Annotated in this window: 53 protein-coding genes, 2 tRNA genes and 1 pseudogene; 27 read left to right on the top strand and 29 right to left on the bottom strand. The window is 60.2% G+C overall.

What is annotated here, in order from left to right:
• Positions 1-86: 86 nt before the first annotated feature.
• The 3 genes from K9857_RS09545 to K9857_RS09535 are packed head-to-tail and all read left to right on the top strand — an operon-like array spanning position 87 to position 3,652.
• Complete coding sequence (locus K9857_RS09545) at positions 87-746, top strand: paraquat-inducible protein A (protein WP_224535194.1); 660 nt, start codon at positions 87-89, stop codon at positions 744-746.
• On the top strand, positions 733-1,356 hold the full coding sequence (locus K9857_RS09540; protein ID WP_224535192.1) for a paraquat-inducible protein A: 624 nt from the start codon (positions 733-735) through the stop codon (positions 1,354-1,356). Before K9857_RS09545 ends, K9857_RS09540 begins: the two co-directional genes overlap by 14 nt.
• Positions 1,349-3,652: a PqiB family protein gene (locus K9857_RS09535; RefSeq protein ID WP_224535190.1), complete on the top strand. Its 2,304-nt coding sequence runs from the start codon at positions 1,349-1,351 to the stop codon at positions 3,650-3,652. The genes K9857_RS09540 and K9857_RS09535 overlap by 8 nt, the downstream gene beginning before the upstream one ends.
• 132 nt (positions 3,653-3,784) lie before the next feature.
• Here the strand turns inward: K9857_RS09535 and mksF are convergent, their stop codons facing one another.
• Genes mksF through mksB form a run of 3 tightly spaced genes read right to left on the bottom strand, consistent with a single transcriptional unit; the run spans position 3,785 to position 8,611 of the window.
• Positions 3,785-6,625, bottom strand: coding sequence for an Mks condensin complex protein MksF (gene mksF, locus K9857_RS09530; RefSeq protein ID WP_224535188.1), 2,841 nt, complete (start codon positions 6,623-6,625; stop codon positions 3,785-3,787).
• Positions 6,622-7,326: an Mks condensin complex protein MksE gene (mksE, locus tag K9857_RS09525; RefSeq protein WP_224535186.1), complete on the bottom strand. Its 705-nt coding sequence runs from the start codon at positions 7,324-7,326 to the stop codon at positions 6,622-6,624. Before mksE ends, mksF begins: the two co-directional genes overlap by 4 nt.
• Positions 7,316-8,611 (bottom strand): Mks condensin complex protein MksB, encoded by a 1,296-nt coding sequence (gene mksB, locus K9857_RS09520; RefSeq protein WP_224535184.1) that lies wholly within the window; start codon positions 8,609-8,611, stop codon positions 7,316-7,318. Before mksB ends, mksE begins: the two co-directional genes overlap by 11 nt.
• A gap of 219 nt (positions 8,612-8,830) precedes the next feature.
• Here mksB and K9857_RS09515 point away from each other — a divergent pair, with 219 nt between their 5' ends.
• A complete protein-coding gene (locus tag K9857_RS09515; protein WP_224535198.1) occupies positions 8,831-9,574 on the top strand; it encodes an energy transducer TonB in 744 nt (247 codons plus the stop codon).
• The gene (gene rimI, locus K9857_RS09510) at positions 9,567-10,019 is read left to right on the top strand and encodes a ribosomal protein S18-alanine N-acetyltransferase (RefSeq protein WP_224535182.1); all 453 of its coding nucleotides are present in this window, start codon (positions 9,567-9,569) and stop codon (positions 10,017-10,019) included. Before K9857_RS09515 ends, rimI begins: the two co-directional genes overlap by 8 nt.
• An 86-nt stretch (positions 10,020-10,105) precedes the next feature.
• Here the strand turns inward: rimI and K9857_RS09505 are convergent, their stop codons facing one another.
• Complete coding sequence (locus K9857_RS09505) at positions 10,106-10,510, bottom strand: serine kinase/phosphatase (RefSeq protein WP_224535180.1); 405 nt, start codon at positions 10,508-10,510, stop codon at positions 10,106-10,108.
• A gap of 141 nt (positions 10,511-10,651) precedes the next feature.
• Between K9857_RS09505 and can the strand changes: the two genes are divergently transcribed.
• Positions 10,652-11,296: a carbonate dehydratase gene (gene can, locus K9857_RS09500; protein WP_224535178.1), complete on the top strand. Its 645-nt coding sequence runs from the start codon at positions 10,652-10,654 to the stop codon at positions 11,294-11,296.
• A 6-nt stretch (positions 11,297-11,302) separates the two neighbouring features.
• Here can and K9857_RS09495 read toward each other — a convergent pair whose 3' ends face one another.
• Entirely contained in the window at positions 11,303-11,827 is a 525-nt protein-coding gene (locus K9857_RS09495) for an SET domain-containing protein (RefSeq protein WP_224535177.1), read from the bottom strand.
• A 146-nt stretch (positions 11,828-11,973) separates the two neighbouring features.
• Positions 11,974-13,146, bottom strand: coding sequence for a hypothetical protein (locus K9857_RS09490; RefSeq protein ID WP_224535175.1), 1,173 nt, complete (start codon positions 13,144-13,146; stop codon positions 11,974-11,976).
• Positions 13,147-13,283: 137 nt separating this feature from the next.
• On the opposite strand from K9857_RS09490, the gene K9857_RS09485 reads away from it, so the two are divergent.
• Positions 13,284-13,574, top strand: coding sequence for a nucleotidyltransferase family protein (locus tag K9857_RS09485; protein ID WP_224535173.1), 291 nt, complete (start codon positions 13,284-13,286; stop codon positions 13,572-13,574).
• Positions 13,571-13,912, top strand: coding sequence for a DUF86 domain-containing protein (locus K9857_RS09480; RefSeq protein ID WP_224535172.1), 342 nt, complete (start codon positions 13,571-13,573; stop codon positions 13,910-13,912). Before K9857_RS09485 ends, K9857_RS09480 begins: the two co-directional genes overlap by 4 nt.
• A 37-nt stretch (positions 13,913-13,949) precedes the next feature.
• On the opposite strand, the gene K9857_RS09475 is transcribed toward K9857_RS09480, so the two are convergent.
• Positions 13,950-15,368, bottom strand: a complete 1,419-nt coding sequence (locus tag K9857_RS09475) for a short-chain fatty acid transporter (protein WP_224535170.1) — start codon at positions 15,366-15,368, stop codon at positions 13,950-13,952.
• A gap of 200 nt (positions 15,369-15,568) precedes the next feature.
• On the opposite strand from K9857_RS09475, the gene K9857_RS09470 reads away from it, so the two are divergent.
• The 5 genes and pseudogenes from K9857_RS09470 to ddlA all read left to right on the top strand — a co-directional run bounded on the left by K9857_RS09470 (position 15,569) and on the right by ddlA (position 20,156).
• On the top strand, positions 15,569-16,882 hold the full coding sequence (locus tag K9857_RS09470; protein WP_224535168.1) for an MFS transporter: 1,314 nt from the start codon (positions 15,569-15,571) through the stop codon (positions 16,880-16,882).
• A gap of 131 nt (positions 16,883-17,013) precedes the next feature.
• A pseudogene (locus K9857_RS30515) lies at positions 17,014-17,742 on the top strand (PAS domain-containing protein); the annotation flags it as partial.
• A complete protein-coding gene (locus K9857_RS30510; RefSeq protein WP_411961553.1) occupies positions 17,722-18,330 on the top strand; it encodes a methyl-accepting chemotaxis protein in 609 nt (202 codons plus the stop codon). The pseudogene K9857_RS30515 and the gene K9857_RS30510, both read left to right, overlap by 21 nt.
• Positions 18,331-18,437: 107 nt before the next feature.
• On the top strand, positions 18,438-19,037 hold the full coding sequence (locus K9857_RS09455; RefSeq protein WP_224535166.1) for a flavin reductase family protein: 600 nt from the start codon (positions 18,438-18,440) through the stop codon (positions 19,035-19,037).
• 24 nt (positions 19,038-19,061) lie between these two features.
• The gene (ddlA, locus tag K9857_RS09450; protein ID WP_224535164.1) at positions 19,062-20,156 is read left to right on the top strand and encodes a D-alanine--D-alanine ligase; all 1,095 of its coding nucleotides are present in this window, start codon (positions 19,062-19,064) and stop codon (positions 20,154-20,156) included.
• Between the two features lie 13 nt (positions 20,157-20,169).
• Here ddlA and K9857_RS09445 read toward each other — a convergent pair whose 3' ends face one another.
• Both K9857_RS09445 and ggt read right to left on the bottom strand, forming a co-directional pair.
• On the bottom strand, positions 20,170-20,541 hold the full coding sequence (locus K9857_RS09445) for a type II toxin-antitoxin system HigA family antitoxin (protein ID WP_224535162.1): 372 nt from the start codon (positions 20,539-20,541) through the stop codon (positions 20,170-20,172).
• 190 nt (positions 20,542-20,731) lie between these two features.
• Positions 20,732-22,567, bottom strand: coding sequence for a gamma-glutamyltransferase (gene ggt / locus K9857_RS09440; protein WP_224535160.1), 1,836 nt, complete (start codon positions 22,565-22,567; stop codon positions 20,732-20,734).
• Between the two features lie 165 nt (positions 22,568-22,732).
• On the opposite strand from ggt, the gene K9857_RS09435 reads away from it, so the two are divergent.
• Positions 22,733-23,842, top strand: a complete 1,110-nt coding sequence (locus K9857_RS09435) for a DUF2817 domain-containing protein (RefSeq protein WP_224535157.1) — start codon at positions 22,733-22,735, stop codon at positions 23,840-23,842.
• Positions 23,843-23,941: 99 nt separating this feature from the next.
• Here K9857_RS09435 and K9857_RS09430 read toward each other — a convergent pair.
• The 10 genes from K9857_RS09430 to K9857_RS09385 form a co-directional block, all read right to left on the bottom strand.
• A tRNA-Met gene (locus K9857_RS09430) sits at positions 23,942-24,018 on the bottom strand.
• Between the two features lie 115 nt (positions 24,019-24,133).
• On the bottom strand, positions 24,134-26,191 hold the full coding sequence (locus K9857_RS09425) for a methyl-accepting chemotaxis protein (RefSeq protein ID WP_224535155.1): 2,058 nt from the start codon (positions 26,189-26,191) through the stop codon (positions 24,134-24,136).
• A gap of 458 nt (positions 26,192-26,649) precedes the next feature.
• Positions 26,650-27,750 carry a redox-regulated ATPase YchF gene (gene ychF, locus K9857_RS09420; RefSeq protein WP_224535153.1) on the bottom strand — a complete coding sequence of 367 codons (1,101 nt, stop codon included), beginning with the start codon at positions 27,748-27,750 and terminating at the stop codon, positions 26,650-26,652.
• Between the two features lie 22 nt (positions 27,751-27,772).
• Positions 27,773-28,357 (bottom strand): aminoacyl-tRNA hydrolase, encoded by a 585-nt coding sequence (gene pth, locus K9857_RS09415; RefSeq protein WP_224535151.1) that lies wholly within the window; start codon positions 28,355-28,357, stop codon positions 27,773-27,775.
• Between the two features lie 169 nt (positions 28,358-28,526).
• Entirely contained in the window at positions 28,527-29,123 is a 597-nt protein-coding gene (locus K9857_RS09410) for a 50S ribosomal protein L25/general stress protein Ctc (RefSeq protein WP_224535149.1), read from the bottom strand.
• A gap of 140 nt (positions 29,124-29,263) precedes the next feature.
• On the bottom strand, positions 29,264-30,205 hold the full coding sequence (locus K9857_RS09405; protein ID WP_003171603.1) for a ribose-phosphate pyrophosphokinase: 942 nt from the start codon (positions 30,203-30,205) through the stop codon (positions 29,264-29,266).
• Between the two features lie 47 nt (positions 30,206-30,252).
• Positions 30,253-30,327 (bottom strand) — tRNA-Gln (locus K9857_RS09400).
• 36 nt (positions 30,328-30,363) lie between these two features.
• Positions 30,364-31,215, bottom strand: coding sequence for a 4-(cytidine 5'-diphospho)-2-C-methyl-D-erythritol kinase (gene ispE, locus K9857_RS09395; protein ID WP_224535147.1), 852 nt, complete (start codon positions 31,213-31,215; stop codon positions 30,364-30,366).
• A gap of 1 nt (position 31,216) precedes the next feature.
• Positions 31,217-31,834 carry a lipoprotein insertase outer membrane protein LolB gene (gene lolB / locus K9857_RS09390; protein ID WP_224535145.1) on the bottom strand — a complete coding sequence of 206 codons (618 nt, stop codon included), beginning with the start codon at positions 31,832-31,834 and terminating at the stop codon, positions 31,217-31,219.
• 4 nt (positions 31,835-31,838) lie between these two features.
• Positions 31,839-33,563 carry a tetratricopeptide repeat protein gene (locus tag K9857_RS09385; protein WP_224535143.1) on the bottom strand — a complete coding sequence of 575 codons (1,725 nt, stop codon included), beginning with the start codon at positions 33,561-33,563 and terminating at the stop codon, positions 31,839-31,841.
• A gap of 225 nt (positions 33,564-33,788) precedes the next feature.
• Between K9857_RS09385 and hemA the strand changes: the two genes are divergently transcribed.
• The 6 genes from hemA to K9857_RS09355 all read left to right on the top strand — a co-directional run bounded on the left by hemA (position 33,789) and on the right by K9857_RS09355 (position 39,151).
• On the top strand, positions 33,789-35,078 hold the full coding sequence (hemA, locus tag K9857_RS09380) for a glutamyl-tRNA reductase (protein WP_224535141.1): 1,290 nt from the start codon (positions 33,789-33,791) through the stop codon (positions 35,076-35,078).
• Positions 35,075-36,157: a peptide chain release factor 1 gene (prfA, locus tag K9857_RS09375; RefSeq protein WP_224535138.1), complete on the top strand. Its 1,083-nt coding sequence runs from the start codon at positions 35,075-35,077 to the stop codon at positions 36,155-36,157. Before hemA ends, prfA begins: the two co-directional genes overlap by 4 nt.
• Complete coding sequence (gene prmC, locus K9857_RS09370) at positions 36,158-36,988, top strand: peptide chain release factor N(5)-glutamine methyltransferase (protein WP_224535136.1); 831 nt, start codon at positions 36,158-36,160, stop codon at positions 36,986-36,988. It begins immediately after the preceding gene.
• Complete coding sequence (locus K9857_RS09365) at positions 36,982-37,737, top strand: molybdopterin-synthase adenylyltransferase MoeB (RefSeq protein ID WP_224535134.1); 756 nt, start codon at positions 36,982-36,984, stop codon at positions 37,735-37,737. The genes prmC and K9857_RS09365 overlap by 7 nt, the downstream gene beginning before the upstream one ends.
• A complete protein-coding gene (gene murI / locus K9857_RS09360) occupies positions 37,730-38,521 on the top strand; it encodes a glutamate racemase (RefSeq protein ID WP_224535132.1) in 792 nt (263 codons plus the stop codon). Before K9857_RS09365 ends, murI begins: the two co-directional genes overlap by 8 nt.
• A gap of 111 nt (positions 38,522-38,632) precedes the next feature.
• On the top strand, positions 38,633-39,151 hold the full coding sequence (locus K9857_RS09355) for an acyloxyacyl hydrolase (RefSeq protein ID WP_224535130.1): 519 nt from the start codon (positions 38,633-38,635) through the stop codon (positions 39,149-39,151).
• 125 nt (positions 39,152-39,276) lie between these two features.
• Here K9857_RS09355 and K9857_RS09350 read toward each other — a convergent pair whose 3' ends face one another.
• From K9857_RS09350 to K9857_RS09325, 6 genes are all read right to left on the bottom strand, one after another.
• Positions 39,277-39,582 carry a YkgJ family cysteine cluster protein gene (locus tag K9857_RS09350; RefSeq protein WP_175377738.1) on the bottom strand — a complete coding sequence of 102 codons (306 nt, stop codon included), beginning with the start codon at positions 39,580-39,582 and terminating at the stop codon, positions 39,277-39,279.
• Positions 39,583-39,663: 81 nt separating this feature from the next.
• A complete protein-coding gene (locus K9857_RS09345) occupies positions 39,664-40,446 on the bottom strand; it encodes an SDR family NAD(P)-dependent oxidoreductase (protein WP_224535127.1) in 783 nt (260 codons plus the stop codon).
• 105 nt (positions 40,447-40,551) lie between these two features.
• Positions 40,552-41,994, bottom strand: a complete 1,443-nt coding sequence (phrB, locus tag K9857_RS09340; protein WP_224535125.1) for a deoxyribodipyrimidine photo-lyase — start codon at positions 41,992-41,994, stop codon at positions 40,552-40,554.
• Positions 41,995-42,007: 13 nt separating this feature from the next.
• Positions 42,008-42,949 carry a MerR family transcriptional regulator gene (locus tag K9857_RS09335; RefSeq protein ID WP_224535123.1) on the bottom strand — a complete coding sequence of 314 codons (942 nt, stop codon included), beginning with the start codon at positions 42,947-42,949 and terminating at the stop codon, positions 42,008-42,010.
• Positions 42,949-43,905 carry a YbgA family protein gene (locus K9857_RS09330; RefSeq protein ID WP_224535121.1) on the bottom strand — a complete coding sequence of 319 codons (957 nt, stop codon included), beginning with the start codon at positions 43,903-43,905 and terminating at the stop codon, positions 42,949-42,951. The genes K9857_RS09335 and K9857_RS09330 overlap by 1 nt, the downstream gene beginning before the upstream one ends.
• Positions 43,906-44,063: 158 nt before the next feature.
• Positions 44,064-45,056, bottom strand: coding sequence for an NAD(P)/FAD-dependent oxidoreductase (locus tag K9857_RS09325; RefSeq protein ID WP_224535119.1), 993 nt, complete (start codon positions 45,054-45,056; stop codon positions 44,064-44,066).
• 197 nt (positions 45,057-45,253) lie between these two features.
• Between K9857_RS09325 and K9857_RS09320 the strand changes: the two genes are divergently transcribed.
• Positions 45,254-46,156, top strand: a complete 903-nt coding sequence (locus K9857_RS09320; RefSeq protein ID WP_224535117.1) for a TIGR01777 family oxidoreductase — start codon at positions 45,254-45,256, stop codon at positions 46,154-46,156.
• 13 nt (positions 46,157-46,169) lie between these two features.
• Positions 46,170-47,192 (top strand): ferrochelatase, encoded by a 1,023-nt coding sequence (gene hemH / locus K9857_RS09315; protein ID WP_224535115.1) that lies wholly within the window; start codon positions 46,170-46,172, stop codon positions 47,190-47,192.
• Between the two features lie 168 nt (positions 47,193-47,360).
• Here the strand turns inward: hemH and K9857_RS09310 are convergent, their stop codons facing one another.
• Both K9857_RS09310 and upp read right to left on the bottom strand, forming a co-directional pair.
• Entirely contained in the window at positions 47,361-48,635 is a 1,275-nt protein-coding gene (locus K9857_RS09310; RefSeq protein ID WP_224535113.1) for a uracil-xanthine permease family protein, read from the bottom strand.
• A 2-nt stretch (positions 48,636-48,637) separates the two neighbouring features.
• Positions 48,638-49,276, bottom strand: coding sequence for a uracil phosphoribosyltransferase (gene upp / locus K9857_RS09305; RefSeq protein ID WP_224535111.1), 639 nt, complete (start codon positions 49,274-49,276; stop codon positions 48,638-48,640).
• Positions 49,277-49,449: 173 nt separating this feature from the next.
• Here upp and K9857_RS09300 point away from each other — a divergent pair, with 173 nt between their 5' ends.
• From K9857_RS09300 to K9857_RS09285, 4 genes are all read left to right on the top strand, one after another.
• Complete coding sequence (locus tag K9857_RS09300; RefSeq protein WP_224535110.1) at positions 49,450-50,007, top strand: hypoxanthine-guanine phosphoribosyltransferase; 558 nt, start codon at positions 49,450-49,452, stop codon at positions 50,005-50,007.
• Between the two features lie 3 nt (positions 50,008-50,010).
• The gene (locus K9857_RS09295; RefSeq protein ID WP_224535107.1) at positions 50,011-50,484 is read left to right on the top strand and encodes a WbuC family cupin fold metalloprotein; all 474 of its coding nucleotides are present in this window, start codon (positions 50,011-50,013) and stop codon (positions 50,482-50,484) included.
• Between the two features lie 173 nt (positions 50,485-50,657).
• Positions 50,658-51,143: a hypothetical protein gene (locus K9857_RS09290; protein ID WP_224535105.1), complete on the top strand. Its 486-nt coding sequence runs from the start codon at positions 50,658-50,660 to the stop codon at positions 51,141-51,143.
• Positions 51,144-51,206: 63 nt separating this feature from the next.
• Positions 51,207-51,494, top strand: a complete 288-nt coding sequence (locus tag K9857_RS09285) for a PA4642 family protein (protein ID WP_175377751.1) — start codon at positions 51,207-51,209, stop codon at positions 51,492-51,494.
• Between the two features lie 141 nt (positions 51,495-51,635).
• Here K9857_RS09285 and mqo read toward each other — a convergent pair whose 3' ends face one another.
• Both mqo and K9857_RS09275 read right to left on the bottom strand, forming a co-directional pair.
• Positions 51,636-53,147 (bottom strand): malate dehydrogenase (quinone), encoded by a 1,512-nt coding sequence (gene mqo / locus K9857_RS09280; protein WP_224535103.1) that lies wholly within the window; start codon positions 53,145-53,147, stop codon positions 51,636-51,638.
• Positions 53,148-53,887: 740 nt separating this feature from the next.
• Positions 53,888-54,121, bottom strand: a complete 234-nt coding sequence (locus K9857_RS09275; protein ID WP_224535102.1) for a hypothetical protein — start codon at positions 54,119-54,121, stop codon at positions 53,888-53,890.
• A 199-nt stretch (positions 54,122-54,320) separates the two neighbouring features.
• On the opposite strand from K9857_RS09275, the gene K9857_RS09270 reads away from it, so the two are divergent.
• Complete coding sequence (locus tag K9857_RS09270) at positions 54,321-54,905, top strand: YajG family lipoprotein (RefSeq protein WP_150772138.1); 585 nt, start codon at positions 54,321-54,323, stop codon at positions 54,903-54,905.
• Positions 54,906-55,021: the final 116 nt, after the last annotated feature.

Genomic DNA, 55,021 nt, shown 5'->3' with positions numbered 1-55,021 from the left:
CACCATGCACCCCAGTGCAAATTTGCACAGTTATTTTTGTTTCAGGACACTAGAATAGGTCCAACTTTTTCGGAGCCAGAGCCTTTATGCCAGATCCGGGTGACGCCTCCGGGCTGTCAGAATTACCGCTGGACGATTTGGTGGCGTGTCATGAGTGCGACTTGCTGATGCGTAAGCCTGAGCTCGCCCATGGCGAGAAAGCCCTGTGCCCGCGTTGCGGCTATGAGCTCTACGCCCATCGATATAACGTCGTGCAGCGCAGTCTCGCCTTGGTGATTGCAGCGCTTCTGCTGTACATCCCCGCGAACTTTTTACCCATCATGCAGCTCAATCTACTCGGACAGTCGTCGCAGGACACGGTCTGGAGCGGCGTTGTCGGCCTCTTCAACTCGGAAATGCGCGGCGTTTCCGTGGTGGTATTCCTGTGCAGCATGGCAATCCCGTTGCTCAAGTTGCTGTGCCAGCTGGCTGTCCTGCTGAGCATCCGTTTCAACATCGGCCGCAGTTACGGTTTGCTGCTCTATCGCATTTACCACCATTTGCGAGACTGGGGGATGCTTGAGGTCTACCTGATGGGCGTGCTGGTGGCGATCGTGAAACTGGCAGATATGGCAGCCATGACCATAGGCCTCGGATTGGCATGTTTCATCGGTTTGTTACTGGTTCAGGTCTGGCTGGAGGTCGTGATGTCGCCTCACCAGATCTGGCAGGCTTTATCAGGAGAGGATGCCCATGCGGGCGATTGATGCAGGCATTCTGATCTGTACCGAATGTCACGAATTGAACAGGCAGGAAGCTGATACCGACGAGCAACTCTGCACTCGCTGCGGTGCGCAGGTCCACGCTCGACGCCCGAATAGTCTGACGCGCACCTGGGCATTGCTGATTACTGCGGCAATTCTCTACATCCCGGCCAATGTGCTGCCGATCATGACCGTACGCTCACTGGGCAAAGGTGATCCCAGTACCATCATGTCCGGTGTGATCCAGCTGGTTCAGCACGGCATGATTCCTATCGCTGCCGTAGTATTCATAGCCAGTATCCTGGTGCCCACCTTCAAACTGGTGGGCATCGCGCTGTTGTTGTATTCGGTTCAGCGCCACCAACCGCTCTCGGCCCGGCAGCGTATCTGGATGTACCGCTTCATCGAGTTCATCGGTCGCTGGTCGATGCTCGATATTTTTGTGATCGCCATTCTGGTGGCGGTCGTGAATTTTGGACGGTTCGCCAGTGTCGAAGCCGACCTGGGGGCCATCGCCTTCGCCAGTGTGGTGATTTTGACAATGCTTGCTGCAGTAACTTTCGATCCCCGACTGATTTGGGATAACACGGAGTCGGACGCCGACCATGACTGATTTGCCCGTAGCTAAAACCCGACCGGCCTCGAACTGGTCCGCCATTTGGGTATTGCCCCTGATCGCCTTGATCATCGGCGGTTGGCTCGGCTGGCGTGCCTATAACGAGACCGGCATCGAGATCCAGGTGCGCTTCGAAAGCGGTGAAGGCATTCAGGCCAACAAAACTGAAGTGGTCTACAAAGGCATGTCGGTCGGCAAGGTCAAGACCCTCAAGCTCGATGATGAAGGCAGCACCAAAGGTGTAATCGCTACCGTCGAGATGAACAAGGACGTGGAGCCGTACCTGCGTACCAGCACACGTTTCTGGCTGGTCAAACCAAGCGTGAGTCTGGCCGGCATCACGGGGCTGGAAACGCTGGTTTCAGGCAACTATGTTGCGATCAGCCCGGGCGAAGGCGAGCCCACCCGCAAGTTCAAGGCGCTGGCTGAAGAGCCACCTCTTTCCGATGCCCAGCCCGGTCTGCACCTGACGATCAAAGCCGATCGCCTGGGCTCGCTGAACCGCGGCAGTCCGGTGTTCTACAAGCAGATCAAGGTTGGCCAGGTCAAAAGCTACTTGCTGTCCGACGACCAGAGTACCGTCGAGCTCAAGGTGTTCATCGAACCGACCTACGCCAAGCTGGTGCGCAAACATACGCGGTTCTGGAACGCCAGCGGTATCAGCATCGATGCCAACCTGTCGGGTGTGAAAGTCCGCAGTGAGTCCCTGGCCAGCATCGTCGCCGGCGGCATCGCCTTCGCTACACCGGACAATCGCAAGGATAGCCCGCCTACCGATCCAAGCCTGCCGTTCCGTCTTTACGAAGACTTCGACGCCGCTGCGGCCGGGATCAAGGTCAAGGTCAAACTCAGCGATTTCGAAGGTCTGCAGGCCGGGCGCACACCGGTGATGTACAAGGGCATTCAGGTGGGCACGCTCAAGGCACTCAAGGTCGATCCGGATCTTTCCGGTGCCAGCGCAGAGCTGACTCTTGATCCGCTCGCCGAAGATTACCTGGTGGACGGTACTCAATTCTGGGTCGTCAAACCTTCGATTTCCCTGGCGGGCATCACCGGGCTCGAAGCATTGGTAAAAGGCAACTACATCGCCGTACGTCCCGGTGATAAAGGCAACGCTCCGCAACGGGAATTCGTCGCGCGGCCCAAGGCGCCGCCGCTGGACTTGCGTTCGCCGGGATTGCATCTGGTGTTGTTCACCGAAAACCTGGGCTCTCTGGAAGTCGGCAGCCCGGTTCTCTACAAACAGGTCAAGGTGGGCTCGGTTCAGAGCTATCAATTCTCGCGCAAGAAAAATCAGCTGGTGATCGGTGTTCACATCGAAAAGGAATACGAAGATCTGGTCAACGGCTCGACCCGGTTCTGGAATGCCAGCGGTGTGACGCTCACCGGCGGTCTGACTGGCGGAATTCAAGTCAAAAGCGAATCGTTGCAAAGCCTGATGGCCGGCGGTATCGCCTTTGAAACGCCTGAGGCCAAGGTGCCGCTGAAAAAGCGGATCCCGCGCTTCCGTCTGTTCGCCAACCGTGAAGAGGCCAATCAGAAAGGCGCGCTCATCACGATCAAAGTCGATCGCGCCGATGGCTTGCGCGCCGGGACCCCGGTTCGCTTCAAAGGGCTGGATGTCGGCAAGATCGAGAACGTCGATCTCAGCGATGATCTGCAATCGGTGCTGCTGACCGCACGTATCACCGAGGTGCCTGAGCGCATTGCGCGGGTTGGCAGTGAGTTCTGGGTGGTCAAACCGGAACTGGGCCTGATCAAAACCTCAAACCTTGAAACCCTGGTCACCGGGCAGTACATCGAAGTGCAGCCGGCCGCGAAAAACCTTGGCCCGCAGAAGAATTTCGTCGCGCTGCCCGCCGCTCCGGAAACCGCCAAGCAGGAAGCAGGATTAAGCCTGGTATTGAGCGCTGCCCGGCGTGGCTCGTTGAAACCCGGAGTGCCGGTCACCTATCGCGAAATTACCGTGGGCAAGGTAACAGGTTACGAACTGGGCCAGACTGCGGACCGCGTCTTGATCCACATTCTGATCGAGCCGAAGTACGCGCCGTTGGTGCGCAGTGGTACCCGCTTCTGGAACACCAGCGGTTTCGACTTTGATGTCGGGCTGTTCAAGGGCGCGACGGTGCGTACCGAATCGCTGGAAACCATGATTCAGGGTGGCGTTGCGTTTGCCACTCCGGATGGTGACCGCATGGGCGTCGCAGCGCGGCCGGAGCAGACATTTGCGTTGTTCGACAAGTTTGAAGAGGAATGGCTGACTTGGGCGCCGAAGATTCCTCTGGGTAAATAGCGGGAGGTGATGGTGTCTGCAAGGGCTCCATCGCGAGCAGGTTCGCTCCCACAGGGTTTTTGTGTCACTCGAAACAAAAAGGCCGCGATCCATGAGGATCGCGGCCTTTCTGTTTGCATCAGCTAAAACCGATCAAACTTCATCCAACTCCGGCTCATCGGCTTCGACGTTGACCGTCGCCTTCACCTGATCACGACGACGAATGTACTTCCAGTCCGCCTCGTCGATGTAGATACCCGCCGGGCCGCTGCCGCCTTCAAGGTCGATGGCGACACTGGCGCAGACCTGCGGCTTCACACTCGCCAAAATCGGCACGAAGCCCAGCTGCAGACTGGTTTCCAGCAGCGCAGCCTGGTTGCGTTCGTCGATGTCCGCGGCTTCGTCGAGGTAGTACGGCAGGCGCACGCGGCCGGCCAGGTCGCGGTCCATCAGGTGCAGCAACAGGTACATGTTGGTCAGCGCCTTGATGGTCATGGTGGTGCCGTTGGAGGCGGCGCCGTCGATGTCGGTGTGGATAACCGGCTGACCGTTGACCTTGGTGATCTCGAACGCCAGTTCGAACAAGTCCTTCAGACCGAGCTGGTTGTGGTTGGCCGCCACCAGCCGTGCCAGGTATTCCTTGGCCTCTTCGTTCTTGTTGTCCTGCTCCGCGCTCTGGCTCAGGTCGAACACCGACAGCGTCTCGCCTTCTTCGTACTGGCCGGCGCTGTGGATGATCTGGTCGATGTGCTTGAGCGCTTCCTTGTTCGGCGCCAGGACGATGCGGAAGCTCTGCAGGTTGGAGACCTGACGCTTGTTGATCTCGCGGTTGAACAGCGCCAGTTGGTGTTCGAGGCTGTCGTAGTCGCTGCGAATGTTGCGCAGGGTCCGCGCGATGTCGGTCACGGCGGCACGACGGGCCTTGCCCAGTGTCAGGGCTTCGTCGGTGCGGTGCGCGTAAGCGTTGATCAGCAGTTGCAGGCGACGTTCCATATCGTCTTCGCTGTCGAACTTGGCTACACCCTTGAGGCGCACCTGAGCGTACAGCGCTTCGATCTGGCCATCGGCGCGCAACAGGCCCTGCCAGCTGTCCTGGTAGTCGTTGAGCAGCGGCAGCAGGTTGTCCATGGAGTCGTCGACCGGGTCCATGAACGGCGTGCCGAACGGCAGGTCTGCCGGCAGCAGTTGGCGACGGCGCAGCGCATCGTCGAGAGTGCGTTGCTTGGCCTCCATGTCGGCGATCTGCCGGCCGACCAGTTGCAGTTTGGCCGACAGTTGCTGGACGCGTTCGGTGAAGGCATCGCTGGAGCGCTTGAGCTCTTCCTGGGCGGCTTCCATCTGCGCCAGTTGCTCGAGTTTCTCGCCTTCCTCGGCGCTCAGGGTCTGCGTGCGACGGAAATCCTCCAGAGCCTTCTGCGCATCCAGAACCTGCTGGTACAGCGCTTCGGTCTGGGTTTTGCTCGCGGCACGGTCGGCGGCCACGGCTTGCTGGGTCTTGAGTTGCTTGAGCTCTTTTTCCAGGCGCTCTTTCTGGTCGCGCAACGCCGCACGGTCGGCCAGGGCTTGCAGCGCCGGCGGTTCGATGTGCGACAGATCGATGGACAGGCCCGGGACTTCAAAGCGCTCGCCCTTGAAGCCGTCGAGGATCAGCTCCACGGATTTGACCCAGTCGCCATTCTCGTCCAGCGCAATCCCGTGTTCGCCCAGCGGCAGGCTGAACAGTGCGCTGTTGAACAGGCGCATCAGACGCTCGACATCCTGCTGGGAGAACTCTTCGCGCAGACGGGCATAGCTGTTGTTGTCGGCGTGATCGAGTTGCTGCTTGACCGACTTCAGGCGTTTTTCCAGGTCGCGCAGACGCTCTTCCAGATCTTCGGCGCTGAACTGACGGGACTGGGCCAAAGCACCGGCCAGCTCATCGTGGGCGTCCTTGGCCGCAAGCAGTTGCTGCTCCAGCACCTTGACGTCGTCGACCAGGGCAAAGCGGTGCTTGAGCACGGACAACTCGCCGAGCCAGCGCTGGATGCCGGTGATTTCCCGCTCCAGACGCATCAGCTCCTGAGTGCCGCCACGCTGGTCGTTTTGCAGGTCGTCCTGCTCGCGACGGTAGTGTTCGGCCTGGATGGTCAGCTCTTCCTTGCGCGCGCTGGCGTAGTCCGACCAGGTGCCGAGCAGCGAGTCGAGCAGCGGCGACAGGCGATGCAGCTTGCCGCGCAGCACGTCGCGTTGTTTCACGCCGTTGGCCAGTGCTTCGACCAAAGGTCCTGCGGCGACCAGCGAGTTGTAGTCCTGCTCCATGCGTCTTACATCGCGGAAGGCTTCTTCGCACGCGGCGATGTAGTCCACGCTGCCGGAACGCAGGCTGTGCTCGAAGGCATCGAGGAACAGTTGCTTGAGCTTGGCCGCGGTGATTTCGCGCATGTGCAGCAGGTTGATGAACAGGGCGCGGAAAGTCTTCAGGCTCTGCTCGCTGGTGGAGCGCAGCGGGATCAGCGTCAGGTCCAGCGGGATCGAGGTGTGACCGCCGACCAGCAGGCGACGCAGTTCATCCGGCTTGAGTTCGTAGGCTTTCAGGCCTTCGCGCTCGAGGTTGGTGAACAGTTCTTTCTGGCGCAGGCAGGTGTCGTTTTTCTGGTAGTGGGCCAGGTCCAGTTTGCCGGCATAGGCGAAGAACTGGTGACCGAAGCCACCGCCCGGGCCGCGACCGACCACGCCGATCACGTGCGGGCCGTGGGGCAGAGAGACTTCCACCAGAATGTAGCTGGTGTCGGAGGCGAAGTAGAAGCGCCGGGACTGCTCCAGGCTGTACTTGCCGAAGCTCATGTCCGACATGCGCGCCAGAATCGGGAATTGCAGGGCGTTGATCGAAGCGGATTTGCCGAGGTTGTTTGCGCCGTAGACCGACAGCGGTTCTTCCAGCGGAAACAGGCCGAGACTGTAGCCGGCAGTGTTCAATAGGGCAAAGCGGCGGATGCCGTAGCGTTCCTTGCTCATGCGTCGAGCTCCTGTTCTTCGGCGATGGCGCGGGCCAGGGCGTCTTCTTCGCTTTCATCTTCATCAAACTCCGCCAGATCCAGCGGGTCGTCGGTCTGCAGCAGCTTTTCGTCGCTGTCTTCGTCGACCAGCACCGGCGTCGGCAGCGGCAATACGCTGTGCAGGCTGGCCGCCAGGTCGCGATCTTGTTGAACCGAGAGGCAGACATCGAGGAAACGGTGCATCGGCGGCAGGAAGCGGTAGACGCCGTTGTCTTCGCTGGCGAAACCGAGCTGGGTCATGCGGCGCATGATTTTTTCTTCCAGCTCATCCTGGGTCTGCACTTCGGCCTGGATAAACAGGTCGCGGTATTTTTCCAGCAACGATGGCAGCTCATCGCGCCCGAGGCTGCCGCCGTCGAGCACGGAGATCGGGTCGCGGCCCTGGTCGGCCAGATGCTCGACCAGAATGAAGGTGAACAGCGCCAGGCGCTGGGCGGTCTTGTTCACCGCTGCAGCGGCGAGCTCCGGCACGAAATAGTAGAAACCGCGGGTATCGCACACCAACTCGAAACCCAGGGCCTTGAACAGCGTGCGGTACTGGTCCTGAAAGTTCGACAGCTGGGCGTACAGCTCCGGATCGCGGCGGCTGACGTGGTAGCCCTTGAACAGCTCGCGAAAGATCGGCGCCAGATGGGACAGTTCGGATAGATCAAGATGCATGGGGCGTACCTGCTGAGAGGGGGCTCGCAGAATTCTCGGCGGTATCTGTGCCGGCCGAGAGCAGGGCGAAGGAGCGCAGGCTGACCTGGTGCTCGTGTGTAAAGTATTCGCGGCGTTCCAGGCGTTCGCGCTTGAAGCGTTTTTCCCGGGACAGACGCGAGAACCAGTACAGCAATTCGTCGGTGGCGCCGTCCGGCTCCTGCTCCAGCAGCCAGGTCATCAGGTCCGGCATCGGCAGGGCGTCTGCGCAGCGATCGAGCATCTCGCGGACCGTGCGTGGCGCACGTGGAGCGTCACCGCCCTTGTGGATCTTGTGCGCCTTGGGGAAGCGCGCCGGTTTCGGCTCGAATCGGGCAAGGGCGTAAACGTAGGCTTCGACCTGACTGGCGCTGCCGAGAAAGGTGCTTTGCGGCCGGGTGAACATCGGCATGGCCGCTTGCGGTACGGCATCGATGCCCTTGCGGCGAATCATCGACAGCGCTAGCGCCGCACCACGGGTCACGGCGTTGTGCCGGCGCGCTTCTTCACGCAGCGGCAGCAGCAGCTCGCGGGCATGACGCAGAGTCAGTTGCGCGCTGGTCTGCATTTCGAGGATGCGCGCGTGGGTGCGCAGCAGCATGTCGTCGTCGACCAGATGGCCAAGGCGCTGCTGCTCGGTGAGCATCTTCAGCAGGACGTTTTCGACCTTGCGCACACCCTGTTCGAAGGCGCCGTCGGCGTTTACCAACTGGATCATCGGCTCGACGTATTCGTCCCAGGTCGCCAGTACTTCGGCATAACGCTGACGCAGCGGGATCTGCCGGTCGCTGGTCTTGGCCCGCTCGGCGACGGCCACCAGGGCCTGCTCGTCGTTGGCCAGCTTCTTCAATACATCGCGAACGCGCATGTCCAGCAAGCGCAATTGACGCGCGAGGTCGTTGCCGTCTCGAATGTCGAAGGCGTCTTGGATATAACCGGCCAGGCGCTCAAGATGGCGCAGGTAGGCTTCGATCTCCAGGCACAGGCCCAGCCGGTGTTCCCGGCGCAGGTAGGCGAGGAAGTCGTGAATCTGCGCGTTGAGCTCGAAACGGTTCGGGCTTTTCGCCACGGGAACCAGAATATCGAGGCGAATCCACACGTCGAGCAGACTGGTGATGTCCTGCGGCGTGCTGTCGAGTTGCTGGGCAGCCAACTGTGAACGCAGTTCGTTGAGGCTCAGTGTGCCTTGGTCGAAGTGCTCGCACAGTGGCTCAAGCAGGGCCCAGTGTTCAGCGAGGGCGCGCAAGACGCGCTTGGGTTCGATCATCGGAATGGCCGGCTGGTTGGCGAATAAAAGCCGCGATTGTACTGCATCGCAGCCGATGCGATTCACTCTCGGGACGGACAACATCTTTTCAGTTGGTGAAGTCTATCGATCAACTGCGGGCGATCTTGAGCGAAGGGCTGTAGAATCGGTGCACTTTAGTTATCCACAAGTGGCCGACCTTTGCTTATCGAGTCCCGTCGCCGCGCCTATCTGAGCGCCATGCAGGTGGTCAATTGGCTGCCGCGCACCGAATTGCCCTTTGCTGCACCGTCGCGGCCCGAATTGCTGGAGCCGCTCGAGCCGGTTGTGGTCGAGCCTGTGGCGCCGGCTGCCGTGGCTGAAGTGGCTGCCGCTGCAGTGGCCAAACCGGCTGAAAGGGTGAAAATCGAAGTGCCACGACCTTCGACCGCCAGCCCGCGCGCGACGGTCAAGCCGGTGGAGGAGCCCGAAGAGGCACCTGTCGCCAAGGCCCCCGTCATACCGCCTCCGCGATTCGCCCTGCAATTGCTGCGCGCCGGGCGCTGCCTGCTGCTGGTGGAGTTACCCACAGGCGAAGCGTTCCAATCCCGCGATCCTGCCTACTTGCTGCTCAAGGACATGCTGCGTGCCGCCGGCCTGCCGGACAGCCCGCAGATCGTCGGCGAGCCGGTGCGCTGGCCGCTGCTGGTGCGTGGTTCGATGGATCAGGGGCCGGAAGCGGCTCGCGACTTCGTCCAGGGTTTTCTCTCGGCACGACTCGAAGATGCGCCGTGCGTCTGCCTCTGGCTGATCGGCCTGCCCGCGGTGCGTTTTGCGGGCGAGGCGGATGCCGAATCCTACAACCGCGAACTTCAGGTCGAAGGCCTGGGTTCGGTCTGGGCCTTGCCGGGCCTGGAGTTATTAATGGAAGAGCCACGGCGCAAGGCGGATGTCTGGCAAGCCATGCGTCGGCTGATGGCGCGCTGGAAAGAATCGAATGAGTGAATCTGTATCATTCCGCCCGATGACCGAGGCGGATCTGGACGCTGTACTGAAGATCGAATACGCGGCATACAGCCATCCCTGGACCCGCGGCATTTTTCTCGATGGCCTGGGCAAGTACCAGATCTGGCTGATGTTCGAAGGGCAGCAACAGGTCGGGCACGGTGTGGTGCAGGTCATTCTTGATGAAGCGCATCTGCTGAACATCACTGTCAAACCGGAAAACCAGGGTCGCGGCCTGGGTTTGACGTTGCTGGAGCATCTGATGTCGATTGCCTATAAGGCTGAAGCCCGGGAGTGTTTCCTGGAGGTGCGTGACAGCAATACGGCGGCTTTCAAGCTGTATGAGCGTTATGGATTCAATGAGATTGGCCGGCGTCGGGACTACTACCCGGCGGTGGGTGGGCGTGAGGATGCGGTGGTCATGGCCTGCACACTGGTCGACTGAGACAGTCTCGCGAGCAGGCTCGCTCCCACAGGAGTTGACAGTTCAATGTGGGAGCCTGCTCGCGATTGCGATTTATCAGACGTTGATCAGCGCTTGCCGTCGAGCGGATCGCGCCGCGCCAGCTCCGCCTCATCCAGCCCGCCACCACCGCCAATCTCGTCTTCATCGACGATGCTCAAATCCCAACCGGACTCATTGCCCCGACCGATTTCCCGAGCATCCCGGGCGCCGTCTTCGCGAATCAGGGTTTCCGGGCTCAAATCGTCGTCGGTCGGCTGATGATCATCGGTCGAAGCGCCGGTCATGCCCGCTTCACGCACCCTTGAGCCCGGCATCAATTGCTCGCGCTCACGCTCGGGCAGCTCGTCGCCGATTTTCGCGCTGGGCTGTTCGTCGTCGAAGTCCAGTTCGTGCACCGATCCCATGCGGTCTTCGTTATCATCGATGGGTTGCGGCTGTGCCGCGTCGTAAGGACGTCGTGAATCATTCATGGCAAATCCTCATACTGTGGGCCTTACTAGGGTGGACTCACCCGGCACACGAGAATTCCAACGAAAACACCTGCAATCCTTTGGTGACCCCGACGGGCGGTTGACTGTCAAAGCAGCAAATCATTCTTGAGGCTTCCCAGCATGCATGACTTACAAGACCTGATTGATAACAACGAGCGTTGGGCTGACGCGATCACCAAGGAAGATCCGGACTTCTTCGCCAAACTGGCTCGCCAGCAGACGCCTGAATACCTGTGGATCGGCTGTTCCGATGCGCGTGTACCAGCCAACGAGATCGTGGGCATGCTGCCGGGCGATCTGTTCGTGCACCGCAACGTGGCCAACGTGGTCCTGCACACCGACCTGAACTGCCTGTCGGTGATTCAGTACGCGGTCGACGTGCTCAAGGTCAAACACATCCTCGTCACCGGCCACTATGGCTGTGGCGGTGTGCGCGCCTCGATGCAAGATCGCCAGTTCGGCCTGATCGATGGCTGGCTGCGCACCATTCGTGACCTGTACTACGAAAAGCGCGAAGAGCTCGCCAAGCTGCCGACCGAAGAAGAGCGGGTCGACCGCATGTGCGAACTCAACGTGATCCAGCAAGTGGCCAACGTCGGCCACACCAGCATCGTGCAGAACGCCTGGCACCGTGGTCAGAAGCTGTCGATCCACGGCTGCATCTACGGCATTAAAGATGGTCGCTGGAAGAGCCTGAACACCACCATCAGCGGCCCTGATCAATTGCCGCCGCAATACCGCCTGCGTCCTTTCGAACCGTTGTAATTCGCTTCAGGACAAACTCTGCCGACGCCAGTGTTGCAAAAACAGCTGGCCGTCGGCGTTTGGCGCCTCGTCATAACCGGTAATCCAGCCCCGGCAATTGTATGAGCCGCACAGACAGGCAAACTGTCGCAGCAACTTGTCCTCGGTGGCGGCATAGTCCATCGCCAGCCAATCGCCCTTCCTGATGTCCTTCAGCGCCCATAACCACAGCTCACTCATGTCCAGATAGACATTGGGATCGCACGAGTGCCTCAGCAATCCGCAGAACCTTGGGTCGTAGACATGCACTCCGGGCGCCATCTGCCGCGTGTGCCGGCTTCGATAGGGCAGTAGATGACCGGAGACGCGGCAGATTCGGCTGATTCGCGGAAATTCGCGCAACGCCATTGCGGCGATCTGCTTACCGGCGCTATTGGTGAGAATCTCGAAGTCGGTGAGCGAGGGGAAGCCGAGGTCAGTGGGTAGTTCGGTAAACGGATAGACGCCCCCAGGGGGCGGCGCGTGGGATTTGCGCAGTGCACTGGCTTTCATCTAACGATCCTTGTCGGCGGGGGCTGCGACCTCAATCAACTGACTATCCTGTCAGCGCTGCAGCGCATGAGTTCAGCCCCAAGCCTCTCGCAGATGGAACCGGCGGTCTACTGTCACAAATGACAGTCGGCCTGCCGTTCATCGTTTTATAGCCCTGGCGCGGGGACCGTAGTGGCGGGTGCTGGCGCCTTGAGCTGTTTGAGCTGCGGTGCAATGGTCGCCGTCGCGCATTTGCCTGCGGCCTGAGCGGGTGTCAGGTTGCGGATCGAGGTGTAGAACAGCGCGCAGGTCTTTTCTTTCTGGGCCACTTGCCAGGTTTGCGTGCAGCTTTTGAGCTCGATGTCCGGATTGCTGTCCGGCTGGCGGCCCATGGCGGCCTGCCAGCAAGCGACGCTCAGGTCCTGGCCCATGACTTTCAGGCCCGCCGTATCGGCCTTGGCCTTGGCATCGTTGCCTGTGTAATTATCCGGATCAGACGCGTACCAGATATAGCTCGGGTGGTTGGCGCCCAGCACAGGCACCTTTGTCCCGTCGCTCGGGCTGATGTTTACCAGGCTCAGCACGTTCACCGTCGGCCCATACTGTTGCTTGATCCAGTTACGCACCGGCGTACCGAAGGCGACCATCGGCAAAGGATCCCCGCTGGCCGTCACGCTCATGTTCCTGACCATGACGGTCTGATAATCCTTGAAGTAATCGTAGACACCTTCGAGGTCCTTGCCGGCGTTGGAAGGCGCTGCAATCGGCGCGATATCGATGATCGTCTGAAAGGCGGGTGTCTGCTCGGCCGGGATGCCGTTCACCGTCAGCAGGGACGCCCAGCGATCGGTGGTGGCGGATTTCAGGTAATCCTGGGCCTGGGTCAGCGAATAGTCCGGCGGGAAGTGCAGCAGCTCGACACTCCTGCGGTTTTCCAGGGCCATGCCCAGTGGCAGGAAGAAATACCAGCTGTAGGCCCACTTGCCGTCGGCATTGAGCTTGCTCGCGCCGTTGTACGCCAAATCACCGGCATCAAGGAGCGCTGCCAGTGGCTTTTCATAGCTTTTGGGGACGCCGGTGATTTCGGCATGTAGCTGGTTGTTATCGTTTTTGACCAGCACCTTCGCATCGCCGTAGCCATCGCGTTGCAGGCTTTGGGTCAGGTAATGCTCGACGGTCTGTTCAAGCGTCCAGTTGCGAAAGCAGATGACATTGCAATTGTTGGGATAAGCAAACAGGCGGGTAACGCGTTCGGTGCTGCCCAGCTTCATGCCGACATCGGCGTGAGCAGCGGCACTCAGGGTGAGAGCCGCGAGGGTAAGTCCTGCGAGTTTTTGCATGCTCAGATCCTTTCAGCGTGATCCCTTGAACAGGGCGGATACATTATATGTAGCACTCGGGTTGTCGCTCGTGCAGTGTCTGGCGCACCGGACCGCTGCTAGACTGGCGCAATACCGCCGTCGATAAAAGGTGAAACATGAGGCCCTCAATCGCGCTTGATCTGCAACGAGCAGCCGTTCGCGAGGTTGTCAGCCGCTTTCGGACTTCCAATCCCCGAGTGTTCGGTTCGGTGTTGTTCGGGACGGATCAGGAAGGGAGCGATCTTGACCTGCTGGTGGATACGCTGCCGGGCGCTACCTTGTTCGATCTTGGAGGGCTCCAGCTCGAGCTGGAGGATTTGCTGGGGGTCAGCGTTGATCTGCTGACGCCAGGGGATTTGCCATTGAAGTTTCGTCAGCAGGTACTCGATCAGGCGCGTCCGGTATGACGGACCATCGTCTTGGCGACTATCTTGAGCATATGCGCCAGGCAGCCAGCGATGCTTTGATTTTTGTCGAGGACATGGGCTGGGAAGACTTTTTCGATGACAAACGCACCCAGCAAGCGGTCATCATGAGTCTCGTTATCATTGGCGAGGCAGCGACCAAAATCATGGACGGCTACCCCGACTTCACCAGCTCACACTCCCGAGTACCGTGGCGCAGCATGCGGGGTATGCGTAATCGCATTGCTCATGGCTATTTCGACATCAATCTCGGAATAGTGTGGGAGACAGTTCAGGTGGCATTACCTGAATTATTGAAAGTCCTGCCTTCCGATTCGTGATTGCACCTGCCTTGCAGCAGGTGCAATTCCCTCCGCCTTAAGGCATCACTGGCGGCATATACGCCAGCGTCGTCCCCAGTGCCCACAACAACACCAGCACCAGCGGTGTGTGTACCAGCAACTGTACGAACGAAAACCCGATCAGGTCCCGGGCCTTCAAGCCCAGCACGCCCAGCAGCGGCAGCATGTAGAACGGGTTGATCAGATTCGGCAGGGCTTCGGCGGCGTTGTAGATCTGCACGGCCCAGCCCAGGTGGTAGTTCAGGTCGGTGGCCACTTGCATCACGTACGGCGCTTCGATGATCCACTTGCCGCCGCCGGATGGAATGAAGAAGCCGAGAATCGCCGAGTACACGCCCATCAGCAACGCATAGGTGTCATGGGAGGCGATGCTGACGAAGAAGGTCGAGATGTGGTGGGCCAGGGTCTGGGCGTCGGCGCCTTTTACCGTGGTCATCAGCGCGGCGATCGAGCCGTACAGCGGGAACTGGATCAGCACGCCGGTGGTGGTCGGTACCGCACGGGCCACGGCGTCGAGGAAGCTGCGCGGGCGCCAGTGCAGCAGGGCGCCGAGCATGATGAACAGGAAGTTGTAGGTGTTCAGGCCGGAAATCGCGGTGATCGCAGGTTTGGTCGAGAATTCATGGAACAGCCATCCAGCGGCCAGCAGCACCAGGAGGATGATCAACAGCGGGCTGTGTTCCAGCCATTCGCCTGGACGGGTGCGCGGTTGCAGCGGTGGCAGGTTGAAGCTTGGGTCGACGCCGCAGGCCTCGGCGTCACGGGCCGAATTTTTTCCCGGTGCGGTGGCGTAGGCAATGATGACCGAGATCACGATCAACGCCAGCAGCATCACGCCGGACTGCCAGAGAAAGATCGTCTGGGTGAATGGAATCACCCCGGTGATCGACAGAATCGACGGCGGCAGGCTCGCCGGGTTGGCCTGCAATTGCGCAGCGGACGACGACAGACCCAGGGCCCACACGGCGCCAAGACCGAGGTAAGCCGCAGCACCGGCGGCGCGGTAATCCATTTTCAGATCGGTTCTGCGGGCCAGGGCGCGTACCAGCAGGCCACCGAACACCAGCGACAGGCCCCAGTTCAGAAGCGAAGCGACCATGGAAATCAGGGCGACCCAGGCCACGGCGGAACGCCCGTTTTTCGGGATCTTGGCCAACCGGTCGATCAGCTTCACCGCAGGCGGCGAGCTGGCCACCACATAACCGCCGATCACCACGAACGCCATCTGCATGGTGAAGGGGATCAGGCTCCAGAAACCATCACCGAATGCCATCGCGGCATCGGTGGGCTTGGCCCCCATGAACATCGTGGCTACGGCGACGATGATCACCGCCAAGGCAGCGAATACCCAGGAGTCGGGAAACCAGCGTTCGGCAAAACTTGAGCAGCGCAGGGCAAAGCGGGCTGAGCGGCTATCTTCGATATCAGCGGCCACGGGAACACCTCGAATTTTTATGTTTGTTGTGGTCTTCAGGGCTCGACGGCCCGTCTGGACAGGCGTTTACAGTAAATCAAGGCGAAATATTTTGTGACGCTGTTTTACGGCTATGCGACTTTGGTCTAGCGGGTTGTTCCTAGCAGCGTTTGCGTAGACCATGGGCGCCTTGGTTTTTGCCTGTGTCAGAGTTCTTTTACATGAATGCCATTACCGATTCGCGCCCGGCGCCCTTTCGCCGTTCGGACTACAAAACCCTGGGCCTCGCGGCCCTTGGCGGGGCGCTGGAAATCTACGACTTCATCATCTTCGTTTTTTTCGCGCTGACGTTGAGCCAGTTGTTCTTCCCGCCGGAAATGCCCGAATGGCTGCGGCTGCTGCAGAGCTTCGGCATCTTCGTCACTGGCTACCTCGCGCGCCCGCTGGGCGGAATCCTGATGGCGCACTTCGCTGACCGGCTGGGGCGCAAACGGGTGTTCAGCCTGAGCATCCTGATGATGGCGCTGCCCTGCCTGCTGATCGGGGTCATGCCGACCTACGCGCAAATCGGCTATTTCGCACCGCTGTTGCTGTTGTTGCTGCGTGTTCTGCAAGGGGCCGCGGTAGGCGGGGAAGTCCCCAGTGCCTGGGTGTTCGTGGCTGAACATGCGCCGGTTGGCCATCGCGGCTACGCCTTGGGCTTTTTGCAGGCGGGGCTGACTTTCGGCTACTTGCTGGGCGCCCTGACGGCGACCTTCCTGGCTCAGCTTTTCACCCCGACCGAGATCCTCGATTACGCCTGGCGGTATCCGTTCCTGCTCGGTGGCGTGTTCGGGGTGATCGGTGTTTGGCTACGCCGCTGGCTCAGTGAAACTCCGGTGTTCATGGCCATGCAGGCTCGCCGCGAAGAACACGTCGAACTGCCGTTGCGCGCGGTGCTGCGCGAGCATCGGCTGGCCATGCTGCCGGCGATGATCCTCACCTGTGTGCTGACCTCGGCGGTGGTGGTGTTCGTGGTCATCACCCCGACCATGATGCAGAAAACCTTCGGCATGACCGCCAGCCACACCTTCGCCCTGAGCGCGCTGGGCATCGTCTTTCTGAACATCGGTTGCGTGCTGGCCGGGTTGCTGGTCGACCGCATCGGTGCCTGGCGCGCGGTCATGATCTACAGCCTGTTGCTGCCGCTGGGTATTGGCGTGCTCTACGCCTGTCTGATCAATGGGGGCAGCTGGATCGGTCTGGCCTATTCGATAGCAGGTCTGGGTTGCGGGGTGGTTGGCGCAGTGCCTTCGGTGATGGTTAGCCTGTTCCCGGCGCGCATCCGCGTTTCGGGTATTTCCTTTACCTACAACATTGCCTACGCCGCATGGGCGAGTATCACACCGTTGTTGTTGATCGGTCTGATGCCATGGAGTCCATGGATCTGTGTGATGTTCTGCGCGGTGATGGGCGCGGTGGGCATGGGCAGTGCGGCGTATTTCGGTGCGCGGATGCCGAAAGTCGGCAGTTGTTCTATCGCTGGCGCGGTGTAATTGCACAGGGGTCTTTCACAGGCCCCTGATTATTTTTGTAGGACAAACCCTAAAGGCGCTTCAGAAAACACCCGACAGGCCGATGGTTAGGCTGCATACCGCTTTCCAACCCTGTCCATCGGTGCTTTCCCATGTTCAATAAACGCTTGAAGCAGGAGCTGCTGGCTCTACGCGAAGAACTCTCCAGCCTTCAGCAAGTGAAGGAAAGCCTGGAAAGCGAGATGCTGGTACTGACCCTCGACCCTGATGGGCGGGTGCAGTCGGTCAACCAGAACTTCCTCGGTGAGATGAATTATCGCAGCGGTGACTTGATAGGTCGGCACATTGAAGACCTGGTCCCGGATCATGTGAAAACCGATGACTTCCATCACCGTTTCAAAGCTGCACTGACCCGCGGCGAGCACTTCGCCGGTGCCGTTCGCCTGTTGCGCGGAAGTGGAGAGGAAGCATGGTTGCGCTCGATCGTGCAGCCTGTGCGCTCGGCGGATGGCCGGATCCGGCATTTTTCGATCTTCTCCAGCGACCTGACCCGCACCATTGAAGCTTCTCGCGAACATGAAAACCTGATCGGCGCGCTGGTGCGTTCGACGGCGGTGATCGAGTTCGACCTCAATGGCACCGTGCTGGCGGCCAATGATCGCTTCCTGTCAGGCATGGGTTACAGCCTGGCGCAGATCAAGGGCAAACATCACCGCACCTTCTGCCGCCCGGAAGACGCCAACAGTGCCGATTACCAAAACTTCTGGCGCCGCCTGAACGCAGGTGAGTATGTGGCCGACCGTTTCCAGCGTGTAGACAGGCATGGTCGTACAGTCTGGCTGGAGGCGTCCTACAACCCGGTGGTCGATGCCAACAACAAGCTCTACAAAGTGGTGAAATTCGCCACTGTGATCACCGATCAGGTCAATCAGGAACAAGCCGTAGCGGAAGCGGCGAACATTGCCTACAGCACCTCGCAGCAAACCGACCAGAGCGCCCAGCGTGGCAACGCGGTGGTAACGCAGGCGGTGGACGTGATGCGAGACCTGGCCAAGCACATGCAGACCGCAGGTGATGGCATCGAAGCGCTGAACGAACAATCACTGGTGATTGGTACCATCGTCAAAACCATCAGCGGCATTGCCGAACAGACCAACCTGCTGGCGCTGAACGCCGCCATCGAAGCGGCCCGAGCCGGTGAGCAAGGACGAGGTTTTGCGGTCGTGGCGGACGAGGTCCGGCAACTGGCCTCACGCACCAGCCAGGCCACCGATGAGATCGTGCTGGTGGTGCGGCAGAACCAGGAGATGGCGCGCAATGCCGTGGCCCTGATGACCGACGGCAAGCTCCAGGCGGAACAGGGTCTGGCGCTGGCGGCAGAGGCGGGCACGGTGATCGTCGAGATTCAGGACGGTGCGCAGAAAGTGGTCAATGCGGTGGGGCAGTTTGCCGATCAGCTGGCGAGCTGATTCGTAAAAGATCACAGCCTGCGGCAGCTCCAGGATGCTCCGCAGGCTGCGATCTTTTCATTTGGGATGTCGCTACAATCGGCTCATTTCCCCAGGAGCAGACATCCATGAGCGTTTCCCACCGCCGGCCGGTTCCCTTGTCCAAGGCCTATCGTTTGCTCAACCACGGGCCGACCGTGCTGGTCAGCGCGACCCATGGTGGCGAACGCAACATCATGGCCGCAGCCTGGGCCATGCCGCTGGATTTCGAACCGCCGAAAATCGCCGTGGTGCTGGATAAATCCACCTGGACCCGGCAACTGATGGAAGCCTCCGGCACTTTCGTCCTCAACGTTCCCTGCGCCGCCCAGGCCGATATCGTGCAAACCGTCGGCTCGACCTCCGGCCTGGAACTGACCAGAGAACACGGCCGAGATAAATTCCAGATCTACGACTTGCCCACCTTCGACGCCGAGAAGATCGACGCGCCGATGCTCGAGGGCTGTGTCGCCTGGCTCGAATGCAAGCTGCTGCCCGAACCCGGCAACCATCAGCAATACGACCTGTTCGTCGCCGAAGTGATCGCCGCCCAGGCCGACGAGCGCGTGTTCAGTGACGGGCGCTGGCACTTCGAGGGCCATGACGCGCTGCGTACCTTGCATCACGTCGCCGGCGGACACTTTTTGACCATTGGCGCGCCGGTGGACGGCAAAGCGTTGCAGCCCTAAACACACTCACATCGAGGCCAGGCAATGAGCAAGTTGCGTGTAGGAATCATCTTTGGCGGCCGCTCGGCCGAGCATGAAGTGTCGCTGCAATCGGCGAAGAACATCGTCGATGCCCTGGACCGTTCGCGTTTTGAGCCGGTCTTGATCGGCATCGACAAACAAGGGCACTGGCATCTCAACGATCCTTCGAACTTCCTGTTGAATCAGGAAAATCCGGCATTGATCGCCCTGAATCAATCCAACCGTGAGTTGGCGGTCGTGCCCGGCAAGACCAATCAGCAATTGGTGGAAACCTCCAGCCAGGAGCTGCTGGGGCACGTCGATGTGATCTTTCCGATCGTCCACGGCACCCTCGGCGAAGACGGTTGCCTGCAAGGCCTGCTGCGCATGGCGGACCTGCCCTTTGTCGGCTCCGATGTGCTGGGTTCGGCGGTGTGCATGGACAAGGACATCAGCAAGCGCCTGCTGCGCGATGCGGGGCTGGCGGTCACGCCGTTCGTGACCCTGACTCGCCGAACTGCAGCGCACACGACTTTTGCCGAAGTGGTCGCTAAGTTGGGCCTGCCCCTGTTCGTCAAGCCGGCAAACCAGGGCTCATCCGTGGGCGTGAGCAAGGCGGTCGATGAGGCCGAATACAACGCGGCAGTCGAGCTGGCGCTGGGGTTCGATGAAAAGGTGCTGGTCGAGTCCGCCGTCAGTGGCCGTGAAATCGAATGCGCGGTACTGGGCAACGACAGCGCCATCGCCAGCGGTTGCGGCGAGATCGTGGTGCACAGCGGCTTCTACTCCTACGACAGCAAATACATCGACGACAAGGCTGCCGAAGTGGTGGTCCCGGCCAACATCAGCAAGGAAGCCAGCGAGCGCATCCGCGCGATGGCAGTCGAGGCATTCGAGGTGCTGGGCTGCTCCGGGCTGGCGCGGGTCGATGTGTTCCTCACCGAGAGCGGCGAGGTGCTGATCAACGAAATCAACTCCCTGCCAGGATTCACCCGCATCAGCATGTACCCGAAACTTTGGCAGGCCGCGGGCATGACCTATAGCGAACTGGTCACGCGGCTGATCGAGCTGGCGCTGGAGAAGCATGAGGCTCGCCGGGCTTTGAAAATCAGTCGCTGAGCGAGTCGCCTGATCAAGCCTCTTTCATCGGCTTGATCAGGCTCTGGGCCGGAATGCCAAAAAGCTCATGGAGTTTCCAGATCATCGGCAGGGTCAGTGCACGTTTGCCGTTGAGCACTTCATAGACTCGATTGGTACGGCCAATGGCTGGCGCAAGATCGGCAGCGGACAGACCGGATTGCTCCATGCGGAATTTAATCGCGTCGATCGGATTGGGCAGATCCACTGGAAAGTGTTTCGCTTCATAAGCTTCGATCAGCGTGATCATTACCTCGAAGTAGTCACCTTCAGCGGTCTCGGGCTCGGGTTCGTTGTCGAATAGAGCAGACACATTCTTGAGGGCCTCACGGTAGTCCTCTTCGGTACGAATGGGATGAATGTTCATGGTTACTCCATCTCGACGGTGTCGGCGTCGTCATAGTGCGCAGATTGTTGGGGGGAGCACTGGAACCAACTTTACTGAAACAGCCTCGATTTGCGGGTAGGAGCCTGCCGAATCTGAAAGCGAACGGGCACCCGCATTCATAAAAAAGGGCCTACCTCCCAGTAAGCCCTTTCCCACACTCACGTAAGACTCAATCCCCCAACGCTTCCCCCTCACGCCGGGGGTCGGCGCCTCCTGTCAGTGAGGCCTTGCCCTGTGCGTCCTTGACCCGGACGATCGCCTGGGTGCCGCTGGTCATGTCGATTTCGCTGACGTTGTGGCCTTTGTCCTTCAGGGCCTGGATCAGTGCCGGGCTGAATTGGCCTTCCTCGAGTTCTGTCGGGCCGTTGCGGCTGCCGAAGTTGGGCAGGTTGATGGCGGATTGTGCGTCGAGGTTCCAGTCGAGCAGGCCGATGGTGGTCTTGGCGACGTATTCAATGATTTGCGATCCACCGGGGGAGCCGACGCTGGCGACGAATTCGCCGCTCTGGCGGTCGAAGATCAGCGTCGGGGCCATGGAGGAGCGTGGGCGTTTGCCCGGTTCGACGCGGTTGGCGACCTTTTTTCCGTGCTCTTCAGGGATGAACGAAAAGTCGGTCATTTCATTGTTGAGCAGGAAGCCCTGAACCATCAGGTGCGAGCCGAAGGCGGATTCGATGGTGGTGGTCATGGAGACCGCCCCACCCTGATCATCCACCGCCACCACTTGCGAGGTGGAGATTCGCAGCGGCGAACGATCCGTCGCGAACGCCACCTTGATGCCCGGCGGCGTTCCGGGTTTGGCTGTGCCCATGCTGCGATCGCTGATCAGTTCGGCGCGGCTGGCCAGATAGGTGGGGTCCACCAGGCCTTTGACGGGCACCGGCACGAAGTCGGTATCGGCCACGTACTGGGCGCGGTCGGCGTAGGCCAGGCGCTCGGCCTCGGAGGTCAAGTGCACTGCGTCTGGAGATGGCTCGATGCCCGCAGGAGCGCTGGACTTGACCGGTTTCAGTGGCGCCAGGGCAAAGCGCTTGTCCTGAGCCTCGAGGGCTTGCAGAGTGCCGAGGATCTGCGCGACGGCGATCCCGCCGGATGACGGCGGCGGCATGCCGCACACTTGCCAGCTCTTGTAGTCGGTGCACAGTGGCGCGCGCTCTTTGGCGCTGTAGCCCTTGAGGTCATTCAGCGACAGGCTGCCCGGGTTGGCGTGGCCCTGGACCTTGGCGACGATTTCCTCGGCGATGGGGCCTTTGTAGAGGGCGTCCGCGCCTTCGCTGGCGATGCGCCGGAAGACGTTGGCCAGTGCCGGGTTTTTCAGGCGCGTACCGACGGCTTTCGGGGTGCCGTCGGCATTCAGGAAGTACGCCGCCATGTCGGGCGAAGTGCGCAGCTTCGAATCCGAGGCGATCAGCAGATGAAGGCGCGGCGAGATGGCGAAACCTTGATCGGCAAGTTCGATAGCTGGTTCGAACAGCTGCGCCCATGGCAGGCGACCGTGTTTTTGATGGGCCAGTTCAAGGGCGCGCAACACGCCCGGCGTTCCCACTGAGCGACCGCCGATCTGTGCTTGGGGAAATGACATCGGTTGCCCGTCGGCCTGTAGGAAAAGCTTCTCCGTTGCGCCAGCCGGTGCCGTTTCCCGGCCATCGTAGGTACGCACGGATTTGCCATCCCAGAGCACGATCAACGCGCCGCCACCGATGCCCGATGATTGCGGTTCGACCAGGGTCAATACCGCCTGCATCGCAATCGCCGCATCGATCGCCGAACCGCCGCGACGCAGCATCTCTCGCCCGGCTTCGGCGGCCAGCGGGTTGGCGGCAGCGGCCATGTGCCTGGAGGCGTGGCGGGTTTGCAAGTCGGTGCGGAAACCGGAAGCGTTTTCCGGGGCCTGGGGCAGGGTCGAAACCGAGGGTGAGGAGGGCGGTGCGTTGCAGGCGGCCAGTGTTAACGCAGCGACCATCAGCGACAACGCTGGCAGACGAAAGTGGAAGGCTGAAAACATGCGCGGAGGCCTCTGTCCTTGGGAAAGGTTCAGGGACTTTATCCACCGTTGTGAAGTGGCGCAAACCGCGTCCTACGCCAACAGCGCTTTTATCCTTCATCAATCGGTGGAATTTCTGTAGGGTCATTGCCGATAGCCCGCCAGAAAAATCTATAAGAGGCCGACATGCAGACCGATTTCCCGACCCAGCCGAGCTACCGTTCCCAGCGTGAACAATTCCTCGCGGCGGCCAGCGCAGCCGGAGCGACGCTGACCGAGTACCCGCATCCGCTCAAGGGGCCGTTTGGCGAGAATCTGAGTACGGATGTGGCGGTGCTTGGCGATCCCAGCGCCAAACGCCTGTTGGTCGCGCTCAGCGGCACTCACGGCGTCGAAGGGTTCTATGGCTCGGGTTGCCAGATCAAATGGCTGCAGGACCTTGGCAAACGTGTGTTGCCGGACGATGTCGCGGTGGTGATGATCCATGCGATCAACCCGTGGGGTATGGCGTGGCTGCGTCGGGTCAACGAAGACAACATCGACCTGAACCGCAATCACCTGAATTTCGACGGGCCGTTGCCGGACAACCGGGCCTATGACGCACTGCACGGCATCTATGGTTGCCCACAACTGCAAGGTCCGGAGCGTGATCAGGCCGATGCGCTGCTCAATGAACAGATCCACCAGCACGGTTGGTCGGCGGTCATGTCGATTGTAGAGGGCGGGCAACACGGGCACGCCGATGGCCTGTTCTACGGCGGGCTGGCGCCGAGCTGGTCGAACCGCACGCTGCACCGGATCCTGCAAGCGCACCTGAGCCATGCCGAGGTTGCGATGTGTTTCGACCTGCACACCGGTGCCGGGGAATACGGGCATCCGATGCTGCTGACCATCACCGAAGCCGCTTATCCGGCGCTGGCCGATGCCCAGGCGATTTATGGTCCGTGGCTCTACACCTTGCACACCGGTGCCGGCACGGTGAGCGAAACCGGCGTGGCGGCGACCGCGACCGGCTATACCTCGCAGGCGCTGATCAATGCATTGCCGCAGGTGCGGATGATGCCATTTGTCATCGAATGCGGGACTTATCCCGGGCCGGACGTGCATCGCCATCTTCGCGATGACCACTGGCTGCACCTGCATGGCGATCCAAGCGACGCGACGGGGCGCGACATCAAGCTCAATCTGCTGGAGCAGTTCTTTCCCGCTGACAGCGACTGGCAGGCGATGGTCTGGCTGCGCACGTGGCAGATCTGGGAGAAGGCGTTGGCGGCGCTGCCGACGATTCGCACCTGAAATGAACAGTACGGAACGTTTTTACCGTTCCGTACGACAGGGCACTTTTCTTGGGGCATAAAAAAACGGCCTACCTTGCGGTAAGCCGTTTTTAGTACTTGGTGGCTACACAGGGACTTGAACCCCGGACCCCAGCATTATGAATGCTATGCTCTAACCAACTGAGCTATGTAGCCAAGTGGCGCGCATTATTCACCGGTAATGCAGATGCGTCAAGCGTAATTCCAAAATATTTTTCTACATTTTCAACCGCTTATCCTCCCGAGCCGGAAAAACGGCCCGGGGAGGGCGTCAATTGAGCTGGAACCTGCCGGTATTCGCGCTCAGGGCCTTGCTGCCCTGGCTCAAGGTGTCGGCTGCAAGGTTCACCGCTCGCGCGCCTTCCAGCAAGCGAACCGCCGCCTGGTCGACTTGCTGGATGTTGCCGCTGACCTCGTCGGCCGTGCTCGCTTGTTCATCGACCGCCGAGGCGATCTGCGCCAGGGTGTCGGTGACGCCCTGAACGGCGCTGGCAATTTCTCCCAAACGCTCGCCAAGCCCGGTGACGGCTTGCGCATCGGATTGTGCCTGGCCGCAGGCGGCTTCCATCAGGCTGACCGCTTCATTCACCGTTGTGCGCAAGCTGTCGACGGTTCCGGCGATTTGCGCGGTGGAGGACTGGGTGCGTTGCGAGAGGCTGCGCACCTCGTCGGCCACCACCGCAAAGCCGCGACCCTGTTCCCCGGCGCGAGCGGCCTCGATGGCGGCGTTCAATGCGAGCAGGTTGGTTTGCTCGGCGACGCCGCGAATGGTGTCGACCACCAGTTGAATCTGCTGCCCCTGCTCACTGACGCGGCCCAGGGCCGCTGCGGTGTCGTTCAGGCGCTGATTGAGTTGCTGGATGCTCGCCGTAGTGCGTTGGCTGTCACGGCTGCTGTCGGCGGCGATGCGTCGGGTGTGCTGGGCGCTGCCGGAAGCTCGCTCGCAGCTCTCGGCGACCCCTTGGGAGGTGGCGGCCAGTTGCGTGGCGGCTGCGGCGATCTGGCTGATCTGCAACTGCTGGGCTTCGACTTCGCCCAGGGCATCGCTGGAATGGTGATTGAGGGTTTGGACCGCGTTGCTCAATTGCGAGGTTTCGTGATCGACACCCAGCAGGCTGCTGCGCAATTGCACGACGGCGACATTCAGGGCCGTACTGATGGCGGCCAGTTCGTCGCGACCCTGTACCGGCGCCTGCAAACTCAGATTGCCGTCGCGCAGGCCTTCGGCGAGCAGGGTGATGCCGCTGGCGCTGCGGCGGATCGACGCCTGCAGACAGATGAACAGGTACAAGGCTGCTAGCAGCAGGATGCCGAACACGCTCGCCACCAGGATGAACTGGCGAATCGCCGAACCATGGTAGTAGTCCAGGCGTTGATCCAGTGACATCAGAGATTGCTGGCGCAAGGTTGCGAGATCGGCGAGCAAGGCGTCCATGCTGCGCTCGAAGTCTTCCGGCTTGAGGTTGATGCTGCCGCCGAAAACGCCGTCATCGAGGACTTTCAGGCCGCCGTCCAGACGCTTGAGGCTGTCCTGATACTGCCCGGCCCAGGTTTGCAGGGCGCTGGGCAGCCGCGCTTCCAGCAGGCTCGCGGTTTTCACCAACTGTTCGCGGGCGTCACCGATACGACTGCGCAAGTCGCGAAGTTGCAGGCGGCTTTGCAGGGTGAATTGCCCGGATACCACCGAAGCCTGGCCAACCGCCGCCAGGCGACCGACCCGCTCGATCAAATCCGGTGCGTGCTGAGTGGAGATCTGCGTCAGCAAATAGGTTTCCAACCATGGCGCCAGTGTCAGGCGATTGTCCATGGCGATCTGTTCGCGCAGGGCTTGGAGGGCGCTCAAGGCGTTGGTGAAGCGATCGTAGCCGTCAGGCCACCAGCCGACACTGCCCAGGCTTTTGGAGTCCAGGCCATCGAGGGCCTTTTGCAGCGCTTGATAGCGAGCCAGGGTTTCGCCTTCGGCGCCTTCCTTTTGCAGGGTGTTGCTCAAGTCCAAAGTTGCCTGGGCGACCACGGGTTGAGCCGCATCGAACGCGGCCACGGCGGCGAGGGTGGCAGGCGTCGGCTGACGGTTGGTTTCAGTGGCGCGCCAACGGGCTGCGCGATCGCGTTGTGCCGCCAGCAGGTTATCCAGTGCATCGAGGGCCAACAGTTGCCGAACCCCGGCACGTTCGCCGGAGATCAGGTTCAATTTGTCGCGATAGTCCTGGCCGATCATCCACAAGCTGCCGGCCAGTGGCAGGATGAACAACAGAAACAACAGCTGGAATTTGCGTGCGAAGCCGAAACGTCCCAGCAGTCCGATCCCCGGTGATAAAAAAGCCTGCATGCCCCACGACTCCCCTGGACACCACGCACCATTGGCGTGCGTCGAGGTGCGTACGTCCTCGACCGGTGCCCGTTTAAAGGCCTCGAAACTTCACCCTCGTCAGCTCTGTAGGCCGACTCTGTGGCGAAACTTCCCATTCTCGGTCCCCTTTGTAAGGGGCCGCGTTTAAGCGGATAAACAAGGCAAGATTCAGACCATGGCGATGGGCTATCAGCGTTGCGCCGATGAAGTCGATGTTGTCGGCAGATCTGGCAGATTTGAAACAGAGAATCCGGGCACGACACAAATCCCCTGTGGGAGCGGGCTTGCTCGCGAAAGCGGTGTGTCAGTCACCATCAATACTGAATGTACCTGCCTCTTCGCGAGCAAGCCCGCTCCCACAGGAGACCGTGATTGGTCTGGAATGATCAGGCACAAAAAAGCCGCGCATGAGCGCGGCTTTTTCTTGAGCGGCAGTCTTACACGTTGAAACGGAAGTGCATCACGTCGCCGTCTTTAACGATGTAATCCTTGCCTTCCAGGCGCCATTTACCGGCTTCCTTGGCGCCAGGCTCACCCTTGAACTGGATGAAATCGTTGTAGGCGATCACTTCGGCGCGGATGAAGCCTTTTTCGAAGTCGGTGTGGATCACGCCGGCGGCTTGTGGTGCGGTGGCACCGACGCGCACGGTCCAGGCGCGGACTTCTTCGACACCGGCGGTGAAGTAGGTCTGCAGGTGCAGCATTTCGTAGCCGGCGCGGATCACACGGTTCAGGCCAGGCTCTTCGAGGCCCAGGGCTTCGAGGAACATGTCTTTCTCTTCGCCATCATCCAGTTCGGCGATTTCCGCTTCGATCTTGTTGCAGACCGGAACGACCACAGCGCCTTCTTCTTCGGCAATGGCCATGACCACGTCCAGGTGCGGGTTGTTCTCGAAGCCGTCTTCAGCGACGTTGGCGATGTACATGACCGGCTTGGTGGTCAGCAGGTGGAAGCCCTTGATCACGCCTTTTTCATCGGCGCTCATGTTCTTCATCAAGCTGCGCGCAGGCTTGCCTTCGGTGAAGTGAGCGATCAATTGCTCCAGCAGACCCTTCTGAACTACAGCGTCCTTGTCACCGCCCTTGGCATTGCGCGCGACTTTCTGCAGTTGCTTCTCGCAGCTGTCGAGGTCGGCGAAGATCAGTTCCAGGTCGATGATCTCGATGTCGCGTTTCGGGTCGACGCTGTTGGAGACGTGAATCACGTTCTCGTCTTCGAAGCAGCGGACCACGTGGGCGATGGCATCGGTTTCGCGGATGTTGGCCAGGAACTTGTTGCCCAGGCCTTCACCTTTCGACGCGCCGGCCACCAGGCCTGCGATGTCGACGAATTCCATGGTGGTCGGCAGGATGCGCTTTGGATTGACGATGGCTGCCAGGGCATCCAGACGCGAATCCGGCATCGGCACGATACCGCTGTTGGGCTCGATGGTGCAGAAGGGGAAGTTCTCGGCCGCGATACCGGATTTGGTCAGGGCGTTGAACAGGGTGGACTTGCCGACGTTAGGCAGGCCGACGATGCCGCAATTGAATCCCATGGTGTTTCCCCTCGGAGTAGAGTCAGGCCTTCTGGCTGTGCAGGTTTTTCATCGCACGGTTCCATTCACCGGCGAGGATATCCGGCAGCACGCCGAGGGCAAAGTCGATGCTGGCATCGAGTTTTTCCTGTTCGGCGCGTGGCGCACGACCCAGGACGAAATTTGAAACCATGCTGGCGACGCCCGGGTGGCCGATGCCAAGCCGCAGGCGATGGAAAGTGTTCTGATTACCCAATTGCGCAATGATGTCGCGCAATCCGTTGTGACCGCCATGGCCGCCACCAACCTTGAGCTTGGCGACGCCCGGAGGCAGATCGAGTTCGTCATGCGCCACCAGGATTTCTTCAGGCTTGATGCGGAAGAAACCGGCGAGTGCCGCCACGGCCTGGCCGCTGCGGTTCATATAGGTGGTGGGAATCAGCAGACGAACATCCTGACCCTGGTGCGAATAGCGCCCGGTCAGGCCGAAATATTTGCGATCGGCCACAAGATTCACACCTTGTGCGTTCGCGAGGCGCTCAACAAAAAGGGCCCCTGCGTTATGCCGGGTCTGTTCGTATTCGGCGCCTGGATTTCCCAGGCCAACGATCAGTTTGATGGCAGTCACGATAGGGGCCCTTCCTTGAAGTGGTGGATAACATCGCCGCGAAGGTTTCGAGCGGCGAAAGTGGACGAAAAATGCTCATTTACCATGAATGTAAACTCCGCGTTCCCGCCCGCTTTCTCGCTACGTTCCAGTCCGCGATGTTTCCGTCACTCCGGCGTACAGAGTGAAATTACTCTGCAGCGCCTTCTGCAGCTTCTGGAGCAACACGTGGTGCGTGGACGTTGGCAACTGCCTTGTCATCGCCGTGTGCCAGAGCAACAAACTCAACGCCTTTAGGAGCCTTGAGGTCGGACAGGTGAATGATCGCGCCGACTTCGGCGTTAGCCAGGTCAACTTCGATGAATTCAGGCAGGTCCTTGGCTTCGCAGGAAACTTCGATCTCGTTCAGAACGTGAGAAATTTCGCCGCCTTTCTTGACCGGAGCTTCTTCGTTGATGAAGTGAACCGGTACTTTTGCAGTCAGTTTCTGGCCAGCAACAACGCGAACGAAGTCAGCGTGCATGATGAATTGCTTGGCTGGGTGACGCTGCATCGCTTTAACGATGACGTTCTGCTTGGTGCCGTCGACGTTCAGCTCGATAACGTGGCTGTAGGCAGCTTCGTTTTCGAACAGTTTGGCGATTTCCTTGGCCACGATGGTCAGGGATTCAGCAGGCTTGTCACCACCGTATACAACGGCTGGGATGTTCAGAGCGTGACGCAGGCGGCGGCTCGCACCTTTCCCCAGGTCAGTACGCGCTTGAGCGTTCAGAGTAAAGTCAGTCATTTTGTATCTCCAAAATAGCCATCACCGGTTGGCGTTTGCGACCAGCGCCAGACACGGTATGGGCAAAAAAGCCCCGCCCCGACAGTGATGCCGGGGCGGGGCGCTTTTCGTCAACGGGATGTTCTGGAAGGGCAGGGCCCTTAGCGGAACATCGCGCTGATCGATTCTTCATTGCTGATGCGGCGGACCGCCTCGGCAACTACCGGTGCGATATCCAGTTGACGGATACGCGCACAGGCTTGTGCTGCAGCGGACAGCGGAATGGTGTTGGTCACCACCAACTCGTCCAGCACGGAATTTTCAATGTTCTCGATTGCCCGACCCGACAGCACAGGGTGCGTGCAGTAGGCGAAAACCTTGGCAGCGCCATGCTCTTTCAAGGCCTTGGCCGCGTGGCACAGGGTGCCGGCGGTATCGACCATGTCATCGACCAGGATACAGGTACGCCCTTCGACATCACCGATGATATGCATCACTTCAGAGTGATTGGCTTTCTCACGGCGTTTGTCGATGATCCCGAGATCCACGCCCAGGGATTTGGCAACGGCACGTGCACGCACGACGCCACCAATGTCCGGGGACACGATCATCAGGTTTTCGAAGCGCTGATCTTCGATGTCATCCACCAGAACCGGGGAGCCGTAGATGTTATCTACCGGAATATCGAAGAAGCCCTGAATCTGGTCAGCATGCAGATCAACCGTGAGAACACGGTCGATGCCGACTACGGTGAGCATGTCAGCAACGACTTTCGCGCTGATAGCCACACGTGCGGAACGCGGACGGCGATCCTGACGGGCATAACCAAAGTAAGGAATAACAGCAGTGATACGAGTAGCCGAGGAGCGGCGGAAGGCATCAGCCATCACTACCAGTTCCATCAGGTTATCGTTGGTCGGAGCGCAAGTCGGCTGAATAATGAAGACGTCTTTACCGCGAACGTTTTCATTGATCTCGGCAGTAATTTCGCCGTCGGAGAACTTACCGACAGAGATGTCACCGAGAGGGATATGCAGCTGACGTACGACACGCCGAGCCAGATCGGGGTTAGCGTTCCCCGTAAAGACCATCATCTTGGACACGCGCAGTACCTGAAGGCTGAGGGTATACCTGGATGAGTATAGGAAAATGGCAGGGGCGGCTGGATTCGAACCAACGCATGGCAGGATCAAAACCTGCTGCCTTACCGCTTGGCGACGCCCCTGTATCTGTTGCAACGAGTACCCGGTACTCGGTTCCTTTAGAGCAGACTTTGAAGCTTGCGGTGCAACATCGAAACGTTGCTTCCTTTTGCTACAAAACCTGTAAGGGTCTCTGTAAGAAGGGCCGAGACTTTATCAGCTTCAGCTTTGCTTGGGAAGCCCCCAAACACACAACTTCCAGTCCCGGTGAGTTTTGCTTCGGTAAATTTACCTAGCAAATTCAAGGCATTACCAACCTCTGGATAACGTCTCGCTACCACCGGCAAGCAGTCATTACGACTGTTTCCCTCAGGAACGGGGCGCACTTTAATGGGCGGCGTGTTACGTGTCAACAACGGATCTGAAAAAATTTCCGCTGTGCTTACAGAGACTTGCGGCACCAGTACGACGTACCAGGGTTCTTCTGGTTCGACGGGGGTAAGTTTCTCGCCCACGCCTTCGGCAAAGGCCGCATGGCCGCGAACGAAAACCGGAACGTCGGCCCCCAGCGTCAGGCCCAGCGCGGCCAGCCGGTCTGCATCCCAGCCCAGTTGCCAGAGATGGTTGAGACCCAGCAGGGTGGTTGCGGCATTCGAACTGCCGCCACCGATCCCGCCGCCCATGGGCAGGATCTTGTCGATCCAGATATCAATGCCCAGGGTGCAGCCCGATTGTTCCTGAAGCTTTTTTGCCGCCTTCACGATCAGATTGCTGTCATGAGGAACGCCTTCGAATTCGGTGTGCAGCTGGATCACCCCGTCTTCGCGCAGGGCAAAGGTGATTTCGTCGCCGTAATCGAGGAACTGAAACAGCGTCTGCAATTCGTGATAACCGTCTTCACGGCGACCGAGAATGTGCAGCATCAGATTGAGCTTGGCCGGGGAGGGCAGTGTCAGGCGAGGGGTCGACATCTCATTGCCCCAGCTTGCGCGGTTGCCAGGCCTTGATCACCAGCGTGACATCAAGGTCTGTGCCGTGCAGCTTGATCCGCTCGGGCAACCAGTAGCCATTTTGCTCGGTGTAGGCGGTGTATTCGACCTGCCAGCCATCCTGCTCCAGATTGGCCAAGCGACTGTCGCCGTCCAGCGTCAGGCGGCTCTTGCTGGCCGGCGCCGGCAGCCCGCGCACCCACCAGGCCAGATTGGACACCGGCAACTTCCAGCCCAGTTGTTCTTCGAGCAGCGCATCCGGGCTCGGAGCCTCATAGCGACCCTGGTTGGCGACTTCCAGCGACACCTTGCCCGGCCGACCGGTCAGGCGAGCGGCACCGCGACCCAGCGGGCCGGAAAGGCGAATGTCGTAGTAATCCTGGCGCTGCAACCAGAACAGCGTGCCGCTGCCCGAGTCTTTCGGTGCGCGAATGCCGATCTTGCCGTCGATCTGCCAGCCGTCCAGGTTGGTCAACTGCTCTTTGTGTTCGCGCCACTGCGCGGGGTTGCCGTGCCCCTCGACCGATTCGCGGGCACTGAAACCCGCACAACCGGCGAGCAGGGCGATGAAGCTGAAAACGATGATGTGACGCAAAAACATGATTTTAGAGAGTCTCTGAACCGGTCAGGCGCTTGATGGTGCTGCGCAGGATAGGGCTGTCGGGTTGTGCCTTGAGGAACTTGTCCCAGATTTGCCGAGCTTCGCGCTGTTTGCCGCTGGCCCACAGGACTTCGCCCAGGTGTGCGGCGACTTCCTGATCGGGGAAGCGTTCCAGGGCCTGACGCAGCAGGCGTTCGGCTTCGTCCAGGTTGCCTAGGCGGAAATTCACCCAGCCGAGGCTGTCGAGTACCGCCGGATCTTCCGGATTGATCTGGTGTGCCTGTTCGATCAGGGCCTTGGCTTCGGCATAACGGGTCGTACGATCGGACAGGGTGTAGCCGAGGGCGTTCAGTGCCATCGCATTGTCCGGGTCGCGTTTGATGATCAGGCGCAGGTCTTTCTCCATTTGCGCCAGGTCATTGCGTTTTTCCGCCTGCATTGCCCGGGTGTACAGCAGGTTCGGATCATCCGGATATTGCTGCAGCGCCTTTTGCAGAACCTGCCAGGCCTTGTCGCCTTGTTTGTTGGCGGCCAGGGTTTCGGATTCGATCAGATACAACTGGATCGCGTAGTCCGGTTGTTCGTCGCGCTGGGCGGCCAGTTTGCTCTGGGCTTCGGCGGTCTTGCCGTTGTTCATCAGGATATCGGCCTGACGCAATTGCGCCGGCAGATAGTCGTTGCCAGGTCCGACCTGGCCGTATTCGATCAGAGCGCCCTGTGGATCGTTGCGCTCTTCGGCGATCCGGCCCAGATTCAGGTGCGCTGAATCGACGTGGCTTTCCCGGGCGATCAGGTCTTCCAGGTAGCCCTTGGCTTCATCCCACGCCTTGGCTTCCAGGCAGACCAGCGCCAGTGAATAACGCAGTTCGTCGTCTTCCGGGTATTGCTGGACGAGGCTGGAGAACTCGGCCTTGGCGTCATCCATGCGGTCCTGTTCGACCAGCATGCGCGCGTAGGTCAGGCGCAGCCGCTTGTCGTCCGGGTACTTCTTGATGCTTTTTTGCAAGAGCGGCAGGGCTTCATCGCTGCGGCCGAGGGATTGCAGCAGGCGAGCGCGCAGCAGAATCGGGGCGATTTCGCCGTCCTCCGGCGGATTGTCTTCCAGCAGGGTCAGCGCTGCGCGGGAGTCGCCATCCTGCTGCAGCAGCAAGGCCTTGCCGAAGATCAGCTGGCCATTGTTCGGGTGACGTTGCAGCAGACGGTCGAAACTCTTCATCAGACCGTTGCGGGTGTCCTGGTCGGTATCCGCCGCGGACAGAGCCAAAAAGTCGAAATGGGTGTCGCCCTTGCCCTGCAGGACTTTCTCCATATAGACCATCGAGTCGTCATAACGCCCGGCGCGCGCCAGTTGCACGGCGGCGGCCCGTTGCGCCTCGAGATCGTCCGGGGCGTTTTTGGCCCAGATCAATGCAGTGTCCAGGGCCGGCTGGTCGGCGCCCAGGTACTCGGCGATGCGAAATGCCCGTTCGGACACGCCCGGATCCTGGGTGTTGATCGCCTGGGTCACGTAATTGTCCAGGGCAATGTCGAAGCGATTACGCTGACCTGCAAGTTCAGCGCTCAGCAGACTGAAGACCGTGTCCTGGCTGAAGGAGCTGTAAACCTTGGGTTTTTCAGGTGCCGGAGTGCTGTCTTCGACTGGCGAGGCGCCATCGGGCGATACCGGGGCCATGGCCTGGCAGCCGGTGAGGAAGACAAAAGCGAGGAGCAACGCGGAGGATCTATTCATATAGGAAGAGGGCGACTAACCTGCGGTCGGGCCATCATGACACAAGCTTTCGGTCAAACATAACCGGCCCGCCAATTTACCGATTTCACCGCGATGGCGTCCGCTTAAACGAGAACGTCTCGCAATCGCCGGCGATCTCTACCGGGGCGATAGATATCGGGTAGTTGTCCTGAATCTGACGAAGTAGGACAATTGCCGGCTTCACGTCACCATCAGCGACTTTGAATGGCCTTCCTCGCACTCGGTATTAACCACAAGACTGCTTCAGTAGACGTCCGCGAGCGCGTGGCCTTTACCCCTGAGCAGCTGGTTGAGGCCCTGCAGCAGCTCTGCCGACTCACCGACAGCCGCGAAGCTGCGATCCTCTCCACCTGCAATCGCAGTGAACTCTATATAGAACAGGATCACCTGTCGGCCGAAATCGTGCTGCGCTGGCTGGCCGAATACCACCATTTGAGCTTCGAAGAGCTGCGCGAAAGCGCTTATATACACGAAGATGATGCGGCAGTTCGTCACATGATGCGCGTCGCCTCCGGGCTCGACTCGCTGGTGTTGGGCGAACCGCAGATCCTTGGCCAGATGAAGTCGGCCTACGCCGTGGCCCGCGAAGCCGGCACCGTCGGTCCGTTGCTCGGGCGGCTGTTCCAGGCCACGTTCAACGCGGCCAAGCAGGTACGTACCGACACCGCCATTGGCGAAAACCCGGTTTCCGTGGCGTTTGCCGCGGTCAGCCTGGCCAAACAGATTTTCAGCGACCTGCAACGTAGTCAGGCCCTGTTGATCGGCGCTGGCGAGACCATCACCCTGGTCGCCCGCCATCTGCATGACTTGGGCGTAAAACGCATCGTCGTGGCCAACCGCACGCTGGAACGCGCCAGCATCCTGGCCGAACAGTTCGGCGCCCATGCGGTGCTGCTGTCCGACATTCCGGCAGAGCTGGTGCGCAGCGATATCGTCATCAGTTCGACCGCCAGCCAATTGCCGATCCTTGGCAAGGGCGCCGTGGAAAGTGCCCTGAAACTGCGCAAGCACAAGCCGATCTTCATGGTGGACATTGCCGTTCCCCGGGATATCGAACCTGAAGTCGGCGAGTTGGACGACGTTTACCTCTACAGCGTCGACGATTTGCACGAAGTGGTCGCCGAGAACCTCAAGAGCCGTCAGGGCGCCGCGCAGGCCGCCGAAGAAATGGTCTCGGTCGGCGCCGAGGATTTCATGGTCCGCCTGCGTGAGTTGGCGGCGGTGGACGTGCTCAAGGCCTATCGTCAACAGAGCGAACGCCTGCGTGACGAAGAACTGCAAAAGGCCCAGCGCCTGCTGGCCAACGGCGGCAGTGCCGAAGAGGTACTGGTGCAACTGGCCCGTGGCCTGACTAATAAACTGTTGCACGCCCCAAGCGTGCAGTTGAAAAAGCTCTCTGCCGAAGGGCGCCTCGATGCGCTGGCGATGGCCCAGGAACTCTTTGCCCTCAATGAGGGCTCATCGGAAAGCTTTTCGGATAAGAAATCGCAATGAAAGCGTCACTGCTTAAAAAGCTGGACATTCTCCAGGACCGTTTCGAGGAATTGACCGCCTTGCTGGGCGACGGCGAGATCATTTCCGATCAGACCAAATTCCGCGCCTATTCCAAGGAATACGCGGAAGTCGAACCGATCATCAGCGCCTATCAACAGATGCTCAAAGTGCAGGGCGACCTCGAAAGCGCCCAGGCTCTGCTCAAGGACAGCGACCCGGACATGCGCGAAATGGCCGTGGAAGAAGTCCGCGAAGCCAAGGAGCAACTGGTCGAACTGGAAGCCAGCCTGCAACGCATGTTGCTGCCCAAGGATCCGAACGATGGACGTAACGTGTTCCTCGAAATCCGCGCCGGTACCGGCGGCGACGAGGCGGCGATCTTTTCCGGCGACCTGTTCCGCATGTATTCGCGCTACGCCGAGCGCCGCGGCTGGCGCGTGGAAATTCTCTCGGAAAACGAGGGTGAGCACGGCGGCTACAAAGAAGTCATCGCCCGGGTCGAAGGCGAGAACGTCTACGGCAAACTGAAATTCGAATCCGGCGCCCACCGCGTGCAGCGCGTTCCGGCAACCGAATCCCAAGGTCGGATCCACACCTCGGCTTGCACCGTGGCCGTGTTGCCCGAGCCTGACGAGCAGGAAGCCATCGAGATCAACCCGGCGGACCTGCGCATCGATACCTATCGATCCTCCGGCGCCGGTGGTCAGCACGTCAACAAGACCGATTCGGCGATCCGCATCACCCACTTGCCGTCCGGCATCGTGGTCGAGTGCCAGGAAGAGCGCTCGCAGCACAAGAACCGTGCGCGGGCGATGTCCTGGCTGTCGGCCAAGCTCAACGATCAGCAGACCAGCGCCGCCGCCAACGCCATTGCCAGCGAGCGCAAGTTGCTGGTGGGTTCCGGTGACCGTTCCGAACGCATCCGTACCTACAACTTTGCCCAGGGTCGTGTGACCGATCACCGCGTCAACCTGACGCTGTACTCGCTCGACGAAATCCTCGCCGGGGGTGTCGATGCGGTGATCGAGCCGTTGCTGGCCGAGTATCAGGCCGATCAATTGGCAGCGATAGGTGAGTAAATGACGATCATCGCCAGTCTGTTGCGCGCCGCCGATCTGCCTGACTCGCCCACTGCGCGTCTGGATGCCGAATTGTTGCTGGCGGCTGCGCTGGGCAAGTCCCGCAGCTTTCTGCACACGTGGCCCGAGCGCATCGTCCCCAGTGAAGCGGCGCTGACGTTCTCCAATTATCTGCAGCGCCGTCGTGGCGGTGAGCCGGTGGCTTACATTCTCGGGCAGCAGGGCTTCTGGAAGCTCGACCTGGAAGTCGCACCGCACACCCTGATTCCGCGTCCGGACACCGAGTTGCTGGTGGAAGCCGCCCTAGAACTGTTGCCCGCCACACCGGCCAAGGTCCTGGATCTGGGCACCGGAAGCGGCGCCATCGCACTGGCGTTGGCCAGTGAACGTCCGGGGTGGAAAGTCACCGGTGTGGACCGCGTGCTCGAAGCAGTCGCTCTGGCCGAACGCAATCGCCAACGCCTGCATTTGAACAACGCCACAGTGCTCAGCAGTCACTGGTTCAGTGCGCTGCAAGGCCAGCGTTTCCAGTTGATCATCAGCAATCCTCCTTATATTGCCGCCGCCGATCCGCATCTGGTCGAGGGGGACGTGCGCTTCGAGCCGGCCAGTGCATTGGTGGCCGGTGCCGACGGGCTCGACGATCTGCGTTTGATCATTGATCAGGCGCCGGATCATCTGGAAACCGGTGGCTGGTTGATGCTTGAACACGGTTATGATCAGGCCGAGGCAGTGCGCGATTTGCTGCTGACCCGCGGCTTCGAAGAAGTCCACAGCCGCACCGACCTGGGCGGCCACCAACGCATCAGTCTGGGACGCCTGCCGTGCTGAATGATCAGGAATTGCTGCGCTACAGCCGACAGATCCTGTTGGCCCACATCGACATCGACGGTCAGTTGAAACTCAAGGACAGTCGCGTGCTGATCGTCGGTCTGGGCGGTCTTGGCGCTCCGGTGGCGCTGTACCTCGCGGCGGCGGGTGTCGGTGAGCTGCATCTGGCGGACTTCGACACGGTCGACCTGACCAACCTGCAGCGCCAGATCATTCACGACACCGACAGCGTCGGCACCACCAAAGTCGATTCGGCGATCAAGCGCCTGACGGCGATCAATCCCGAAGTCCGGCTGGTGGCCCATCGAGCAGCGCTGGATGAGGACTCGCTCGCGGCGGTGGTGGCCGGGGTGGATCTGGTCCTCGATTGTTCCGACAATTTTTCCACCCGCGAAGCGGTCAATGCCGCTTGCGTCGTGGCGGGCAAACCGCTGGTGAGCGGCGCGGCGATTCGTCTTGAGGGGCAGCTGTCGGTGTTCGATCCGCGCCGCCCCGAGAGTCCGTGCTACCACTGTCTGTACGGGCACGGCAGCGAGGCCGAACTGACCTGCAGCGAAGCTGGTGTCGTCGGTCCGTTGGTGGGGATGGTGGGCAGCTTGCAGGCGCTCGAAGCGCTGAAGTTGCTGGCTGGATTCGGCGAGCCGCTGGTGGGACGCCTGCTGTTGATCGATGCGCTGGGCTCGCGTTTTCGCGAGTTGCGGGTCAAGCGTGACCCGGGCTGCAGTGTCTGTGGCTCAACGCATGCGTGAAGCGCCGATCGGCGTTTTCGACTCCGGTGTCGGCGGGCTTTCGGTGCTGGCCGAGATCCAGCGCTTGCTGCCCAACGAATCGCTGTTGTACGTCGCCGATTGCGGCAATATTCCTTACGGCGAAAAGTCGCCGGAATTCATCCAGCAGCGTTGCAGTGCCATTGCCGACTTCTTTCAAGGGCAGGGCGCCAAGGCGTTGGTGCTCGCCTGCAATACCGCCACCGTTGCCGGTGTCGCGGATCTGCGGCGCGATTACCCCGAATGGCCCATCGTCGGTATGGAGCCTGCGGTCAAGCCGGCCGCAGCCGCGACCCGCACCGGCGTAGTCGGTGTGCTGGCGACCACAGGCACTCTGCAGAGCGCCAAATTCGCCGCATTGCTCGACCGCTTCGCCAGCGATGTGCGAGTGATCACCCAGCCTTGCCCTGGACTGGTGGAGCTTATCGAAAGTGGCGATCTGCATAGCGCGGCCTTGCGCCAATTGCTGGAAAGCTATGTTCGGCCGCTGCTCGCCGCTGGCGCCGACACCATCATTCTCGGCTGCACCCATTACCCCTTTCTCAAGCCGCTGCTCAAGCAGATGATCCCCGATGACATCAGCCTGATCGACACCGGAGCCGCCGTCGCGCGACAACTCCAGCGCCTGCTGGCCGAGCGCGAATTGCTCGCCGAAGGACCTGCCCGCCAGGCGCAATTCTGGAGCAGCGCCGACCCTGCGCATTTCACAAAAATATTGCCGATCCTGTGGCATAACTGCGGTGTTGTGCAAAGCTTTGAAAGGTAGTTTGGGGAAATTCGAAATTAGGGTGAACTTCTGATAAACCGTCGACTTCTATAGCTGTGAGCGTCAAATCTAAAAAAAACCAAACGAAATCGTTCGGAAAAGGATGTTTCTATGAAGCGACTGTTCTGTTTGGCCGCGATTGCGGCTGCGTTGTTGGGGCAAAGTTTTACGGCACAGGCGGCGGGGGTGGAGTTCGGGGTCGGTCAGACCAGCGATTCGACCATGACTTATCGTCTGGGCATGCAATTCGATTGGGACAAAAGCTGGTGGCAGACCGACGTCGGTCGACTCACCGGTTACTGGAGCGGCGCCTATACCTATTGGGAAGGCGACGAGACCTCCAGCAACCACAGCCTGTCCTTCTCGCCTGTGTTCGTTTACGAATTTGCGGGCCAGAACGTCAAGCCTTATGTTGAGCTCGGTGTGGGTGTTGCGCTGTTTGCCAACACTGAACTCGAAGACAACAAACTGGGCGGAGCCTTTCAGTTCGAAGATCGATTCGGTGTCGGCCTGCGTTTTGCCGGCGGACACGAAGTCGGCATTCGCGCGACGCACTATTCCAATGCCGGGATCAGCAGCCCGAACGATGGGGTAGAGAGCTACGCGTTGCATTACACAATGCCGTTGTAAGCCGCTTTACCTGTAGGAGCGAGCATGCTCGCGATGGTCGTCAACGATAGCGCTGGGAGCCTGACGCCCCGCGGTGTCTTGAAGTCCATCGCGAGCATGCTCGCTCCTACAGGGGGCAGACGCATTCAGCGATACGCCGTCGCAATCCCCTCACGCTCATCCAGGCATTCCGGCGCGCCCATCTCGAACTCCCGGCAGATCAGCGGGCGTTTTTCGTAGATGGTGCACATCATCGTGTCGCGATCCAGCGCGGCGCACCAGCCGTCATCCAGGCGCAGCATGACTTCCCCACCCCATTCATCGGTGTCGATATACCGCTCGGGCACGCCTGTGTCGGTGATCAGCATCACTTCCAACTGGCAGCAACAGGCCGCACAGCTCGAGCAGGTCACGGCCGATTCGGCGATTTGCAGATGGGGAATGGTTTTCATGGCGCGCAGTGTAAGCCATCACCCCGACTGAGTGTGAAAGCCCTGACGGACGCTGCGCCGCATTCGTCAGGGGCGGTAGGCTTATGGCAAATCCACGATCGGCGGACTGCCGCGCACCATGCTCTTGCCGATGGTCAGTTCTGTTTTGCCCGGCAGTTTCGCCATCGGCCACAGGTCGGCGACGGTCACGCCCGGAAAGTGGATCTCCAGTGGACGGCTTTTGAGTTTTTCGAAGATGTGACGTGCAGCTTTCGCGGCGGACCCGAAGAGAGGTGTCGCCGGGTCTGTTTTACTGGTGGGCGAAGAGTCGAGCGCGCCGGGGCTGACCACGGTGACTTCGACACCCTGCGATGCCACGTCCAGGCGCATGGATTCGAACAAGGAACGCAAGCCCGCCCTGGCATTGCCGTAGGCCTCCGAGCGTGGGAGCGGCAGATAGGTCACCGGGCTTGCCAGACCCACCAGGTGCGGTGCGATCCCACCCCGCAGCAACGGCAGCGCAGCTTCGACGCAGTAGCTGCTGGCAAGCAGGTTAGTGCGCACGATGTGTTCGACGATCGAGGCATCGAACTGTTTGGCATCCACGTATTCACAGGTGCCGGCATTGAGAATCAGCGTGTCGAGAGAACCCCAGACCTCGGCGATCTGCTCGCCTGTCTCGCGTACCGTCTGGCTGTCGGTCATATCGCCAGTGAGCACCAGCACTTGCCCCGGATAGCGTTGCGAGAGGACTTTCAATGGCGCCAGTGAGCGTGAACTGACGGCCAGGTGGGCACCGCTTTTCAATATCTCCTCGGCCAGCGAGGCACCCAGGCCGTTGCCTGCTCCCGTCAGCCAGTATCGTCGTGGAGGCGTAATACTCATCCCGTGCTCCTTCTTGACCGAGGGGTTCCCCGATCCCAAATCGATAACAGATCAAAAAACAGTGGCCCGGCATTCAAGCGACGCCGAAAGCCAGGAAAGTCGTGGTTATTGATGATCGCCTCCAGCGTTTTGCCGTGGGGGCAGGTTCTTGAAGGCGGCCAGGGCCCTTGCGCGGGAGGCGTGCAGGTCGACGATCGGCGACGGGTAGTCCGCGACACCGAACAGGCCGTTGACGGCCGGGTTATGCACTTCTTTTTTGTTGAGAGCGGCCAGTTCCGGCAGCCAGTGTTTGATGAACAGGCCTTGGGCATCGAATTTTTCCGACTGGCTCAGCGGATTGAAAATGCGGAAGTAGGGCGCCGAATCGGTGCCGGTCGATGAACTCCACTGCCAGCCGCCGTTGTTCGCGGCCAGGTCGCCATCGATCAGGTGACGCATGAAAAAGCGCTCGCCTTCTCGCCAGTCGATCAGCAGGTTTTTGGTCAGGAACATGGCCACGATCATGCGCAGTCGATTGTGCATCCAGCCGGTTTCCAGCAATTGGCGCATGGCCGCATCAATGATCGGCAAGCCGGTACGGGCCTCCTGCCAGGCGGCAAGATCATCCGGCGCGTCGCGCCAGACCAGGGCTTCGGTTTCCGGGCGGAAGGCACGGTGGCGGGAGACCCTGGGGTAGCCCACCAGAATGTGTTTGTAGAACTCGCGCCAGAGCAATTCATTGATCCAGGTCGATACGCCGGCTTTACCGCTGTCGAATTCCCATTGATTGGATTGCAGCGCGGCATGCAGGCACTGGCGTGGGGAAATCACCCCGGCGGCGAGATAAGCCGACAGTTGGCTGGTGCCGGGTTTCGCCGGGAAGTCCCGTTCGTCCAGGTAGTGTTCGATCTGAGCATCGGTGAAGCTGTCCAGGCGACGCTTCGCTTCAGCCTCGCCGGCCGGCCAAAAATCGCGCAGTTGATCGCTGGGCGGGGCAAAGCCCCTGATGTGTTCGGGAATCTCGTCGCTGGCAAGCTTCAACGGCTGTTGCGCCTTGGGCGCTTTCACCAGGTGCGGCAGCGATTGATGCAGGCGTTCGTAGCAGACCTTGCGGAACTGGCTGAACACCTGGAAGTAGGTGCCGGTTTTGGTCAGCACGCTGCCGGGCTGGAACAGCAACTGGTCGAGATAACTGTGCACGGCGATGCCTTCGCCTTGCAGCTTTTCGCTCACCGCCGCATCGCGCCGGCTTTCGTGGACGCCGTATTCATCATTGAAATGCACGGCCTCGATCTTCAGTTGCCGGCACAGTTCGAGCAGTACCTTCGGCGCCTGATCCCAGTGCGAAGCCGTGCGGATCAACAGCGGAATGTTCAGCTTGCCCAGCGCCGAACTCAGCTGTTGCAGGTTACGCAGCCAGAAGTCCACTTTGCAGGCTGCATCGTCGTGCTCCTTCCATTGCCCGGGACTCAGCAGATACACCGCAACGCAAGGCCCGGCCGCGGCTGCGGCCGAGAGGGCGGTGTTGTCGTTCACGCGCAAGTCGCAGCGCAGCCAGATCAATTGCATGTACACGCCCGCATTAAATGAGCCCACGCTGAATCAGTGCCTGGTGAGCCGATAACGGGTCTTCAGCCAGGTACAGCTCGCAAGTTTCGGAAATTCTTTCGGACAACTCGGCGTGGTGAATGCACACCGTTGGTCCGGCGATCATTTTTGGGCAGCTGACGCCGTTCAAAAGTTTCGTCAGCTGCGAAAGGTTCATGGCTTTGCTGGAATACAGCAGTACGCCCCGGGGCTGCAGATGATCCACCGCCAGCGCCAGTTCACCGGCGGGCAGCGGCCAGTCGAACACTTCCACCGGGCAATCGGCACTGCTGATCAGCCACGCGGTGAGCCACAGATGCGGCTCCAGCGGAAGGTCGGAGTGATTGATCAACAGCAGGGGCGAAGTGTGTAACTGGCGGTTGTTATGGTAGATGCGCGCGCCGAATTTGCTGCGTAGCCACGAATAAAAAAAGACCCGCTCCATTTGTGCACCAAATTGGCCCTGCCAGCGCTGCTCCAGGTCCGCCAGCAAGGGCATCAGCAACTGTTCGCACAAGGTCCTCGGCGGGTACAGCGCCATGGCCTGATTGATGGTGTCGTCCAGGCTGCGCTCGGCCAATCGCGTCACCGCTTGCAGCAGGGTCTGGCGCAGTCGCTGCCAATCGTTTTCCACCGGTTCGCTGATCGCTTGTGGAGTATCGAGCAACTGCTTGACCTGGCTGACGGCGACGCCGCGGTTGAGCCAGGTGAGGATGTTGTGGATGCGCTGTACATGTTCGGCCGAGAACAACCGATGCCCCTTGGGCGTGCGCTGCGGCACGATCAGGCCATAACGCCGCTCCCAGGCGCGCAGGGTGATGGCGTTGACGCCCGTCTGGCGGGCCACTTCTCGAATGGGCAGCCAGCCTTCGTCGAGGGCTTTCTTGAAGTCGGCGCCGAGATCTTCGCTGGCGCTGCTGTCAGGACGGTCTTTCATTAAATGGCGTTTCGCAAACTGAGGTTCTCCGGATGCGGTTGCAGATAGACCTGCTGCGCAATGTACGGATCCGGGTGTTGGCGAAAGTGATGCTTGAGGAGGGTCAGCGGCACCACTAGCGGCACGATGCCGTGGCGATACTGGCCGATCACGTGCTGCACTTCCTGTTTGTCCTCGGCGCTTATCGCCTCTCTGAGATAACCGCTTATGTGTTGCAGGACATTGGTGTGGGTGCCACGGGTGGCGCAGCGTTTCAGGGCGGTCATCAATTCGCTGAAGTAACGCGGGCCCAAAATTTGTGGGTCGGTGTCGCCCATGCTGCCCAGCAGCTTGCCCAGGGCTTTGTATTGCTCAGGGTTGTGCGCCATCAGTTGGTATTTGTAGCGCGCATGAAAATCGGTGAGGCCGCGACGGCTGAGGCCTTCCTGCAGCAGTTGTTGCCAGGCGTGATAGGCGAAAACCCGGGTGAGAAAGTTCTCCCGCAAGACCGGATCGTTCAGTCGACCGTCTTCTTCCACCGGCAAGTCAGGGTGCTGCGCGCAAAAGGCTTGGGCGTAGATACCCTGGCCGCTGCCGTGCGGAGCTCCGTTGGCGTGGTAGACCTTGACCCGCTCCAGGCCACAGGACGGCGACTTCTGCATGAAGATGTAGCCACAGATGTCGTCCAGTTCCGACGCCATGTGTTGGCCGTATTCGGCCAATGATCGGGTGACGTTGAGTTCCGGGTTGACGGTGCCAACCGCCTCGGGTTGATCGGCATCGCCCACCAGCCGGATAGGTTCACGGGGAATACCCAGGCCGATGGCGACTTCCGGGCAGACCGGCACGAAATCGAAGTAATCGGTAAGGGTCTGGCTGCAGAGTCGTGATGCCTTGTGTCCGCCGTTGTAGCGCACCTCGGCGCCCATCAGGCAGGCGCTGATAGCGATTTTCGGTTTGGCGGCGGGCAGGGGCATGGGAGTACCTCGGAATCAAAACCTGTACAGATAAGTTTTTCTGTACAACTCAAGTTCATCATAGATTCAAAGGTGTGCAAGTCAAATTGTTTGTACAGGTTTGTTGCGGCGTAGCGGGCTTTGTAGGGGCTGCCGAAGGCAGCTCCTACATTCGAAATTCAGTGCGTCTGCAAATGCTCATGCAGCTTTCGAGCAGCTTCCTGGCCACTGAGCCAGGCACCTTCCACGCGTCCGGACAGACACCAGTCGCCACACGCATACAGCCCCAGGTCGGCGTCGGCCAGCGTGCCCCATTCGTGATTGCTCGCCGGGCGGGCGTAGAGCCAGCGGTGGGCGAGGCTGAAGCTCGGTGCGGGCATGGCGCTGTGCAGCAACTCGGCGAAAGCGCCGTGCAATTGCTCGATCACCGCTTCCTTGGGCAGGTCGATGTGCTGGCGGCTCCAGGCGCTGGTGGCATGCAGCACCCAGGTGTCCAGGGTATTGTCGCGTCCGGGTTTGCTGCGGTTGCGTGCCAGCCAGTCGAGTGGGCTGTCCTGCAGGAAGCAGCCTTCCATGGGCGTATCCAGCGGGGTTTCGAACGCCAGGGCGATGGCCCAGGTCGGGTCCATTTTCACTCCGGCGGCGGCACCGGCGAGCTTCGGCGCGGAGGCCAGCAGCGCGGTTGCCTGCGGGGCGGGCGTGGCGACCACGACGTGGCTGAACGGCCCGTGGGTGTAGCCTTCGGCGTCCTGCAAATGCCAGTGCTCTTCACCGCGATAGACCTCGGTGATGCGACAGGCGAAATGCACTTCCAGATCGCCGAGCAGGGCGCGGGTGATCGCGCTCATGCGCGGCGTGCCGACCCAGCGCGTCTGTTCGTCCGGCGACAGATCGAGTCGCCCACCGTGGTAGGTGTACAGCTGCGGCGTCCATTCGGCGACCCAGCCGTTGGCTTGCCAGCGCTGGACTTCGGTGACGAAGCGGCGGTCGCGAGCGGTGAAATATTGCGCCCCCATGTCCAGAGCGCCCGCATCGCTGCGCTTGCTCGACATGCGTCCGCCACTGCCGCGGCTTTTATCGAACAATTGCACGACATGCCCTGCGTCAGTCAGGGCCTGGGCGGCTGATAGCCCGGCAATGCCGGTGCCGATGATTGCGATAGGTACAGTCATAGGGGCCTCGTTTACCTTTCTGTACAGACTACGCCGTGGTTAAAACCTGTACAATTTTGTTTTTTGGTACAACTTGGTGTGTTCTCGTTCTGACAGCTTGGCCTATTGTTAAACACAGACACTGCCCGATATCAAAGATCCCTTGCTTATAAAAATAGACTAGTGATCAGGGTAAAACGCCACGCGAGGAAGAAGTCATGCACATATTGCTGACCGGCGGTACTGGTTTGATAGGACGTCAGCTCTGTCGGCACTGGTCGAGCCAGGGGCATCGGTTGACTGTCTGGAGTCGCACGCCTGCAAAAGTGGCGAAAATCTGTGGTGCGCAAGTGCGTGGAATCGCGCGGCTTGAAGAGGTCGGGCAGGAGCCCGTCGATGCCATCGTCAATCTCGCTGGCGCCCCGATCGCCGATCGCCCGTGGACACACAAGCGCAAGGCATTGTTGTGGAGCAGCCGCATCACGTTGACCGAAACCCTGCTGGCCTGGCTCGAAAGTCGCGAGCAGAAACCGCAGGTGCTGATTTCCGGTTCCGCCGTGGGCTGGTATGGCGACGGCGGCGAGCGTGAGCTGACCGAAGAATCGCCGCCGGTGATCGATGATTTCGCCAGCCAGTTGTGCATCGCCTGGGAGGAAACGGCCCAGCGCGCGGAAGCCATGGGGATTCGCGTCATTCTCATCCGCACGGGGCTGGTGCTGTCGGCCGAGGGCGGCTTTTTGTCGCGGCTGTTGCTGCCGTTCAAACTGGGGCTGGGCGGGCCGCTCGGCAACGGTCGGCAATGGATGCCGTGGATCCACATCAAGGATCAAATCGCTTTGATCGATTTTCTTCTGCATCGCAATGACGCCAACGGTCCCTATAATGCCTGCGCGCCGAAACCGGTGCGCAATCGCGAGTTCGCCAAGACCTTGGGCAGCGTGTTGCACCGTCCGGCGTTCATGCCGATGCCGGCGCTTGCGTTGAAGGTCGGGTTGGGCGAATTGTCGTTGCTGCTGTTGGGCGGTCAGCGAGCCATGCCGGCTCGCCTGCTCGAGGCGGGTTACATTTTCCAGTTCACTGATTTGCGTGCGGCCCTGGACGATCTCTCCAGCCGCCTCTGAAATAGGACGTTTCATGACCGATCACGCGTTGCTCCTGGTCAACCTGGGCTCACCGGCCTCCACTTCGGTGGCGGATGTGCGCAGCTATCTCAATCAGTTTCTGATGGATCCTTACGTGATCGACCTGCCATGGCCGGTGCGGCGTTTGCTGGTGTCGCTGATTCTGATCAAGCGACCCGAGCAGTCGGCCCACGCCTATGCCTCGATCTGGTGGGAGGAGGGCTCGCCGTTGGTGGTGCTCAGCCGGCGCCTGCAACAGGCGATGACTTCGCAATGGCATCACGGCCCGGTCGAGTTGGCGATGCGCTATGGCGAGCCGTCCATTGAAACGACGCTATTGCGCCTGGTCGCCCAAGGGCAGAAACGCATTACGTTGGCGCCGCTTTATCCACAGTTCGCCGACAGCACCACGACCACGGTGATCGAGGAAGCCAAGCGCGTTGTGCGCGAGAAGAAGCTCGATGTACAGCTCTCGGTGCTGCAGCCGTTCTACGATCAACCGGAATACCTTGATGCCTTGGTCGCCACGGCCAAACCGTATCTGGAGCAGGATTACGATCACCTGCTGCTGAGTTTCCACGGCTTGCCGGAGCGTCATCTGACGAAACTCAACCCCGGTCACCGCTTCGATGGCCACGGTGATTGTTGCGCGGGGGCACCGCCGGAGGTGGTCGCGACCTGTTATCGCGGTCAGTGCCTGCGCACCGCCCGGGAATTTGCCAAGCGCATGGGGCTACCGGACGGCAAGTGGTCGGTGTCGTTCCAGTCGCGACTGGGTCGCGCCAAGTGGATCGAGCCCTACACCGAGGCGCGCCTGGATGAGCTGGCCAAAAGCGGCATGAAGAAGATTCTGGTGATGTGCCCGGCCTTCGTGGCCGACTGCATCGAGACCCTGGAAGAAATCGGCGATCGCGGCCTGGAGCAGTTCCGCGAGGCGGGAGGGGAGGAGTTGGTGCTGGTGCCGTGCCTCAACGATGACCCGCGCTGGGCGCATGCGTTGAGTGCGTTGTGTGAGCGAGCGCCTTTGGCGCTTTGAAAGATCGCGAGCAGGCTCGCTCCCACAGTGAAGGTGCTCAACTTGTGGGAGCGAACCTGCTCGCGATAGCTATTTCATTCACAACAAAGCTTTAAAGCTTCGCGGGCAAGCCTTGCTCCTACAGAATTTGTGTTTGCCTGTAGGAGCAAGGCTTGCCCGCGAATGTTTTTAGAGCAGCGGCTCTTCCGCCTTCTTGTGCTTCCAGCTGTCATTGCCTGGCAGAATCAGGTTCAGCGCAATCGCCACCACCGCGCACAGCGCGATGCCTTTGAGGCCGAAGTCGTCCGGACCGGTACCGGTACCGACGAGCACGCCGCCGATCCCGAACACCAGGGTCACCGAAACGATCACCAGATTGCGCGCCTCGCCCAGATCGATCTTGTGGCGAATCAGGGTGTTCATGCCCACCGCCGCGATCGAGCCGAACAACAGGCAGAGAATCCCGCCCATTACCGGCACCGGAATGCTCTGCAGCAGCGCGCCGAATTTGCCGATGAACGCCAGGCTGATGGCGAAGATCGCCGCCCAGGTCATGATTTTCGGGTTGTAGTTCTTGGTCAGCATCACCGCGCCAGTCACTTCGGCATAGGTGGTGTTGGGCGGACCGCCGAACAGGCCGGCTGCGGTGGTGGCGATGCCGTCACCGAGCAGGGTGCGATGCAGGCCCGGCTTCTTCAGGTAATCGCGACCGGTCACGCTGCCTACTGCGATCACGCCGCCGATGTGCTCGATGGCCGGAGCCAGGGCCACCGGGACGATGAACAGGATCGCCTGCCAGTTGAATTCCGGAGCGGTGAATTGAGGAATGGCGAACCACGGTGCGGCGGCAATCTTTGCGGTATCGACCACACCGAAATAGAACGACATGGCGAAACCCACCAGTACGCCGGAAATGATCGGCACCAGGCGGAAGATGCCCTTACCGAACACGGCCACGATCAAAGTGGTCAGCAGCGCGGGCATCGAGATCATCATCGCCGTCTGGTAATGAATCAGCTCCGAGCCATCACCCGCCTTGCCCATCGCCATGTTGGCGGCAATCGGCGCCATGGCCAGGCCGATGGAGATGATCACCGGGCCAATCACCACCGGCGGCAGCAGGCGATCGATGAAGCCTGTGCCTTTGATCTTCACGGCAAGGCCCAGGAAGGTGTAGACGAAACCGGCCGCCATCACGCCGCCCATGGTAGCGGCGAGGCCGAACTGGCCCTTGGCGAGGATGATCGGGGTGATGAACGCAAAGCTCGACGCCAGGAAAACCGGCACCTGACGCCCGGTGACGATCTGGAACAGAATCGTGCCCAGGCCTGCGGTGAACAGCGCCACGTTCGGGTCAAGACCGGTAATCAGCGGCATCAACACCAAGGCGCCGAAGGCCACGAACAGCATCTGTGCGCCGGACAGCACCGTGCGCCAGAGCGGATCGTTGAACTCATCCTGCATGGTTACGCGTCCTTCTGCTTGGTGCCGAAGATCTTGTCGCCGGCATCGCCCAGGCCCGGGATGATGTAACCGTGTTCATTGAGCTTCTGGTCGATGGAGGCGGTGTAGATGGTTACGTCCGGGTGAGCTTTCTCGACCACGGCGATGCCTTCGGGTGCGGCGACCAGCACCATGGCGCGGATGTCCTTGCAGCCGGCTTTCTTCAAAAGGTCGATGGTGGCGACCATCGAACCGCCGGTGGCGAGCATCGGGTCGATGATCATGGCCAGGCGTTCGTCGATTTCCGGTACCAGTTTTTCCAGGTAGGTGTGGGCTTCGAGGGTTTCCTCGTTGCGGGCCACGCCCACGGCGCTGACCTTGGCGCCCGGGATCAGGCTGAGCACGCCTTCGAGCATGCCGATACCGGCGCGCAGGATCGGCACCACGGTAATTTTCTTGCCGGCGATTTTCTCAACCGACACGGTGCCGCACCAACCATCGATATCGTAGGTTTCAAGCGGCAGGTCTTTGGTGGCTTCGTAGGTGAGTAGGGCTCCGACTTCCTGAGCGAGCTCACGGAAATTCTTGGTGCTGATGTCTGCGCGGCGCATAAGGCCAAGTTTGTGACGGATCAGCGGATGGCGGATCTCGAGAATAGGCATGGGGAAAGGCTCCGGCGGCGGGCAAAAAAACCGGCCTAGATTAATCTATCCGAGGGTGTTGTCCTATAGACATTAGAGTACGTTAGTCCACAAAGGCTTGATCTGGCCGTGCGGGATGCGTACCTTTGCCCGCTTTTCCAAATCCGTACCCCCTTATTCCCCTGGAGAGCGCCATGTCCGCTGATCTCGAGCATATCCGTCAAATCATGCGAGAGGCTGACTGCCTGTACACCGAAGCTGAAGTCGAGGCGGCCATCGCCCGTGTCGGTGCACAAATCAACGACCAACTGGCGGACAGCAACCCGGTGGTGTTTTGCGTGATGAACGGCGGCCTGATCTTCTCCGGCAAACTGCTGACCCATCTGAACTTTCCCCTGGAGGCGTCCTACCTGCACGCCACTCGCTATCGCAACGAAACCAGCGGCGGCGAACTGTTCTGGAAAGCCAAGCCGGAAGTCTCCTTCATCGATCGTGACGTGCTGATCATCGATGACATCCTTGATGAAGGTCACACTCTGGGCGCGATCATCGACTTCTGCCGCCACGCCGGCGCCCGTAAAGTGCACACCGCCGTGCTGATCGACAAGGACCACGACCGCAAGGCTCGCCCGGACCTGAAGGCCGATTTCGTCGGATTGCCCTGCATCGACCGTTATATCTTCGGTTACGGCATGGACTACAAAGGCTACTGGCGCAACGCCAACGGGATTTTTGCCGTTAAAGGAATGTAAGCAATGACCGCACCGAGCTTTCTTGATCAAACGCTGTTCACCGAATTGGCCGAGAAAGCCGGGGCCAATCCTCGTGGGCGTCAGCACCACAACTTCCACCAGATGGAAGAGGCCTGCCATCGCATGGCGGTCGGTTTGCAACCTGCTACCTATATCCCGCCTCATCGTCACTTGGGTGAAAACAAGGCCGAAACCCTGCTGGTCCTCAAGGGGCGCTTGGGTCTGCTGATTTTCGACGAGACCGGCGCGGTGGTTAAAAAGCAGGTTCTGCAGGCGGGCGGCGACTGTGTAGGCGTGGATTTGCCGACCGGCGTGTTCCATGGTCTGGTGGTGCTGGAGGCCGATAGCCTGATGTTCGAGTGCAAGGCCGGCCCTTATCGCCCGGTAGGCGAGGGCGAACTGGCACACTGGGCGCCGCGCGAGGGCGAACCGGGCGTCGCGGAGTATCACGCCTGGATGCGTGCGCAGTTCGACTGATGGTTATTCCTTCACTGTAGGAGCGAGCTTGCTCGCGATGGTGGTTCAGACACCGCGGGATGTCAGGGAGCCAGCGTCATCGTTGACGACCATCGCGAGCAAGCTCGCTCCTACAGGTGAGATGTGTGCACTAGCGCATGCTAAAGTGCCCGGCCCCGCCCCCGGAGCCCGTCATGAGCCCTTTGATTCGCTGTTGCGCCGCTCTACTGCTCACCTTCAGCCTGCCCCTGGCCGCCGCACCGGCGCCGATGCATGGGCAATTTTTGCCTCCGGATGACCTGACCCTGCGTGACGCCGAGCCCGAGCAGCAACAATTGCTGCAAGTCACCGAGTATTCGGTGGTGGTCGGCAATCAGCGTCAGTCCAATCAGCAGCCGATCCCGGTCACTTCGCCATTGATGATTCGCCTCAAAGGCAAATCCCTGAACAAGGGCGCGACGATCAATCAGGTGCTGGTCAATTTCGATGGCGAGAGCAAAAGCCTGAAAAAGCCGGTCTACGACGAGCAGAGCAAGACCCTGACGCTGTATTACCCGCTGGCGCAGTACCGGGTGATCATGGACTTGCTGCGCAATGACACCGTGTATTGCCAGTTCCTCAGCTACGCCAACGGCCATATCTGGGCCGATCTGCACACCGGCAGCGTTCGTCCGCGTTGAGTGCCGGGCCCGCGCAGGGGTAAACTGCCCGCCCCGTGAAATGTCTGCGAGCTGGAGTCGGCAATGCGTAAAGATAAGAAACAAGTGATTGGTGACGAGATCGGCGATGAGCAGATCAAGTTGTTCCTCGATTTCGAACCGGTCGACGCCACTTCGCCTTCGTTGCACAAACTGATCAAGGCCTACCGTGGCCTGCGTATCGACGATTTCGAACGTTTCCTGACCTTCTTCATCGAGGCTGGCTTTGATCTCAATGGCAAGGACGAGCAGGGGAATGACTTCGTTGCCCTGATCCAGGATCAGCGCAATGCGCCTGAATACATCGAGCTGATCCAGAAAGCTCGCGGCTGATCCCGTTAATGTAGGAGTACGGCTTGCCGGTGAAGGCGTCCTTGAGATCGCCATCGCGAGCAAGCTCGGCTCCTACAGAAAACAGGCACAAAAAAACGCCCCGCTCTCAATGAGGACGGGGCGTTTTTTCATGGCGCCGAATCAAGCGTAGCTTTCGGTCTCGCTGCTGGCTTCAACCAGTTCCAGGGCGACGTTGTTCTGCGTGTTGATCTTGCGATACAGCGCAGCGTCGGTTTCCAGGACTTTTTCGCGAGCCGGGAAGATTTCCGCCAGTTTGGCAGCCCATTCGCCGGAGGCTTTGCCCGGGAAGCATTTTTCGATCAGTTCCAGCATGATCGAAACGGTCACCGAGGCGCCTGGCGAAGCGCCGAGCAGTGCCGCCAGGGAGCCGTCCTTGGCCGCGACCAGTTCGGTACCGAATTGCAGGATGCCGCCTTTTTTCGGGTCTTTCTTGATGATCTGCACCCGTTGGCCGGCCACTTCCAGGCGCCAGTCTTCGGCTTTCGCTTCCGGGTAGAAACGGCGCAGGGAATCCAGACGCTGTTCCATCGATTGCATCACTTCGCTGACCAGGTACTTGGTCAGGTCCATGTTGTTTTTCGCCACCGCCAGCATCGGGCCGATGTTGCCGGCGCGAACCGACATCGGCAGGTCCATGAAGGAACCGTGCTTGAGGAACTTGGTGGTGAAACCGGCGTACGGTCCGAACAGCAGGGATTTCTTGCCGTCGACGACGCGGGTGTCCAGGTGCGGAACGGACATCGGTGGCGAACCCACCGCAGCCTGGCTGTAGACCTTGGCCTGGTGGTGCTTGACCACTTCCGGGTTGTCGCAACGCAGCCATTGGCCGCTGATCGGGAAGCCGCCGAAGCCTTTGCTCTCTTCGATGCCCGAAGCCTGCAGCAGCGGCAATGCCGCGCCACCAGCGCCGAGGAATACGAATTTGGCATCGACTTCACGGCTGTTGCCGCTGTTGACGTCCTTGATGCTGACGGTCCAGCCGCCGGCTTTGTTGCGTTTCAGGCCGGTCACGCGTTTGCAGTACTTGACCTGGGCATCGGGTGCTGCGGTCAGGTGCTTGAGCAACTGGTTGGTCAGGGCGCCGAAGTTGACGTCGGTACCATTGATCACGCGAGTGGCGGCGAGAACTTCGTCCTTGTCGCGTCCAGGCATCATCAGCGGCATCCATTCGGCCATGATGGCCTTGTCTTCGGTGTATTCCATGTCGTTGAAGGCGTGGTGCTTGCTCAGCACGTTGAAGCGTTCCTTGAGGAACGACACGCCTTTGTCGCCCTGAACGAAGCTCAGGTGCGGCACCGGACTGATGAAGGATTTGCACGAACCGAAGGTGCCTTTTTTGGTCAGGTACGACCAGAACTGCTTCGACACCTCGAACTGGGTGTTGATGTGCACGGCTTTCTTGATGTCGACTTTGCCGTCGGCAGACTGCGGCGTGTAGTTCAGCTCGCACAGGCCGGCGTGACCGGTACCGGCGTTGTTCCACGGGTTGGAACTCTCCGCGGCACCGGAATCCATCAGCTCGACGACTTCCAGCTTGATCGCGGGGTCGAGCTCTTTGAGCAGTACTGCGAGGGTGGCACTCATGATGCCGGCCCCAACCAGTACTACGTCGACTGCTTCGTTATGCGCCATTTAACGCGTCTCCAAAATCTGCAGCACCAAATTGACGGCATGGCTGCCAGGAGTGACGGGGCGTGTCTGTTTGCCCCAGGTACCCATGGCAGGATCGCCATGTCCGAATCTTCGCAATTTTTTGCAACTTCGACGGACGCTGCCTGCCGGGTCTAATCAGAGTTCACATGAACTCATTTCGACGGGCGACTGGCAATTCGACTTATGGTCGATACCTCCGTTCGTGCAACCAAATCCGTAGCGGACAGGCTTCAGGCTCCGGTATTAGTGAGGTACTCGGTCCTGTGTCGTCGGGCTGATGTAGACGCTAATGGTGCATATCCAGACGCAAAACTATTCATTTGCTCGCCACACTCTTGTGAAGTTGTGAAAACCCGTTTTTTTCACGCTCTTTTGAAGACGTGAACCTCAAAAAAGGGCTGTCCCAGCCTGGTACCGTGCCCGCAGGGTTGGCCGCCAGGGAATGCATGACGGGCAAATCGGGCAAACAGCTCAGTGACCGAGCGTAATGACAGCTCTGCAGATTCGCGAAAAGTGGAGGTTTTGCCAGAGGAACAGCAAGCGCGCCAGCTTCACTCGATCTGTGTGGGCGGCTCTCTGTGGGCGGTGCGGAGTGCCAATGCCGGAGCATTGACGGTGTTGCGAGGCCCGATCAGGAGACGTCCTTATAATCGGGGGGAGATTGTATCTAAGAAACGCAGGGAAATGGGCGTGTTGAATGACTTTTATTAGGCATCCGGTCAGGTGGTCAACAGTTGTCGTACTCGAGGGCGTGCCTGTTGCTGGACGACACGGGCGCTGGCGGGCAGTGGCTGATGTAGCCAGTTGAGGCGAATTTCATCGATTTCCACCCATCCGTCGCCCATAGGCTGCAGGCTGCATTGCTTGAATGCCTGGCAATGACCGTTGCGATCGAGCAGGGCGAAGCAGCGATGAAGTGGGCGTGGGGCGAACAATGAGATAAGAAAACGCATGGCGGGGAACCTTTCGAGGTATATGCGACAAAGGTTGTCAGAGCGGCATGACGTGCGAGTGTATGGGCGGTGACAGCTCTGTGACAGGTGATAAATCCGAAAGGTATGTAGGAGTTATCCTTGATTGTTGCACTGGTTCGTCGTGGCGGCCCACCGCTATACTGCCGACCTGTTTGTGCCTGATTATGGAGAGAAGAGCATGTTGCAACGCCTGTTGTTCGGTTTGATCACTGTGACCAGCTTGACGCTGGTCGGCTGCGCCCACAGTCCGCAACAACTGAATCCGGAACCGAAGCTGACGGCGCAACTTGCCCCGGTAGGTCATGGTCAGCCGGTGGTGGTGCGTGTGGTCGACGGTCGTCCGTCGCCAACCCTGGGCACCCGTGGCGGCCTGTACCCGGAAACCAGCGCGATCACCGTGCAGGGCCAGCAGATTCTGCCAAAGCTGCAGGCTCAGGCCGAAGCCGCCGTCCGCCTGCTGGGCTTCACCCCGACCGCCAATGCGATGAACGCTCCGCAACTGACCGTGACCCTGGCCGAGCTGAAGTATCAGTCGCCTAAAGAGGGCATGTACGTGACCGAGGCAACCATCGGCGCGACCTTCCGCTCCGACGTGCAGAACGCCAACCGTCGCTACAGCGGCCGTTACGGCGCCTCCCTGGACCAGCGTTTCGGCATGGCGCCGAACCAGGAGACCAACACCAAGCTGGTCAGCGATGTGTTGAGCGATGCGCTGACGCGTCTGTTCAAGGATCCGACTGTGGGTCAGATTCTCGGCGAGTAAGCGTTTGCCGGATGTACAAAAGCCCGGTGCCAGAGATGGCATCGGGCTTTTTCATTTTTCAGGTGTACACAGAACCCTGTGGGAGCGGGCTTGCTCGCGAAAGCGGTGTGTCATTC

The sequence above is a fragment of the Pseudomonas sp. REP124 genome (assembly GCF_020164475.1).
Taxonomy (GTDB): Bacteria; Pseudomonadota; Gammaproteobacteria; order Pseudomonadales; family Pseudomonadaceae; genus Aquipseudomonas.
The sequence above is the reverse complement of the archived record's forward strand: the minus strand, read 5'-3'. Positions and strand labels throughout refer to the sequence as shown.

What these genes read in the sequence shown, in the direction of transcription:
- K9857_RS09545 (WP_224535194.1), top strand. Translation starts at nt 87, where the DNA reads ATGCCAGATCCGGGTGACGCCTCCGGGCTGTCAGAATTACCGCTGGAC.
- K9857_RS09540 (WP_224535192.1), top strand. Translation starts at nt 733, where the DNA reads ATGCGGGCGATTGATGCAGGCATTCTGATCTGTACCGAATGTCACGAA.
- K9857_RS09535 (WP_224535190.1), top strand. Translation starts at nt 1,349, where the DNA reads ATGACTGATTTGCCCGTAGCTAAAACCCGACCGGCCTCGAACTGGTCC.
- mksF (WP_224535188.1), bottom strand. Translation starts at nt 6,625, where the DNA reads ATGAGCAAGGAACGCTACGGCATCCGCCGCTTTGCCCTATTGAACACT.
- mksE (WP_224535186.1), bottom strand. Translation starts at nt 7,326, where the DNA reads ATGCATCTTGATCTATCCGAACTGTCCCATCTGGCGCCGATCTTTCGC.
- mksB (WP_224535184.1), bottom strand. Translation starts at nt 8,611, where the DNA reads ATGATCGAACCCAAGCGCGTCTTGCGCGCCCTCGCTGAACACTGGGCC.
- K9857_RS09515 (WP_224535198.1), top strand. Translation starts at nt 8,831, where the DNA reads ATGCAGGTGGTCAATTGGCTGCCGCGCACCGAATTGCCCTTTGCTGCA.
- rimI (WP_224535182.1), top strand. Translation starts at nt 9,567, where the DNA reads ATGAGTGAATCTGTATCATTCCGCCCGATGACCGAGGCGGATCTGGAC.
- K9857_RS09505 (WP_224535180.1), bottom strand. Translation starts at nt 10,510, where the DNA reads ATGAATGATTCACGACGTCCTTACGACGCGGCACAGCCGCAACCCATC.
- can (WP_224535178.1), top strand. Translation starts at nt 10,652, where the DNA reads ATGCATGACTTACAAGACCTGATTGATAACAACGAGCGTTGGGCTGAC.
- K9857_RS09495 (WP_224535177.1), bottom strand. Translation starts at nt 11,827, where the DNA reads ATGAAAGCCAGTGCACTGCGCAAATCCCACGCGCCGCCCCCTGGGGGC.
- K9857_RS09490 (WP_224535175.1), bottom strand. Translation starts at nt 13,146, where the DNA reads ATGCAAAAACTCGCAGGACTTACCCTCGCGGCTCTCACCCTGAGTGCC.
- K9857_RS09485 (WP_224535173.1), top strand. Translation starts at nt 13,284, where the DNA reads ATGAGGCCCTCAATCGCGCTTGATCTGCAACGAGCAGCCGTTCGCGAG.
- K9857_RS09480 (WP_224535172.1), top strand. Translation starts at nt 13,571, where the DNA reads ATGACGGACCATCGTCTTGGCGACTATCTTGAGCATATGCGCCAGGCA.
- K9857_RS09470 (WP_224535168.1), top strand. Translation starts at nt 15,569, where the DNA reads ATGAATGCCATTACCGATTCGCGCCCGGCGCCCTTTCGCCGTTCGGAC.
- K9857_RS09455 (WP_224535166.1), top strand. Translation starts at nt 18,438, where the DNA reads ATGAGCGTTTCCCACCGCCGGCCGGTTCCCTTGTCCAAGGCCTATCGT.
- ddlA (WP_224535164.1), top strand. Translation starts at nt 19,062, where the DNA reads ATGAGCAAGTTGCGTGTAGGAATCATCTTTGGCGGCCGCTCGGCCGAG.
- K9857_RS09445 (WP_224535162.1), bottom strand. Translation starts at nt 20,541, where the DNA reads ATGAACATTCATCCCATTCGTACCGAAGAGGACTACCGTGAGGCCCTC.
- ggt (WP_224535160.1), bottom strand. Translation starts at nt 22,567, where the DNA reads ATGTTTTCAGCCTTCCACTTTCGTCTGCCAGCGTTGTCGCTGATGGTC.
- K9857_RS09435 (WP_224535157.1), top strand. Translation starts at nt 22,733, where the DNA reads ATGCAGACCGATTTCCCGACCCAGCCGAGCTACCGTTCCCAGCGTGAA.
- K9857_RS09425 (WP_224535155.1), bottom strand. Translation starts at nt 26,191, where the DNA reads ATGCAGGCTTTTTTATCACCGGGGATCGGACTGCTGGGACGTTTCGGC.
- ychF (WP_224535153.1), bottom strand. Translation starts at nt 27,750, where the DNA reads ATGGGATTCAATTGCGGCATCGTCGGCCTGCCTAACGTCGGCAAGTCC.
- K9857_RS09410 (WP_224535149.1), bottom strand. Translation starts at nt 29,123, where the DNA reads ATGACTGACTTTACTCTGAACGCTCAAGCGCGTACTGACCTGGGGAAA.
- ispE (WP_224535147.1), bottom strand. Translation starts at nt 31,215, where the DNA reads ATGTCGACCCCTCGCCTGACACTGCCCTCCCCGGCCAAGCTCAATCTG.
- lolB (WP_224535145.1), bottom strand. Translation starts at nt 31,834, where the DNA reads ATGTTTTTGCGTCACATCATCGTTTTCAGCTTCATCGCCCTGCTCGCC.
- K9857_RS09385 (WP_224535143.1), bottom strand. Translation starts at nt 33,563, where the DNA reads ATGAATAGATCCTCCGCGTTGCTCCTCGCTTTTGTCTTCCTCACCGGC.
- hemA (WP_224535141.1), top strand. Translation starts at nt 33,789, where the DNA reads ATGGCCTTCCTCGCACTCGGTATTAACCACAAGACTGCTTCAGTAGAC.
- prfA (WP_224535138.1), top strand. Translation starts at nt 35,075, where the DNA reads ATGAAAGCGTCACTGCTTAAAAAGCTGGACATTCTCCAGGACCGTTTC.
- prmC (WP_224535136.1), top strand. Translation starts at nt 36,158, where the DNA reads ATGACGATCATCGCCAGTCTGTTGCGCGCCGCCGATCTGCCTGACTCG.
- murI (WP_224535132.1), top strand. Translation starts at nt 37,730, where the DNA reads ATGCGTGAAGCGCCGATCGGCGTTTTCGACTCCGGTGTCGGCGGGCTT.
- K9857_RS09355 (WP_224535130.1), top strand. Translation starts at nt 38,633, where the DNA reads ATGAAGCGACTGTTCTGTTTGGCCGCGATTGCGGCTGCGTTGTTGGGG.
- K9857_RS09350 (WP_175377738.1), bottom strand. Translation starts at nt 39,582, where the DNA reads ATGAAAACCATTCCCCATCTGCAAATCGCCGAATCGGCCGTGACCTGC.
- K9857_RS09345 (WP_224535127.1), bottom strand. Translation starts at nt 40,446, where the DNA reads ATGAGTATTACGCCTCCACGACGATACTGGCTGACGGGAGCAGGCAAC.
- phrB (WP_224535125.1), bottom strand. Translation starts at nt 41,994, where the DNA reads ATGCAATTGATCTGGCTGCGCTGCGACTTGCGCGTGAACGACAACACC.
- K9857_RS09335 (WP_224535123.1), bottom strand. Translation starts at nt 42,949, where the DNA reads ATGAAAGACCGTCCTGACAGCAGCGCCAGCGAAGATCTCGGCGCCGAC.
- K9857_RS09330 (WP_224535121.1), bottom strand. Translation starts at nt 43,905, where the DNA reads ATGCCCCTGCCCGCCGCCAAACCGAAAATCGCTATCAGCGCCTGCCTG.
- K9857_RS09325 (WP_224535119.1), bottom strand. Translation starts at nt 45,056, where the DNA reads ATGACTGTACCTATCGCAATCATCGGCACCGGCATTGCCGGGCTATCA.
- K9857_RS09320 (WP_224535117.1), top strand. Translation starts at nt 45,254, where the DNA reads ATGCACATATTGCTGACCGGCGGTACTGGTTTGATAGGACGTCAGCTC.
- hemH (WP_224535115.1), top strand. Translation starts at nt 46,170, where the DNA reads ATGACCGATCACGCGTTGCTCCTGGTCAACCTGGGCTCACCGGCCTCC.
- K9857_RS09310 (WP_224535113.1), bottom strand. Translation starts at nt 48,635, where the DNA reads ATGCAGGATGAGTTCAACGATCCGCTCTGGCGCACGGTGCTGTCCGGC.
- upp (WP_224535111.1), bottom strand. Translation starts at nt 49,276, where the DNA reads ATGCCTATTCTCGAGATCCGCCATCCGCTGATCCGTCACAAACTTGGC.
- K9857_RS09300 (WP_224535110.1), top strand. Translation starts at nt 49,450, where the DNA reads ATGTCCGCTGATCTCGAGCATATCCGTCAAATCATGCGAGAGGCTGAC.
- K9857_RS09295 (WP_224535107.1), top strand. Translation starts at nt 50,011, where the DNA reads ATGACCGCACCGAGCTTTCTTGATCAAACGCTGTTCACCGAATTGGCC.
- K9857_RS09290 (WP_224535105.1), top strand. Translation starts at nt 50,658, where the DNA reads ATGAGCCCTTTGATTCGCTGTTGCGCCGCTCTACTGCTCACCTTCAGC.
- K9857_RS09285 (WP_175377751.1), top strand. Translation starts at nt 51,207, where the DNA reads ATGCGTAAAGATAAGAAACAAGTGATTGGTGACGAGATCGGCGATGAG.
- mqo (WP_224535103.1), bottom strand. Translation starts at nt 53,147, where the DNA reads ATGGCGCATAACGAAGCAGTCGACGTAGTACTGGTTGGGGCCGGCATC.
- K9857_RS09275 (WP_224535102.1), bottom strand. Translation starts at nt 54,121, where the DNA reads ATGCGTTTTCTTATCTCATTGTTCGCCCCACGCCCACTTCATCGCTGC.
- K9857_RS09270 (WP_150772138.1), top strand. Translation starts at nt 54,321, where the DNA reads ATGTTGCAACGCCTGTTGTTCGGTTTGATCACTGTGACCAGCTTGACG.